The sequence below is a fragment of the Streptomyces rhizosphaerihabitans genome, from assembly GCF_025399795.1.
Taxonomy (GTDB): domain Bacteria; phylum Actinomycetota; class Actinomycetes; order Streptomycetales; family Streptomycetaceae; genus Streptomyces; species Streptomyces rhizosphaerihabitans.
The window spans coordinates 1-57,671 of sequence record NZ_JAODTZ010000053.1 but is presented as its reverse complement, the minus strand read 5'-3'; the positions used below and the strand labels follow the sequence as shown (position 1 = coordinate 57,671).

Annotated in this window: 50 protein-coding genes and 4 pseudogenes (1 of these 54 running past the window's edge); 37 read left to right on the top strand and 17 right to left on the bottom strand. The window is 69.5% G+C overall.

Annotation, left to right across the window (positions count from 1 at the left end; translation table 11 throughout):
- Nucleotides 1–295, top strand: partial view of a hypothetical protein gene (locus tag N4G66_RS36665; RefSeq protein WP_261708633.1) — the 3' portion only. Its footprint begins 722 nt before the window's first position; only the last 295 of its 1,017 coding nucleotides appear in the window; the start codon falls outside the window, past its left edge; the stop codon is at nt 293–295.
- Between the two features lie 226 nt (nt 296–521).
- On the opposite strand, the gene N4G66_RS36660 is transcribed toward N4G66_RS36665, so the two are convergent.
- The 4 genes from N4G66_RS36660 to N4G66_RS36645 form a co-directional block, all read right to left on the bottom strand.
- A complete protein-coding gene (locus N4G66_RS36660) occupies nt 522–1,940 on the bottom strand; it encodes a hypothetical protein (RefSeq protein WP_261708632.1) in 1,419 nt (472 codons plus the stop codon).
- Nucleotides 1,937–3,397, bottom strand: coding sequence for a hypothetical protein (locus tag N4G66_RS36655; protein WP_261708631.1), 1,461 nt, complete (start codon nt 3,395–3,397; stop codon nt 1,937–1,939). Before N4G66_RS36655 ends, N4G66_RS36660 begins: the two co-directional genes overlap by 4 nt.
- A gap of 770 nt (nt 3,398–4,167) precedes the next feature.
- Nucleotides 4,168–5,427, bottom strand: a complete 1,260-nt coding sequence (locus N4G66_RS36650) for an FAD-dependent monooxygenase (protein ID WP_261708630.1) — start codon at nt 5,425–5,427, stop codon at nt 4,168–4,170.
- An 18-nt stretch (nt 5,428–5,445) separates the two neighbouring features.
- The gene (locus N4G66_RS36645) at nt 5,446–6,303 is read right to left on the bottom strand and encodes an alpha/beta fold hydrolase (protein ID WP_261708629.1); all 858 of its coding nucleotides are present in this window, start codon (nt 6,301–6,303) and stop codon (nt 5,446–5,448) included.
- Between the two features lie 104 nt (nt 6,304–6,407).
- Between N4G66_RS36645 and N4G66_RS36640 the strand changes: the two genes are divergently transcribed.
- Together N4G66_RS36640 and N4G66_RS36635 are read left to right on the top strand one after the other, a co-directional pair.
- Nucleotides 6,408–7,277, top strand: coding sequence for a helix-turn-helix domain-containing protein (locus N4G66_RS36640; RefSeq protein ID WP_391858946.1), 870 nt, complete (start codon nt 6,408–6,410; stop codon nt 7,275–7,277).
- Nucleotides 7,278–7,329: 52 nt separating this feature from the next.
- A complete protein-coding gene (locus N4G66_RS36635; protein WP_261708627.1) occupies nt 7,330–8,313 on the top strand; it encodes a TIGR01777 family oxidoreductase in 984 nt (327 codons plus the stop codon).
- 792 nt (nt 8,314–9,105) lie between these two features.
- Here N4G66_RS36635 and N4G66_RS36630 read toward each other — a convergent pair.
- Together N4G66_RS36630 and N4G66_RS36625 are read right to left on the bottom strand one after the other, a co-directional pair.
- Complete coding sequence (locus tag N4G66_RS36630; RefSeq protein ID WP_261708626.1) at nt 9,106–9,927, bottom strand: lipase family protein; 822 nt, start codon at nt 9,925–9,927, stop codon at nt 9,106–9,108.
- Between the two features lie 150 nt (nt 9,928–10,077).
- A complete protein-coding gene (locus N4G66_RS36625) occupies nt 10,078–10,809 on the bottom strand; it encodes an HNH endonuclease family protein (protein ID WP_261708625.1) in 732 nt (243 codons plus the stop codon).
- Nucleotides 10,810–11,481: 672 nt separating this feature from the next.
- Between N4G66_RS36625 and N4G66_RS36620 the strand changes: the two genes are divergently transcribed.
- From N4G66_RS36620 to N4G66_RS36510, 23 genes and pseudogenes are all read left to right on the top strand, one after another.
- Complete coding sequence (locus N4G66_RS36620; RefSeq protein WP_261708624.1) at nt 11,482–12,411, top strand: conjugal transfer protein; 930 nt, start codon at nt 11,482–11,484, stop codon at nt 12,409–12,411.
- The gene (locus tag N4G66_RS36615) at nt 12,408–12,770 is read left to right on the top strand and encodes a hypothetical protein (protein WP_261708623.1); all 363 of its coding nucleotides are present in this window, start codon (nt 12,408–12,410) and stop codon (nt 12,768–12,770) included. The genes N4G66_RS36620 and N4G66_RS36615 overlap by 4 nt, the downstream gene beginning before the upstream one ends.
- Nucleotides 12,767–13,342, top strand: coding sequence for a hypothetical protein (locus N4G66_RS36610; protein WP_261708622.1), 576 nt, complete (start codon nt 12,767–12,769; stop codon nt 13,340–13,342). The genes N4G66_RS36615 and N4G66_RS36610 overlap by 4 nt, the downstream gene beginning before the upstream one ends.
- Nucleotides 13,339–16,023, top strand: a complete 2,685-nt coding sequence (locus tag N4G66_RS36605) for an ATP-binding protein (RefSeq protein ID WP_261708621.1) — start codon at nt 13,339–13,341, stop codon at nt 16,021–16,023. The genes N4G66_RS36610 and N4G66_RS36605 overlap by 4 nt, the downstream gene beginning before the upstream one ends.
- The gene (locus N4G66_RS36600) at nt 16,023–16,373 is read left to right on the top strand and encodes a hypothetical protein (RefSeq protein ID WP_261708620.1); all 351 of its coding nucleotides are present in this window, start codon (nt 16,023–16,025) and stop codon (nt 16,371–16,373) included. Before N4G66_RS36605 ends, N4G66_RS36600 begins: the two co-directional genes overlap by 1 nt.
- 1 nt (nt 16,374) lies before the next feature.
- Complete coding sequence (locus N4G66_RS36595) at nt 16,375–19,152, top strand: hypothetical protein (RefSeq protein WP_261708619.1); 2,778 nt, start codon at nt 16,375–16,377, stop codon at nt 19,150–19,152.
- Nucleotides 19,149–20,300 (top strand): C40 family peptidase, encoded by a 1,152-nt coding sequence (locus tag N4G66_RS36590; protein ID WP_261708618.1) that lies wholly within the window; start codon nt 19,149–19,151, stop codon nt 20,298–20,300. The genes N4G66_RS36595 and N4G66_RS36590 overlap by 4 nt, the downstream gene beginning before the upstream one ends.
- Nucleotides 20,297–20,935, top strand: a complete 639-nt coding sequence (locus N4G66_RS36585; RefSeq protein ID WP_261708617.1) for a hypothetical protein — start codon at nt 20,297–20,299, stop codon at nt 20,933–20,935. Before N4G66_RS36590 ends, N4G66_RS36585 begins: the two co-directional genes overlap by 4 nt.
- Nucleotides 20,911–23,556, top strand: coding sequence for an ATP/GTP-binding protein (locus N4G66_RS36580; protein ID WP_261708616.1), 2,646 nt, complete (start codon nt 20,911–20,913; stop codon nt 23,554–23,556). Before N4G66_RS36585 ends, N4G66_RS36580 begins: the two co-directional genes overlap by 25 nt.
- Nucleotides 23,553–24,488: a replication-relaxation family protein gene (locus tag N4G66_RS36575; RefSeq protein WP_261708615.1), complete on the top strand. Its 936-nt coding sequence runs from the start codon at nt 23,553–23,555 to the stop codon at nt 24,486–24,488. The genes N4G66_RS36580 and N4G66_RS36575 overlap by 4 nt, the downstream gene beginning before the upstream one ends.
- A gap of 367 nt (nt 24,489–24,855) precedes the next feature.
- A complete protein-coding gene (locus N4G66_RS36570; protein ID WP_261708614.1) occupies nt 24,856–25,302 on the top strand; it encodes a hypothetical protein in 447 nt (148 codons plus the stop codon).
- Nucleotides 25,296–26,126, top strand: coding sequence for an ATP/GTP-binding protein (locus N4G66_RS36565; protein WP_261708613.1), 831 nt, complete (start codon nt 25,296–25,298; stop codon nt 26,124–26,126). The genes N4G66_RS36570 and N4G66_RS36565 overlap by 7 nt, the downstream gene beginning before the upstream one ends.
- A gap of 22 nt (nt 26,127–26,148) precedes the next feature.
- Nucleotides 26,149–26,853, top strand: a complete 705-nt coding sequence (locus tag N4G66_RS36560) for an SAF domain-containing protein (RefSeq protein ID WP_261708612.1) — start codon at nt 26,149–26,151, stop codon at nt 26,851–26,853.
- Nucleotides 26,853–27,674, top strand: a complete 822-nt coding sequence (locus N4G66_RS36555) for a hypothetical protein (RefSeq protein WP_261708611.1) — start codon at nt 26,853–26,855, stop codon at nt 27,672–27,674. Before N4G66_RS36560 ends, N4G66_RS36555 begins: the two co-directional genes overlap by 1 nt.
- The gene (locus N4G66_RS36550; RefSeq protein ID WP_261708610.1) at nt 27,664–29,142 is read left to right on the top strand and encodes a CpaF family protein; all 1,479 of its coding nucleotides are present in this window, start codon (nt 27,664–27,666) and stop codon (nt 29,140–29,142) included. The genes N4G66_RS36555 and N4G66_RS36550 overlap by 11 nt, the downstream gene beginning before the upstream one ends.
- Nucleotides 29,139–30,095: a type II secretion system F family protein gene (locus N4G66_RS36545; protein ID WP_261708609.1), complete on the top strand. Its 957-nt coding sequence runs from the start codon at nt 29,139–29,141 to the stop codon at nt 30,093–30,095. Before N4G66_RS36550 ends, N4G66_RS36545 begins: the two co-directional genes overlap by 4 nt.
- Nucleotides 30,092–30,976 (top strand): type II secretion system F family protein, encoded by an 885-nt coding sequence (locus N4G66_RS36540; protein WP_261708608.1) that lies wholly within the window; start codon nt 30,092–30,094, stop codon nt 30,974–30,976. The genes N4G66_RS36545 and N4G66_RS36540 overlap by 4 nt, the downstream gene beginning before the upstream one ends.
- Nucleotides 30,977–31,015: 39 nt before the next feature.
- Nucleotides 31,016–31,231 carry a hypothetical protein gene (locus N4G66_RS36535; RefSeq protein WP_261708607.1) on the top strand — a complete coding sequence of 72 codons (216 nt, stop codon included), beginning with the start codon at nt 31,016–31,018 and terminating at the stop codon, nt 31,229–31,231.
- Nucleotides 31,231–31,656, top strand: coding sequence for a TadE family protein (locus tag N4G66_RS36530; RefSeq protein WP_261708606.1), 426 nt, complete (start codon nt 31,231–31,233; stop codon nt 31,654–31,656). The genes N4G66_RS36535 and N4G66_RS36530 overlap by 1 nt, the downstream gene beginning before the upstream one ends.
- A 5-nt stretch (nt 31,657–31,661) precedes the next feature.
- Nucleotides 31,662–32,111, top strand: coding sequence for a TadE family protein (locus N4G66_RS36525; protein ID WP_261708605.1), 450 nt, complete (start codon nt 31,662–31,664; stop codon nt 32,109–32,111).
- Nucleotides 32,111–32,563: a pilus assembly protein TadG-related protein gene (locus N4G66_RS36520; RefSeq protein ID WP_261708604.1), complete on the top strand. Its 453-nt coding sequence runs from the start codon at nt 32,111–32,113 to the stop codon at nt 32,561–32,563. Before N4G66_RS36525 ends, N4G66_RS36520 begins: the two co-directional genes overlap by 1 nt.
- Nucleotides 32,563–35,898: a LysM peptidoglycan-binding domain-containing protein gene (locus tag N4G66_RS36515; RefSeq protein WP_261708603.1), complete on the top strand. Its 3,336-nt coding sequence runs from the start codon at nt 32,563–32,565 to the stop codon at nt 35,896–35,898. Before N4G66_RS36520 ends, N4G66_RS36515 begins: the two co-directional genes overlap by 1 nt.
- Before the next feature lie 118 nt (nt 35,899–36,016).
- Nucleotides 36,017–36,775: pseudogene (locus tag N4G66_RS36510) on the top strand (DUF2637 domain-containing protein); the annotation flags it as partial.
- A 1,459-nt stretch (nt 36,776–38,234) separates the two neighbouring features.
- Here N4G66_RS36510 and N4G66_RS36505 read toward each other — a convergent pair.
- The 5 genes and pseudogenes from N4G66_RS36505 to N4G66_RS36485 all read right to left on the bottom strand — a co-directional run.
- Entirely contained in the window at nt 38,235–38,357 is a 123-nt protein-coding gene (locus tag N4G66_RS36505; protein WP_261708602.1) for a hypothetical protein, read from the bottom strand.
- 881 nt (nt 38,358–39,238) lie between these two features.
- Nucleotides 39,239–39,934 carry a hypothetical protein gene (locus tag N4G66_RS36500; protein ID WP_261708601.1) on the bottom strand — a complete coding sequence of 232 codons (696 nt, stop codon included), beginning with the start codon at nt 39,932–39,934 and terminating at the stop codon, nt 39,239–39,241.
- A gap of 663 nt (nt 39,935–40,597) precedes the next feature.
- Nucleotides 40,598–41,122 (bottom strand): hypothetical protein, encoded by a 525-nt coding sequence (locus N4G66_RS36495; protein WP_261708600.1) that lies wholly within the window; start codon nt 41,120–41,122, stop codon nt 40,598–40,600.
- Nucleotides 41,123–41,275: 153 nt separating this feature from the next.
- Nucleotides 41,276–41,416: pseudogene (locus N4G66_RS36490) on the bottom strand (IS3-like element ISMyma3 family transposase); the annotation flags it as partial.
- Nucleotides 41,417–41,464: 48 nt separating this feature from the next.
- Nucleotides 41,465–41,557, bottom strand: a pseudogene (locus tag N4G66_RS36485) (ISAzo13-like element transposase-related protein); the annotation flags it as partial.
- A gap of 212 nt (nt 41,558–41,769) precedes the next feature.
- On the opposite strand from N4G66_RS36485, the gene N4G66_RS36480 reads away from it, so the two are divergent.
- Entirely contained in the window at nt 41,770–43,329 is a 1,560-nt protein-coding gene (locus N4G66_RS36480) for a PAS domain-containing protein (RefSeq protein WP_261708599.1), read from the top strand.
- Here N4G66_RS36480 and N4G66_RS36475 read toward each other — a convergent pair.
- Entirely contained in the window at nt 43,319–43,630 is a 312-nt protein-coding gene (locus N4G66_RS36475) for an NIPSNAP family protein (RefSeq protein WP_261708654.1), read from the bottom strand. The genes N4G66_RS36480 and N4G66_RS36475 overlap by 11 nt on opposite strands.
- A gap of 264 nt (nt 43,631–43,894) precedes the next feature.
- Here N4G66_RS36475 and N4G66_RS36470 point away from each other — a divergent pair, with 264 nt between their 5' ends.
- The 6 genes and pseudogenes from N4G66_RS36470 to N4G66_RS36435 all read left to right on the top strand — a co-directional run.
- Nucleotides 43,895–44,059: a hypothetical protein gene (locus N4G66_RS36470; RefSeq protein WP_261708598.1), complete on the top strand. Its 165-nt coding sequence runs from the start codon at nt 43,895–43,897 to the stop codon at nt 44,057–44,059.
- Nucleotides 44,060–44,336: 277 nt separating this feature from the next.
- Entirely contained in the window at nt 44,337–44,960 is a 624-nt protein-coding gene (locus tag N4G66_RS36460) for a hypothetical protein (RefSeq protein WP_261708597.1), read from the top strand.
- Complete coding sequence (locus N4G66_RS36455; protein WP_261708596.1) at nt 44,957–45,955, top strand: nucleotidyl transferase AbiEii/AbiGii toxin family protein; 999 nt, start codon at nt 44,957–44,959, stop codon at nt 45,953–45,955. The genes N4G66_RS36460 and N4G66_RS36455 overlap by 4 nt, the downstream gene beginning before the upstream one ends.
- 868 nt (nt 45,956–46,823) lie before the next feature.
- Nucleotides 46,824–47,057 carry a hypothetical protein gene (locus N4G66_RS36445; RefSeq protein ID WP_261708595.1) on the top strand — a complete coding sequence of 78 codons (234 nt, stop codon included), beginning with the start codon at nt 46,824–46,826 and terminating at the stop codon, nt 47,055–47,057.
- Between the two features lie 22 nt (nt 47,058–47,079).
- Nucleotides 47,080–47,826, top strand: a complete 747-nt coding sequence (locus tag N4G66_RS45740) for a DUF6193 family natural product biosynthesis protein (protein WP_315903734.1) — start codon at nt 47,080–47,082, stop codon at nt 47,824–47,826.
- Nucleotides 47,823–47,969, top strand: a pseudogene (locus N4G66_RS36435) (IS5-like element IS4811 family transposase); the annotation flags it as partial. The gene N4G66_RS45740 and the pseudogene N4G66_RS36435, both read left to right, overlap by 4 nt.
- A 145-nt stretch (nt 47,970–48,114) precedes the next feature.
- On the opposite strand, the gene N4G66_RS36430 reads toward N4G66_RS36435, so the two are convergent.
- The gene (locus tag N4G66_RS36430; protein ID WP_261708652.1) at nt 48,115–48,999 is read right to left on the bottom strand and encodes an SMI1/KNR4 family protein; all 885 of its coding nucleotides are present in this window, start codon (nt 48,997–48,999) and stop codon (nt 48,115–48,117) included.
- A 113-nt stretch (nt 49,000–49,112) separates the two neighbouring features.
- Entirely contained in the window at nt 49,113–50,774 is a 1,662-nt protein-coding gene (locus N4G66_RS36425) for an IS1182 family transposase (RefSeq protein ID WP_261708594.1), read from the bottom strand.
- A gap of 365 nt (nt 50,775–51,139) precedes the next feature.
- On the opposite strand from N4G66_RS36425, the gene N4G66_RS36420 reads away from it, so the two are divergent.
- Nucleotides 51,140–52,192 carry an IS110 family transposase gene (locus tag N4G66_RS36420; RefSeq protein ID WP_261708593.1) on the top strand — a complete coding sequence of 351 codons (1,053 nt, stop codon included), beginning with the start codon at nt 51,140–51,142 and terminating at the stop codon, nt 52,190–52,192.
- 67 nt (nt 52,193–52,259) lie between these two features.
- A complete protein-coding gene (locus N4G66_RS36415) occupies nt 52,260–52,673 on the top strand; it encodes a contact-dependent growth inhibition system immunity protein (protein WP_261708592.1) in 414 nt (137 codons plus the stop codon).
- A 45-nt stretch (nt 52,674–52,718) separates the two neighbouring features.
- Here N4G66_RS36415 and N4G66_RS36410 read toward each other — a convergent pair whose 3' ends face one another.
- Complete coding sequence (locus N4G66_RS36410; protein WP_261708591.1) at nt 52,719–53,246, bottom strand: transposase; 528 nt, start codon at nt 53,244–53,246, stop codon at nt 52,719–52,721.
- Nucleotides 53,197–54,102, bottom strand: a complete 906-nt coding sequence (locus N4G66_RS36405) for a LysR family transcriptional regulator (RefSeq protein WP_261708590.1) — start codon at nt 54,100–54,102, stop codon at nt 53,197–53,199. Before N4G66_RS36405 ends, N4G66_RS36410 begins: the two co-directional genes overlap by 50 nt.
- 130 nt (nt 54,103–54,232) lie before the next feature.
- Here N4G66_RS36405 and N4G66_RS36400 point away from each other — a divergent pair, with 130 nt between their 5' ends.
- The gene (locus tag N4G66_RS36400; RefSeq protein WP_261708589.1) at nt 54,233–55,066 is read left to right on the top strand and encodes an inositol monophosphatase family protein; all 834 of its coding nucleotides are present in this window, start codon (nt 54,233–54,235) and stop codon (nt 55,064–55,066) included.
- Nucleotides 55,067–55,107: 41 nt separating this feature from the next.
- Nucleotides 55,108–55,704, top strand: a complete 597-nt coding sequence (locus N4G66_RS36395) for an NADPH-dependent F420 reductase (protein ID WP_261708588.1) — start codon at nt 55,108–55,110, stop codon at nt 55,702–55,704.
- Between the two features lie 892 nt (nt 55,705–56,596).
- On the opposite strand, the gene N4G66_RS36390 is transcribed toward N4G66_RS36395, so the two are convergent.
- Nucleotides 56,597–56,911 (bottom strand): hypothetical protein, encoded by a 315-nt coding sequence (locus tag N4G66_RS36390; RefSeq protein ID WP_261708587.1) that lies wholly within the window; start codon nt 56,909–56,911, stop codon nt 56,597–56,599.
- Nucleotides 56,912–57,671 lie beyond the last annotated feature (760 nt).

Genomic DNA, 57,671 nt, shown 5'->3' with positions numbered 1-57,671 from the left:
GATTCTGGGCCAGGACGCAACCATCACCGCAACCATGATGCAGAACGTGGGGCCGGTCCTGACTTCTCTTCAACCGACCAAGGACGCCGTCGTGCGCATCGGCGCCATACTGATCGTCAAAGTCGACTGGGAGGTCAGGGTCCTTCAGCTCACCGCCGCCCAGCAGGCAATCCTGGACCATCAGCCGCAACTCGCCACGTCACCACGTGACGTGATCGGCGCCATCGGTCTGCTCACTGCATCGGACGGCCGAGCCGCGCCGGAACCAGCACCGCAGGCAGCCGGGGATCGCTAGCGCGAGTCGGAGTCGGCCGGCGATTCCCGACAGCCCGGTCACCGGCGTGCGGCGCCTGCGCGTGGGTTGACGCATGCCGCCAACATCCCGGTCTACTGCTGCGGGCCGGCCAGCCAGTCCAGCGGCGCCGAAGGCGATGCCGCATTGTTGGTCAGTCCCGTCGTCCACGACCAGCCCGCGGAACGCGTCCCATTCCTCCGATGAAAACACGCGTCACAGCCGAACATCATTTGTCATCGCCGGGATGGGTGGGCAGGAGCAGACCGGCACCCGGCCACAGGGCGCGCGCCGCCTCTGCCACGGCCAATTGCCTGCCCACCTCGACCAGGACCTGGATCCGGTCGGCGGGCCCCCACGTCTGGTACCGCCCGGCCGCCGGGTCGTACGCCCGGACTCGGCTGTGGGGACCGGAGCACACCAGGGCACGGGCGACGTGGGGCAGATCCAGACTGAGGACGTCGCATGCCCGGTCCTGGATGAGCTGGAGCAGGTCTGCGGTGACCGCCTCCCAGTCGCCGACCTCCGGCCAGCGCGCACCGCCGTCCAGTTCGTGGGTGAGAGTGGACAGCGGCACGATCTCGCCCTGCCGTCGGCCGCGGACCAGACGGTCGTAGATGCGGGCGCCGTCGGGCTGCCGTACGCGCGGGTGGAGCAGGGAGGCTGCAGCCACCAGCGAGGTGTTGATCTCCCGGGCGGCAGCCGGGTAGTAGGCCTCGTGGGCGAAGAGCAGATACACCTGGCGGGCCGGCTCTTCGGGACCGTCCTGGGGCATGTACGTTTCCTCCTTCATCGACGCGATGGGCGTCGAATGACCGGATGAGTGGCGGGGCCTGGGCGGATAGGGGCCCAGCGGCTGAGGTACGTCGGCCCGGTCGTGCCGGACGGACGGTGCGCCGCCCTGCGCGGGCGTGACGATGTGGCGGATCTGGACGGCGAGTTGCAGCATCAGCTGCTCCCGGGCGATGAGCTCGCCGGAGGCTGAGCGGGTGTCGTGGCGCTGGAGCAGGTCCGCGGTGTCGAACAGCTGGTGGTGGCCGATCTCGACGGCGCGCCGCACTTCGTGACGGTCGCTGCCGGCGGCTGCCCGGACGAGGCCGGCGTGCAAAGCGGCGAGGCGCTGCAGGTAGCGGCAGGCGGCTTCGGCCTCGACGATCCAGACGTTTTCGCCGGCACGGGCCTTCAGCGGGTTACTCGAGTGCTCCACGAGGAGCGGGGCCAGGGCAGCTGCGAGCAGCACGATGGCGAAGGGGACGCCGTGCAGGATCGCGAGGACGGCCGCCGGCAGCGCGAGGGCAGCGACGGCGGCTGTAGTGGTCCGTACGGCAACCGGGTCGAGGCGGATCCGGTGTGCGGAGCTTCTGGCCAGCCAGCGCAGGCAAAGGCGCTGCATGCGGGTCGCGATTGGAGTGAACACGGCGATCCGGTGGGGCTGTTCGGGCAGGCTGCCGTCGACCGGGACGTTCCAGTCGATCCACCCCCATCCGGTCTGCTCCCGGATCAGGACAGGCTCGCAGCCGGCTGCGCAGCCGGTGCAGGCGTGGCTGCCGCGCACCGCGCGGACCCGCTTCTTCTCCCATCGCCTGGGCTGCTGCCCGAACGGGCTCAGCGGCTGAGTGATCCTGGACAGCGGGGCAGAGGTGGTCATGGTGTGCTCCGTTCCGGCAGGCTGGTGGATGCGGTGGCGCAGGCGGTGCAGCGGCCGTCGCTTTCGGGGTGGGCGCGTCGGGGTGTAGGCCCTGGGCAGGTGTGGCACAGCGGCCAGCCCAGGCAGGCCGGGCAGAGGTCTTCGCCCAGGGCGGTGCCGGGCACGCCGCAGCCCGCGCACTCGACGAGCGCCCGGTAGGTCAGGGCCTCGGTCACTGTGCGGGCCGCGGACGCCGTGGACGACCGCCCGGTCACCGGCCTCGAGGGCGACTCGTCCTGCAGGATGTCGCCGCGGTGCCGGCTGTCCAGGGCGGCGGGTGGCGGGTAGGCCTGAGCGGCCTGCAGGCGGGCGGCGATGATTGCACCGACCGAGGTGCGCACCGGGTTCGGCAGCGGCCGGTCGGCGATGACATGGCGCAGCTGCTCGATGCTCCAGCCGGACTCCGTCATCACCATGAGCGCGCGGCCCTGGTCGGTCAGCACCTTTCCGGTCAGCAGGAGTTCGGGACGGCGCGCTCCGATTTCCAGCAGCAGTCGGATCCCTGGATGTATCTCGTCCGCCGGGAGGCCGGCCGGCAGGGATGCTGGCGCCTCCGGCTGACTTGTTCCCGTGGGCGTCGCGACGTCGGCGCGATCGCACGGACGGAGGGGGCTGGTCTTCTGCTTCGTGGTGTTCTTTCTGCTGGTGTTCTTACAGGGGTGATGAACCGACGTCGGGTTATCCACCGGTGGGAAACCCGACATCGGCTCGGGCCTGGTGCTTTGCAGGCTGGGCAGGTCGGTGATGACGTACGCGGCCGCGCCGAGGGTGCCGTCGGGGTTGCGGGCGCGTTCCCGGAGCAGGAAGCCGTGCTTCTCCAGTTCCTTGAGCCCGCTTTTGACGGCTGCCTGGCCGTCCCGGCTGCGGCGTGCCAGGTCCGCGACGCTCATCCGCCAGCCGTCCCTGTGCGTGCTGATGAGCCCGAACAGGCCGCGGGCCTTGAACGACAACCGTTGGTCGCGGAACAGGCTGTTGGCGATCTGGGCGAACTGATCCGCCGCCATCACCCCGCGGCGGATCCCCGCCCCGGAGTCGGCTGCCGATCCGCTCGGCGGAGCCGAGACGAGTGCCGTGCCCGCTGTCTGCGTGAGTGCGGTGTCGAGGGACGTCGGGCGGTCTGTGATCGAGTAGACGATCTCGCCGAGCGTCCCGTCGTCGTGCCTCAGCTGGTCGCGGACGAGGTAGCCGTGCCGCTGCAATTCGCTCAGGCCGGCGCGCACGGCGTCCCGACCGTCGGGTCCAGCGCGCACGAGGTCGGCGACCGTGACGTGCCAGCCGGTGGCATGGGTGCTGATGAAGCCGAAGACGCCCTTCGCCTTGAAGGAGAGCCGGGCGTCGCGGAAGAAGCCGTTGGCGATCTGGGTGAACCGGTCCGCCGCCATCACCCCGCGGCGGACCCCCGCCCCGAAGCGGCTCATCGTGCCGCCTCGCCCGCCATGAACCCGCGGCCGCAGACACCCTGGGTGCGCGCTACGGGCCCGAGGCAGCCGGGGCCGCCGAGTAAGGAGACGTACGCGAGATCCATGCGGTCAGCTCACCGGGCGCCCCCGACCAGACTGGCGGCCACAGCCCCCGACCACCGGTCACGATCCTGCACCATGCACACCGGGTTGCCGTATGGCCGGCCCGACCACGGGCTGATGAGGATCTGTGAAATGGGATCTACCGCAGTTCCGTGAAGGCTCGGGACTGCCAGGTCTGATGGAGTTCTCGCGAATCAGCTCGATCCAGACAGACTGAGGATCCTCAGCCGTGACTGCATGGTCGAGGCGTCGTGCGGCGTCCCCTACAAGCTCCACGCATGTGTAGAGACGGTCGTAGTGGCGGACATAGTCCGCTTCTGAAGCCGTGTATGCAGGTTCCTCGATCTTCCGGAGGATCTGGATCGCCGCGCTCCAGCGCCAGGCAGTGTCGACGTACTGGGCAACCGAGGAGCGGGTCTGCTGCAGGTTTGGGTGGCAGGTTCGATCACGCGGCTTGGACGGCCGGTGTGGTCATGACGGTCTCGAATTCGACGGGGTCAGCCGGCTGAGCTATCGAATCGGCCATCCCGTGGCCGCCGAACGCCCGGACGAATTTCCGTGACCGGAACTGCGACCCTCGATCGACGCCCGCGCAGCCTGGCGACTGTCCGCGGCCTCATATGCATCCACGTCTCTCGTCTGCTCACTCAACAACGACCACCGCTCTACTCTGGTCCACCTCCGGGGTCACCTGCGAGGCCGCCCCGGTCTCCTGATGCGGCGGCCGCCGGCGGGTAGTCGTCGACGGTCATGGAGTTGTAGAGGCGTCCGCTCTTGGTGGTGAGGCGGACGAAGGCCCGGCTGGGCCCTGCGGGCAGGGCGGAGATCAGGCGGGCGCCCTGGGCCAGCCCCCACACACCGAGGTGGGACGTGGGGATCAGGGTTTTCGCCGCGCTCAGCGCGGCCGCGCGGCTGCCGCGCACGTGCTCCGCCATCACGCGCTCGTAGGCGGGGAAGGCGTGCTCGTGGTCGCCGCCCGCCTGTGCCAGTTCTCCGGCGAGGACGTAGGCGCCGACGACGGCCAGGCTGGTGCTGCCGCCGACGGCCGGGCCGGGGCAGTAGCCCGCGTCGCCGACGAGCGTCACCCTCCCTTGCGACCAGGTGTCCATGCGGAGCTGGGTGATCGAGTCGAAGTAGAACGCCGGGGTGCTGTCGAGCTCGTCCAGCCAGCGGTCCACGTGAGCGTGCATGCCGACGAACGCAGCGCGTAGCAGCTCCTTTTGCCGGGGTACGTCGCGCTGGTGGTAGTCGAGCTCGCGCTCGGTCCGGAACAGGAACAACGCCCGCGCGTCTCCGAGGTGTCGCGCGCCGTACATGCCGGCGGTGCGGCCGACGCCGACGTGGATGAGGAGTTCGCTGTCGAGGTCGGAGACGTTCGGCAGGGTCAGCACCCCGAGGTAGGCCCCGATGAAGGCGGTGAAGCGGGACTCCTCGTCGAAGACGAGGCGGCGCACGTTGGAGTGCAGCCCGTCCGCGCCGATGACGAGGTCGAAGCGGCGCGGCGCGGCGTTTTCGAACCGCACCTCGCCGTCGGGCGAGATCGCGGTGATCGAGTCGCCGAAGACGTACTCGACGTCGTCGCGTGCGGCGTCGTAGTAGATCTCGCTCAGGTCGTCGCGCATGATCTCGACGTGCCGGTCGGAGGTGGCGCTGAAGATCTTGGAGAGGTCCGCCCGGACGGGGCGCCGTGCGCCCTCCTTGTAGAGGGTCATCCGGTTCGTGCCGGTGGCCCGCTCCTCTATACGCGGGAGCACGCCCATCTTCTCCGAGATGTTCATCGCGGGCCGGAACAGGTCGACCGCGTGGCCGCCAGTCTTGCGCAGAGCCGGCGCGCGCTCGACGACGGTGACACAGAAGCCGTGCCTGGTGAGCCAGTAGGCCAGAACCGGACCGGCGATGCTGGCGCCGGAGACGAGAATCCGCATGGCACCCCTCCTTTTCATTCAGTCCACCCGGATGGCGTGGATCGCGGTGAAGGCCAGCAGGGGGGCGGCAGTCCGCGGCGGATCCTCGAGCAGGGGCGAGTGCCCGAGACCGGGCAGCAACTCGACCTTCGCGCCCGGAACGGCGCGGTAATCGAAGGCGGATGAGGATCGCCATCTGCGGTCGTCCTCGCCGAAGATCACCAGTAGCGGCTTGCCCAGGACCGCCAGCCGATCTGGCAGCGCCCGCTGCTCCAGGTAGGAGCGGGTGGCCCGCATCGTCGTGGTGAATGTGTGGTGGGTCATACAGCGCACCTCGTCCAGGAGCTCTGGCGGGATCTGGTAGCCCTCGCGGCTGAAAGCGGTGCTCGCGAACCGGCGGATCTGCTCGTCGGTCGGAGGCCACTGCGTGGGCCCGGTTGCGGCGGACTCCGGTGCAATGAAGGCGTCCAGCCCGGGTCCGGTGTTGACGAGCGCGAGCGCGGTCACCAAATCGGGCCGCTGTTCGGCGAGGGCGACAGCGACCACACCGCCGCTGGAATGACCGACGACCACGGCGTGCTCGACACCGAGCCGGTCCAGTGCCACGCCGGCCCGACGTGCCTGGTCCGGGATCGCGTAGCTGCGGTCAGCCGGCTTGGCCGACCGGCCGTGCCCGAGCAGGTCGATCCGGATGACGCGGTGAGATCCGGTCAGCAGCGGAACCAGCGCGTCCCACGAGCGGGTCGAGGACGCGGACCCGTGGATGAGCAGAAGTGCGGGGGCGTCGCGGGGACCGCCCTGGCACACGTAGATGTCGCCGTCGTCCAGCGACAGGATTGAACTCTCGGTAGCCTCGGCGCCGCCGTTCACATACGACCCGCCGTCAGAAACAGTCATGAGCCCACTGTCACCGCCGGTACCCACCGGTGGATTGGACGAATGTTCCCCCCAACTGGCTCACGTAGCATCGGACGGTGCGGACTTTCATGCACGGTGCGGCTATGTGGGACGTCGCATGCCCGCAGCGGCCCAGCCGGGTGGCCGGTGTCACCATGGCCGGGTTCCGTGTCCGTGATCTGGAAGCGCTCCGGATAGTCCCGCACCCGGCCGTGACGCTGCTCCTGGAGTTCGGCGCCGGTTCGCCCGTCCTTGACTGTGCCGACGGGCGGCAGGAGCGGGGAAGCATCGTCGCCGGGCCCGGGCTCGGGTCCGCAGGCGCGGTCCGGGCCCGGGGAGAGAACGTCGAGTGCTTGCAGGTGCGCCTGTCTCCGGTGATCGCACGCGCGGTTCTGGGCGTCTCCCCCGCCGACCTCGACGGCGCCGTCGTGTCACTGGGCGACCTGTGGGGCCGGGAGGCGTCCCGGATCCGCGAACAACTCGGCGATGTCTCGTCGTGGCAGGATCGCTTCGTGTTGGCGGACGCGCTGCTCGCCCGTCGGCATGAGGCGGGGCCTCCGGTGGACCCGGAGGTGGCCTGGGCCTGGCACAGGATCGCCGTCAGCCGTGGCCTGGCCCGGGTCGACGAACTCGCGGCCGAGGTCGGGTGGAGCCGTAAGCGGCTGTGGTCCCGGTTCCGGTCACAGCTTGGCCTACCGCCCAAGCGCGCAGTGAAGCTGGTCCGCTTCGACCATGCCGCCCACCGCCTGGTCGCGGGTGAAGGCGCGGCCCAAGTCGCGGCCGACACCGGCTACGCCGACCAGTCCCACCTGCATCGGGACGTCATGGCGTTCACCGGGGCAACCCCCGCGACCGTGGCCGGCGAACCGTTTCTCGCCGTTGACGACATCGCATGGCCCACCCGCGGAACAACCGCCAATCCGCCCGCCTGCGTCGGCCGCCTCGCCCTGACGCGCACCGGACCCCCAAGTTGAACACGTTCAAAATGAGGGGCTACGCTGATGCCGAGCGAGCCGAGGGGGTTCGATGAAGGTAGTGCTGCCCGGGGGAACCGGACAGGTGGGCACGATTCTCGACCGTGCGCTGACGGCGGCCGGCCACGAGGTCACGGTGGTGACCCGGCGTCCCGTGCGGGCGCACGACATCGGATGGGACGGGGCCACGCTCGGCCGCTGGGCCGCGGCGATCGACGGCTGCGATGTCGTGATCAACCTGGCCGGACGCAGCGTCTCCTGCCGCTACACCGCCGGGAACCTGCAAGCCATGATGGACTCCCGGGTGGATTCGGCACGGGTGGTCGGCGAGGCGATCGCCGCCGCTGCGCGGCCACCGCGCGTCTGGCTGCAGATGAGTACGGCGACGGTCTACGCCCACAGCTTCGACGCGGCACACGACGAGGCGACCGGGGTGATCGGCGGCTCGGAGGCCGGGGTGCCGGACTACTGGGCGTACAGCGTCGAGATCGCAAAGAACTGGGAGCGGGCGCAGGCCGAAGCGCCGACTCCCGCGACCCGCAAGGTGGCGCTGCGCTCGGCGATGGTCATGAGCCCGGACCGGGGCGGTGTGTTCGACGTGCTGTCGCGGCTGGCGCGACTCGGGCTGGGCGGTCCGGTGGCCGGCGGCGCGCAGTACGTCTCCTGGATCCATGACGAGGACTTCGTGCGAGCGGTGGAGTTCCTGATCGCCCGGGACGACCTCGAGGGGCCGGTGAACCTCGCCTCGCCCGGACCCCTTCCGCACCGCGACTTCATGCGGGCGCTGCGCACGGCCCGGGGCGTCCCGGTGGGGCTGCCGGCGACGCGCTGGATGGCCGAGTTGGGGGCGTTCGTGCTGCGCTCGGACACGGAGCTGCTGCTCAAGAGCCGTCGGGTGGTGCCGGGCCGGCTGCGCGCAGCCGGGTTCGCTTTCGCGTATCCCGAGTGGGAGAGGGCCGCTACGTCCCTCGTAGAGCGGGCCGGGCCGGTTCGTGCGGCATCGGGTCGGGCCGGTGAATCGAGCCACGCTGTGTAGACGACCACAAGAAGCAAGAAGTGGACCGGTGCCGGTTCTCGTGAACAAAGGCGGACCGTCGTAGCTGCGCTCCTTTAACGCCGGACTGCGTTACGAGGGCCGCGAACCGTGCGGTTGCGGCAAGGAACCCACGTTCCGAGCACACGGGGGGCACGCCGAATCACAGTAGCTCGAACCGGCGCGACCCCCGTGCGCTCGAACCAGATGCGCTATAGCGATTGCGCAGCGAGGGTGGCACTCATTGCGCAGGTGGCTGCGCAATGAATCCGAAGTCCCGCGCAGTAGGCGGCTGCGCAGGTTGGGAAGGCGGCGTCAGCGTATTGGCTGCACACTCGCCCATGCTGTGCACAACCGCGTTGCTGCGATCCCTCCCGGGGGCGATGCACGCCCCGATCCGTCGCAGGACTTGCCGGCCGGACCCAGAGGCTCGGGATTGTTCCCCCGTCCCGCCGCTCTCAGGACAGTGACCGCCTCAGAGGCCGTGGTCGGGCTCATGGGGTGGATTCGAGGGATCGTTGCAACACGTGGTGTGTTGATCAAGCGCGAGCAGTGCAGGCAGGGGCTCGGCGGGGAGTTCCAGTGGAGCCGCCGTTGCAGCCTCGGTGCCGTGGTGGTGGTGCGTCTTGGTAGCGACCGGTTGAGCAATCATCAGAAGTCGGGGCCTCCCCCTCATCCGCATTGCCCCAGCTCCGTTGCTCGGCACCGGCCGTGCCGGCTGCGAAGCACGTCCGTTCCTGTGCAACCACATCCCGGATTCGGGAACCGCGGTCGAGCCCCGAGCGCCGTTCCCCGTCAGCTCAGGTTCTTCTCCAGCGCGGTCAGGTAGCTGGCCATGAAGTGGTCGCGGATTCCGTCCGAGGCGGGGGCGAAGGCGTCTGCGGTGAGTCCTGCGGCCTTGTCCTTCAGGCCCGCCAGCATGGACGTGGCGGTGTGGAGTTTGCCGGTGTGGTCGAGGTAGCGCAGGGCCGCCACGTGAGTGAAGGCGGGCTCGGGCGGCAGTGTCGGGACGATGTCGTTGTTGTTGACGAACCGGAACACCCGGTCTTTGAGACCCTTGTTGTATGCGGCGGCGAGCAGGCGGTCGCAGGTGCGGGGCTGGCCGTAGGTGTAGACGCCGTCGGCGGCGAGCTGGGGGTCTTCCAGGGACATGTGGGCGGCGGCCAGCATGGCAAGGGCGCCGCCGAGGCTGTGTCCGGTGAAGTACACCCGCTGGCCGTCGGTCCGCAGTTCCTCAATCGCTGTGTGGACGGTCGGCAGGATCGAGGCCAGGGCCTCGGCGAAGCCGTAGTGGACGTAGCCGATACCGGCCGGGCCAGGTGCGGACGGGGTGCTGGCGTCGGTGAGCCAGTCCTTGATCTGTGCCGGTTCGGTCCCGCGGAAGGCGGTAACGACCATACGGGGTCCGGCCATGGTGTAGGCCTGGGTGTCCTGGAGCGGGAACGGCGGGGTGAACGCCGTCTCGTGGTGCCGCACCCGGGAGAAGCCCCATGTGGTTGCCTGTGCCTCGATGACGGGGCGTTCCTTGTAGGCCAGGTCGCAGGCGCGGGCGAGCCAGTAGGCGCGCTCGGTGCTGTCGCCGGATGCCTGCTGGTCGAACAGCGTGGGTACAGCCATCGCAATCCCTCAGTTCTCTGGTCTGGTGCCTTCGTCGGCAACGCCCTCTGCAGATCCCGCTCTCACTGGCCGGATGCGCGGCATGGGACCGTGCCGCCAGCCGGCGAACCAGGAGGCCGAGGCGGCGGGGAGGCGGCGGGCGGGGTGTTGTTACGGGACCTGCTGGTAGGTGAGCGTGGCGGCAGGGCACTGCTCGGCGAACCGCTCCAGGGCCTGCCGCTCGGCGGCATCCGCGCTCAGGCGCCAGCGGAGCTTGTCCGCGACCCAGTCGATCGTGTATTTGCAGCGGTCCACCGGCACCGGCATCCAGTCCGCCGGGTCCTTGTCGCTCTTGGAACGGTTGGAGCTCCCGGAGACCGCGATCAGACTGTTCGGCGCGCCCTGGTCGTTGGCGTACGCCTCCCGTCGTGCCGCCGTCCAGGCGGCCGCTCCCGAGTCCCACGCTTCGGCCAACGGGACCATGTGGTCGACGTCCAGGTCCTTCGCCGCCGTGATCCACTTCTGGTCGTACTCCGAGTACCACCGTCCGCCCGTGAGTGCGCACTTCGGCCCCACCTGCGGCGCCTCCAGCGCCTCGGACAGGATCACTTCCTTGCGGGTGTCGCATCCGTCGTTCGGGTTCAGGCCCTTGTTCCAGTGCTTGAACTGCTCACGGCTGTAGCCGTCCCGGGAACCCTCCTCGGCCTCCTGGATCCACGACAGCGCCTCGAACAACGGAACCCCCGCCGCCGACGGTGGCGCCACCACCCCCGGGAGCACGGCGGACACCGCGGCTGCCGGGGGTGGTGCGGCCGGACGGGCCGAGGCGGCGGCCGCAGGGGCGGCCAGCGGGACAATGGACAGGGCGAGCGCGGGCAGGGCACGCAGCATGTTCTTGATCACGTATGCGGGTGTACCGGCAGCAGATACCGGTATACCCGCTGCCCCACGCGACTCTCCCCCAGGTGGGCGACCGAATTCACCGCAGAAACGATCAGCACCAGTCGGACCACCTACGCGGCGAAGAGGCTCGCGGGCTGCGAGCGGGGTGCACGACCGCGCCTCGGAGACGTTCGCGACCTGGTGGATTCGAGAAGCGGCCATCGCGGGTGACCCACGCGGGCTCGAACTGGATGCGCAATAGCGGTTGCGCAGCGAGGCCGGCACTCATTGTGCAGGTGGCTGCGCAATAGATCCGAAGTCCTGCGCAGTGGGGCGGGTACGGGCGGCTGCGCAGGCGGGAAGGCAGCGTCAGCGTATCGGCTGTGCACTCGCCCATGCCGTGCGCAACCGCGTTGCTGCGATCTCTCCCGGGGGCGATGCGCGCCCCGATCCGTCGCAGGACTTGCCGTCTGGGCCCGGAGGCTCGGGGTTGTTCCCCCTTCCCGCCGCTCTCAGGACGGTGACCGCCTCAGGGGCCGTGGTCGGGCTCCTGGTCGGCCTGACCATGAGCCCGACCACGGGCTTTGTGTCCCCATCGTGACCGTGGTCGGGGTCCGGTGGTCGGTGGTCGGGTCGGGGGCGCCGGGTTTTCTCAAGGTCAGCAAGTACACGTTCTGACCTGGGAGTTCGACCATGTCTGTTGGCAAGCAGGCCTCGGGCAGCGAGGCCGCTGCTCCGATGGTTGCGGGGGCCCGGCTGGAGGCGATGCGACGCCGCGTCCGGCTTTCGCGTCTGGCTCTTTGGACCGTCATCGCGGCCGGCCCCGTCGCCCTGGGTGTCGCCATCACCTCCACTCCGGCCACGGTTGAGGCGGCCACGGCCACCAGGCCCGCCGCCGTGCGCACCACGGCCGCCGCTGACCCGGCCGGCTATGCGCAGCTGTTCCTCGGCGCGTGGTTGCGCAGCAGTGCGGATGACGCCACGAGTGCGCAGGCGCGGTTTGTGCAGTCGATGGGGCCGGATGTCGATCTGCCCGACCCGGCCCCCGGTGCGCCCTCGAAGCTGGCCTCCGTGAGCGTGGTGCGCAGTGTGCAGCGCGCGGGCGGTGCGTGGTCGGTGACGGTGGCTGCGCAGTACGCCGACGGAGCGGTGCGCTACTACGCGGTCCCTGTCGCTGGGGACCGTGCGGGCACGGCGTTCGCGGTGACGGCTGCGCCTGGCGTGGTGGCTGGCCCTGCCCTGATCGACGTGCCGGCGTCGTTGTACGGCGTGCGTGTCCCTGAAGGGGCTCTGGCCTCTGCTGTTGGGGAGTTCCTCGGCGCGTATCTCACGGGGGCCGGGGAGGTGGACCGCTACCTCGCGCCCGGGGTGAAGCTGTCGGCCGTCTCTCCTTCCCCGTACTCGGTGGTCGTGGTGCAGCAGGTGCTCGCTGCTGAGAAGGCGGCGGCCGCCGAGCAGATGCCGGGCGACGGCACTCGGGTGCGTGTCCTTGCCCAGGTGGAGGCCCGGGATGCGGGAGGACGGTGGCCGCTGGCCTACGAGGTCGTGTTGAAGGCCCGCTCCGGCCGGTGGGAAGTCGCCGGACTGGAATCCGGCAATGTCCAGGCCGGGGGTGTCCGGTGACCACGGTGCACAGTCTGATGCTCGCCGGGGAGCTGAACGACCTCGGCGACAGCTGGATCAACATGTTCAAGGAGTGGGCGACCAAGGGCCTGCAGGCCGGTCTGGTCGTGCTCGTCGTCGTCATCATGATCCAGAAGTTCAGCCTCAAGGCGGGGATCGGCGCCCTGATGCTGATGATCATCGCGCTGGGGCTGTACAACTCCCGCCAGGACCTTGCCGACATGTTCGAGGACGAGGTCAAAAACCCGGCCAAGGGCGCGCCCGCGATCCCCGGCATCGTCCGTGACCCCGGTTCCGTCGTCCGTGACCCCGGTTCCGTCGTGCGGGAGCCCTCCGCAGGTGCGGGAGGCCGGCTGTGAGCGCGGCCGCCGGGCGGGTGGGGCGCTTCTACACCTCGGCCCGCCGCCACCCGTGGGTGCTGGGGAAAGTGGCGGACTGGAAGATCCCGCTCGGCCCGTATACCCCAGCACAGATCGCGGTCGCTGTGGGCGGCTGCTTCCTGCTCATCAAGACCATCAGCTGGTGGTCTTGGATGGGACCCGTCCCGATCGCGGCCTGGCTGCTGGCGATCTGGGCGATGCGCCGGCCAAAGATCCGGGGCCGTGCACCGATGCAGGCGGCACTGGGCTGGATGCTGCTGGGCTGGCAGCCTCGCGGAGGCCGGATCGGCGGCCACGCCGCACGCGACCGTGCTCCCCGCCCGCTGCTGGGCGGCTTCACCATCGAGGACGCTCTCCCCTCCACCCCGGCGGGCGACTTTGCCGGTGCCGTTCGGTGGCCTGCCAGCCGGACTCCGCGCCGCAGTGCCGCCTCAGTGCACCGGCAGGCAAGCAGGCACTCGCCGCCGGCAGGCTCCGCGGCGCCGGCGCCGCCGGTGTCGGGCGTGCAGCAGTTGCTCGCCCTCGCCGAGCAGGCGGGAGGTGCGCGGTGAGGATCCCGATCCGGCACATCGCCGGACACCTGGTCTGGTCGACGCACGGCAGCGTGTGGGCCCTCTACCGGCTGCACCCCGGACCGGACGCCCACGGTCGGACGGAGGAAACCGTTCAGGGCACCTACGTCCCCGCCGCCGTGCGAGACGAACAGCTCGCCCAGATCACCCACATGGTGCGCTCCATGACCGGGGCACCGCGCCTGTACGGGATGTGCGCGCAGGTCAATCCGGGCGCGATCGCGCTCCGCATGATCGAGGGCATCAAACCGGCCGGCACCTCGCCGGAGGTCGGCCCGCATCCGTGGGTGGAGAACGTCGAGGCCACCCTGGACCTGCTGGACGACCAGGAGATGCACCGCCGCACCCTGTGGCTCGCCGTACCGCTGCAGACCGAGACAGCCGGCCTGCAGGTGTCGGCGTCGCTCGGGGCCATGTGGGCCGAACTCGGTGCGGCGCTGGGCATCCGGCCCGCGCCGGTGGCACGGCGTGAGGTGAGCGCCTACCGCGAGCAGGCCTCCCGCGTGGAAGCAGCGCTCGCCGGCGGGATCGCCTTCCGTCCCGCCCGCCCGGCGGAGATCGTGTGGATGGTCCAGCACACCCTCCATCGCGGTCTGCCGGAGCCACTGCTGTCCGAGGCCGAAGCGAGCGAACGGTACGGCGGTCGGGTCCGCGAGGGCGTGCTGCACTCCCCCAGCTACGCCGACCTCGGCCAGGTGCGCCTGCAGGAAGGCGGCATCGACCCCGCCGTCGACGACGTCGACGATCTCAAGAGCGCGGGCCAGATCACGCGGTCGGGCCGCAACTCCTGGTGGCGGCTGAACACCTCCTCCCCGCTCAGGCGGCGCTGGCTGCAGGTCGAATCCGAAGCCGGCGTGGGCTATCAGGCGCAGTTGGCGCTGGCCGAGTGTCCGCCTGTGGTCAGTCAGGACGCCGCCGACCTGTTCGCCCAGCTGGAGAGCCTGGACTTTCCCGTCGACTACACGATCGACCTCACCCTGGTGCCCGCGGAGAAGGCCCGCGACCAAGTGCGGCGCAAGAAGACCGAGTTGATCGACCAGGCCGACCAGTACGACGCCCGGCCCACCGGGATGCCCGCCTCACTGACCGAGGCGGCCCGCGATCTGGGCGAGCTGGACGCCCGCCTGTCACGCTCTTCGGTCGAGGTCGAGGTGCAGTCGGTGACCGTGCTGACGGTGTGGGGGCCGACCGCGGCCGTCTGCGACGCGCGGGCCCGGGCGCTGGCCGCGCTGCTCGGCGGCGCCGACTACCGGGCGGTGCGCCCGGCCGGCCTGCAGGAGGCCCTGTTCACCCTCGGCCTGCCCGCAACGGTGCGGCCCGGCGTGGTGCGGGAGTTCACCCAGCACCAGGTCTCCGAGGACTGGGCGTTGGGCGGCGCCTTCACCATCGGCGAGGTCGGCGACCCGAACGGCATGTTCCTCGGTATCGACCTGGACTGCGGCACCACCCGCCCCGTGATGATCAACGTTGCGGATGCCCCCAAGCAGGATGCGTCCGCGTCCATGGGGATCGTCGGGGACCTGGGGGCAGGCAAGAGCGTCCTGGAGAAACTGATCGCGGAGGCGGTGTGGGCGCGCGGAGGCTGCGCGATCTGTATCGACCGCACCCCTGTGCGCGAATGGGCGACCTTCGCCCGCACCGCCGCGAAGGGCCGCGTCCAGATCGTCGATGCCGCTCGGGCCGAGGTGTCGATCGATCCGCTGCGGATGTTCGACGGTCCCGAGGGCCGCCACTACGCCCTGTCCTACCTGACCCTTCAGCTCGGCATCGGTGCGATGAGCACCAGCGGCGAGGTCCTGCACCACGCCGTCGAGCAGGCCGCCGCCGGCGATGCCCCTTCCATGCACCGCGTGCTTGTAGTCCTTGAGGAGATGGCTGTGCGGGAGGCGGGCAAGCGGCAGGACGCGGCCGCCACCCTGGCCGGCCTCGTCCGGGTCGTAGCCGGCAACTCCCTGGCCCGGATGGTGTTCGACCCGGCCCTGCCGCCGGTGCGGCTGGACGCCTCCAGCACCTCCGACATGATCGTCATCACCACCACAGGGTTGAGGCTGCCCCCGAAAGCCGCGTTCGACAAACCCGAAGTCCTCCACCAGCAGCCGCTGGAAGCCCTGATCGGCCGCGCGGTGCTCTACCTGATCGCCGCGATCGCCCGGCAGACCGCGTTCGAGGACCCCGAGCGGTTCACCGCCGTGGTCCTGGACGAGCTGTACTGGCTCACCTCGTCCGCCGAGGGCACCGCCCTGGTCCACGAGATCCTCCACGACGGCCGCAAGCACGGCGCCGGCCTGCTCGCCGCATCCCATGACGCCGAGGAACTCGGCCCGGACCGGGGCCTGATGGCCTACCGGGCGCTCGCGCGCACCGCGGATCGTGAACGTGCCCGCCGCGGCCTGGAGTTCGTCGGGCTCGACCCGGCCGACGGCGAGCTGCTGCGGCTGGTGACCACCGGCCTGTCCCCCGTCGGCCGCAAGGGCCGGGAGGGCGAGTTCCTGCTGACCTGCCCGCGGCAGAACACGGGCCGCATCAAGGTCTCCATTCCCCGCATCGCGCGCATCACCACCTCCATCACCACCACACCAGGACGCCGCACGAGCGCTGCCCCGCCCTTCGTGCCCGCTGCCGGTGCGGCCGCGGATGCACATCCGAAGGAGCACGTCTGATGACCACGTCTTCCTGGGACCGCCCCCGACGCATCGCCACGGCCGCAAGCGTCCTCACCGTGATCGCCGTCCTCGCCGGCGCGGTCATCCTCGCCCTCGGTGCGGGCCTGCCGGACGCGTCGCGACCGCACACCGGACACGCTTTCGCCGCCGACACATCCACCACGCACCACAATCCCTGCGCCTTGATCGTGGGCCCGGCGAAGGCGTACTGCGAGCGCGGAGCCACCACCGCCGCTGGCCACCGGGACGGGGCCGGTGCCTCGTGGCGGCTGGTGCCCGCCGGTGCTTTTGTGGCTGCCCTGCTGGTGTGGCGGCTGCGGCACGACGCTGGGCAACGGCGGCGCTGACATGTGGCGTCCAGAGCGGGCAACCCTGCGTTCGGCCGGCTTCGTCGCCCTGCTCACCGGCGTGTTCCTCCTGGTGAACACCCAGGTCGTATACGCGGCCAGCAGCAGTAACGAGACAGGAGACCTGCTCGCCCCGCTGAACATCTACTCGTCCGAGGGTGTCCCGATCGACGGGTACGACCTGAACGCCGAGGGCGGATCCATTGTCGCCTTCAAGACGCAGGCCCTCGCTTTCGCCCTGTCAGGGCTGTTCACCCTGATCCGGCTGCTCGTCGGACTGGCGGGGTGGGCCATCGAAGTGGCGTTCCGCTTCCCCCTGTTGAAGATCCTGGCCCGCCCGGCGCAGAAGGTCGCCGACACCTACGACAACGTCGTGGTCGACACTCTCGGGCTGAAGGGGCTGCTGCTGGCGTGGGCGTTCGTCTTCGGCGGATTCATGATCGTGCGCGGGCGGGTCGGGCGGGGCCTGGGTGAAATGTTCCTCACCCTGCTCATTGCGGCGTTCGCCGCCTCGGCTCTGATCCGCCCCGACACCCTGCTCTCCCAGGACGGACCGCTGGGACAGTCCCAGCAGGTGGCCGCCGAGGTCGCCCAGCAGAGCGTCAACTCCTACGACTGGGGCGGCAAACTCGCCAGCTACGACCCATGCGCCGGCATGGCCGGCAACGCAGAGATCAAGTGCGATGAACGTGAAGGCGAAGGGCCGGTCTCCTCGACACAGGTGGCCCGCCCCATCCAGGACTCGATCACCAACGCCCTGATCGTCAAGCCGTACATGCTCCTTCAGTACGGACGCATCCTCGACCCGGCCAGGACGGGCGACCGCAAGGCCTACGCCGTCCACCTGAAGTGGATCACCGGCGGGTACCTGGCCGACTGGACTCCCTCGGACCATGCGAAGGACGCCTGCAGCCGGATTCGCGGGCCGGCCAAGAAGTACTGCGAGAGCAGCGTCGACGGCAAGGCGAGCAGGAGCAAGCCGAGCAGCAGCGACGATCTCCCGGCGTTCACGCCCGGAGGCGAACTCCTCGGCGCCTCCAACGCGATCATCACCGACGAGGACCAGGCCTTCTCCGCGTTCCTCGCCGACATGAAGAAGGCCGGACCGGTCGGAAAGTCGTGCGCCGCCTACGCGGAAAAGCCCACCTGGTGGCGGGTCGGCGGAGCCGCCCTGCTGCTGGTCGCCGCGCTGTTCATCTGCGGCATGCTGCTGTCCAGCGCGATCGTTCTGCTCGGCACCCAGGGCATCTGCGCCGCGGCTGCGGCCATCGGCGGCGTCACGTTCGTCGCGGGCATGCTGCCCGGGCCCGCGCGCCAGTCGGTGTGGAAGTGGCTGTCCCTGTGGGGGATCGCGGTCCTGGCCGTGGTCGCGATCTGCGCGTTCATCCCGTTCTTCGGCATCGCCGTCGATGCCACCGTCACCAACGGGCCCGACCTGATGGTGGAGCGGATCCTGCTCATCGACGTCCTCGCGATTGCCGGCGCGGCCGGGCACCGCAGGCTCCTGACCGGCATCACCTCCTTCGGCCGGCGCATGGCTATGCGCATGCGCTATGCCAAGGTCGGCGGTACCCACCTGCCGGGCGACACCTCCGAGCTCGGCGCGGCGCTCGCTATGAACTCCCCCGCCGCCATGGGCGGATACGGAGCAGGGCTGCGCGCCTTCACCGGTGGCGGGGGCGGCCGGTACGGGATGCTCGGCACCCGCCGGCGGCTGATGGGCGCGCTCGCCTCCCTCGTCGACGGCGCTGGCATGCCCCTGGACACCGGTGGGGTGCTCGCCGACGCTGCCGCCGAGGCCGGGCGCGGGCTCGCCCCGCTCACCGCGGCAGCTGCTCTGGGCGGGGCGGGGGCTCGGCTCGGTGTGAAGGGCGGCCACTGGCTGCTGATCGGCCGGCGGCCCGATCCTGAGCAGTTGGCCAAGTGGCGTAAGCCCACGGCTGACGGCGACCCGGACGCACACGGCCCGACCGGCGGCCCGGGCGGTGGTTCGGGCGGTGGGGGGCCGCACCGTCCCGGCGGTCCGCCCGACCGCTACCGCGACGAGAACGGCCAGGTCATCGACCGGCGCTCGGGGCAGGTGCTGCACGACCAGAACACCGACCGCACGCTGCTCTCCACGCGCGCCCACAACCGTCTGGTGCGCTTTCGCGGCTACCGCATCCTCCACCGGGGCAGCCGCCTCGTGTACGGGGCAACAGCCGCTCTCCCGGCCAGTGCCGGCCGGGCCCGCTCGGGCGGGTCGCAGTACGCGCAGGACGCCCGGCAGCAGGTGCGGGTGTGGGGCAACACCGTCCGCGAGGACGGCTGGGCCTGGGGTGACACGGGCCGTCACGTCTCCCGGGTCCTGCGGGAACACACCGATGACAGCGGCGGGCCCGGACCATTCGTCGTCGGCCGTCGCCTGCCGACCGCGACGTCGCCGACCGCGACCACCCGCCCGCCTGCCTCGACACGAACTGCTGGGTCCGGCGGAACCACGCGCGGCACCGTCCCGCCTCCCTCACCGACCCGTGTTTCAGCCTCTGGAGCTGGTAGCACCGCGGCGACGCCGCCGGCCCCGGCACCGCCGCGGCGGGGAGGCAGTACACCGCCGCCGGTGAGCAGCCAGCCGCAGGGGTCGGCTCTTCCCGGCGTCGGGAGCGCACGCAACCCGCGGGACGAGGCACGGGCCCGGATGCAGGAGCAGCTGCGGCGGACCGAGCCCGAAGCCGACCGGCTCAACCGCCTGCGCCAGGTGCGGGACCGGTGGCGGGACGAGGACGGTGAGGACGAGTGACCCAGCCTGGACGCCGCGTCCGGCGATGGGGCTGCATGGTGGCGCTGCTGATGTTCGCCGCCGTGTGCTGTGCCGCGCCGGTAGGGAACGCGATCAGCGCGTACGTCGCCCTGAAGACGGGGGCACAGGACGACGGCGGAATCGCCGAGGGCGGCAGCGCCGCAAACATCCCGCCCCGGATGCTGACCGCCTACAAGAAGGCCGTCCAGCATGTCGGGAAGTACGTGCCCAAGTGCCAGGGCATGCGCTGGCCGATCCTGGCCGGGATCGCCAAGGTCGAGTCCAACCACGCCATCGGCCACAACATCACCGACAACGGTGGCATCACCCCGAAGATCTACGGAGTGCTCCTCAACGGCTCCGGCGCCAACAGGAACACCACCGCCTTCCCGGACACCGATGGCGGCAAGTGGGACGGCACCGCCACCGGGGAACGCGCCGTCGGCCCGTTCCAGTTCCTGCCCTCCACCTGGGCATCGGTCGCCAAGGACGCGAACACAGATGGGAGAGCCGACCCGCACAACGCCGACGACGCCGCCCTCGGCGCCGCCATCTACCTGTGCGCAGGCGGCCGCGACCTGGCCCAACGCTCTCAACTCAAGACCGCGATCCTCCAGTACAACCACTCCGGCGCCTACGTCGCCAACGTGCTGGGCTGGATCGACCAGTACACGGCGGCCGCCAAGGACCCGGACCTGAAGAACGTCACGGGAAAGGTCCGCACCGTAATCGAGGCGGCGCTCTCCCAACGGGGCGTGCCCTACGCGTGGGGCGGCGGCAACGCCCAGGGCCCGTCCTACGGCATCTGCTGCTCACCCAGCGGAAGGAGTGGCGCGGACATCAAGGGCTTCGACTGCTCGGGACTGACCGCGTACGCCTACGCCCGGGCCGGCATCCAACTGCCGCGCACCGCCGCCGCCCAGGCCGGGGTCGGCCGGCGGATACCCGCCCATCTGGGCACCGGCGCGCTCGCGCCCGGCGACCTCGTCTTTTATGCCGACGCCCCCGGCCGCGACGCGACGATCTACCACGTCGGCATCTACGTCGGGGGTGCCCGGATGGTCGACGCCGCCCGCCCGGGCACCGTGGTCCGCCTGGACGCGGTCGACGCGATGCCGGGATACGCGGGAGGGGCCCGGCCGTGGTGACCACGCCCCCGGCGCGCTCGCCGCGCCTGCTGCTGATCGCCACCCTGGTCCTGGCCGTGGCCGGGACGCTCCTGCTGACGGTGCCGAATGCGCCGAGCACACCCCCAACCGCGACACCGCGGGCGGCTGTCCCCACGTCGGCTCCCCCGGCAACCGCTCCCGGCCGCCGCTCCGCGCAGAGCGGGGCGCCCGCGGCAGCCACCTTCCCGGCGCAGACGGCCGACGCGTCCGCACTGCTGCCGCCGCGCGGCGAGGGCACAGTCGGCGATCGCGTCATCCAGAAGTCGCTGGAGGACGCCTGGCCCGCCGACCTTGCCGCCGCCGACGAGCACCAGCTCCTCAAGGCCGGCCGCGGCCTGCTGCGCGCAGACGCCACCGGCATCGGCCGCACCCAGTGGCCGGCGCTCTTCGGCAACCCGAACCAGGCGATCGCACCGGCATTCGCCGCCGCCCGTTTCCGCATCCAGGCCGCCATCGCCCGCAGCCAGGGCAGCCCGAACAAGGCGGTGGTGCACCTGGTGTGGGCGGGCACGGACCGCGGCGGCACCTACACCGACCGGCGCATCACCGACTGGTACTTCACCCGCACCTCGACGAAGGGAGCCTCCCCGTGGACACCCCAACCCCCTACCTGAGCGACCAGGCCCATCACACCGCGGCCGCGCCCCTCCTCGGCCTGCTGGCCGGCCTGGTCGACGCCGCCGACTGGCTCTACCACCACTGGTATCTGCTCCTGCCGACCGCCGCCGCGCTCTGGGCCACAGGCGAAGTCATCGTGCGGCGCCTTGCGTTGAAGGCCTCCGCCGAGCGCATGGCGCTCGAACTCGAACCCGCCCGGCACTTCGACCCAGGCCTGGAGGAGATCTTCCGCCGCGGAGTCCAGCTCGCCCGCGCCTCCACCAGCATGCCCTGGTGGGCACCACGCCGCACCAAGACCGTGCAGATCCGGCTGCGCGCCGACGGCTCTTGCCCTCTGCGCTACCGCATCGAGGGACCGGTCGGCGGTGAACGGCTGCTGTCCATCACTCCGTTCGGCCCCGCCGTCACCGTCACCCGGGCCCGGCCGATCGCCGACAAACCGCGCAAGCACACCGTGCGGGCCGAGTTCATCCTGCGCGGCAAGCCGATCGCCCCGCTGCGCGAAGTACCCCTGGAGCCCGACCCACTGCAGCCGCTCGTCGACGCGGTCTGCGACCTGCGCGCGGACCTCGGCGACCTCGCCGAAATCCGCCTCGACATCCAGCGAGCCCCGAAATGGGCGCTGCGGGCACGACGTCTGCACCTGATGCAGGCCGCCCACCGCTCCGAGCGCCGTGAAGCCCAGCGTGCCGTCCGCTGGATGCGCCGGGACACCGCAGGCATCGAGGACTCGCTGCCCCGTCAGCTCTGGCAGATTCTCAGCGCTCAGCACGGGTCGGCGGGAGCAGGACGCCGCCTGGTGATGCCGCCGGTGCCGCGCCGCGTGGATCGGGCCGAGGCGCTGGGCAAACTCGCCCATGACGACCAGCTGGTGCGGGTGCAGCTGCTCGTCACCTGTGCCTCCGACATCGAAGGACGGCCCCAGGCCCGGCTCGGACAACTCCAGGCCGCACTCGATGTGTTCGGTGGCCACTCCCGCTGGGCAATGCGCGGCCTGCGGATCGGGCCCTGGCGGCTGGGCGCCGACCGGTGGCCCAGCCGCCATGCCTTCGAACGCCGCTGGCAGCACGGGCACTGCCAGCCACCCCGCCCGAACTGGGTACGGCTGGAGGAACTCACCGGACTCCTCAAACCCCCGACCCTGCACTGCCGCCTGCCGCTGCTGGACCCCGAGCTGCCGACCTTCAAGTTCGGCAATCCCGCACTGCTGCTGCAGGGTATCCACCGCGCACCCGACGGCCGCCGCCGCCTGGTCGCCACCTACGCCGCAGAGACCCTGTTCGAGTGCGCGGTCGGCAAGGCGGGCGGCGGGAAGACCGAACGCGCCCTCGCGCAGGCGATCGGCTGGGCGCACGCCGGCGGCGGGCTGCTGTTCCTCGACCCGCACCGCGACTCCTGGCCGCGCGCCGCACCGTTCCTCGCCCACACCCCCCTCATGGACCGCATCGCGCTGATCGACCTCAACACGATCGGCCCCGTACCCCAGATCAGTTCCTGGAACCCGCTCGCCATGCACCAGGGCCAGGGCCAGCGTCCGGCCGCGCACGAGGTCGTCGAGGCGGTCACCGACGCCTTCGCCGCCGCACTGGGCTGGGAGGACGCCACCGCTCCCCGCGCCCTCACCCTCCTGACCGCAGCACTGTCCGTCCTCACCGCCGTCAACCAGGCCGCCTGCGAGGCCGGCCGCCCCGAGGACCAGGCCACGCTCTTCCAGGTGCGGTCCCTGCTCACCGACCCCGCCTTTCGCACCGCGGCCCTCGCCGCCACCGCCGACCGGCTCGATGAGGAAACCCGTTCCTGGTGGCAGAGCGTCTTCCCCACCATCCCCGCCGACGCCTTCGGCGTCGTCCTCAACCCGCTGGCCCGCCTCGCCGCCAACCCCGTCACCCGCGCCTTTCTCGGCCAGCCCCTCGGCGTCTACAACATCCGCGCAGCCATGGACCAGCGCATGATCGTGTGGGTGTGCCCGGCCGGCAACGGACCCACCGACCGGCTCCTGACCGCCCTGCTCGCCCGCGACCTGCTGCGCGCCGTCCGCTCCCGCCGCGACACCCCCGAAGACCAACGGGTGCCGTTCCGGCCCTACTTCGACGAACTGATCACCCTCACCGGCGCCGCCCCCGAGACCATCGCCGCCATGTTCGAGGACTTCCGCAAATACAAGGCGCACGTCCACGGGATGACCCAGCTGCTGGCCCGGCTGCCCGGCCCCGTGCGGATGTCGCTGACCCAGAACGCCTCCACCCTCGCGACCACCGCCGGATCACGGACCGCCATCGCCGCGATCACCGCCGAGTGGGGCGACAGCCCCAGCCCCGACCAGGTCGCCGCCCTCAACCGCTACGAGCACTACGCCACGCTGACCGTCCACGGACGCCGCCTGGGCCCCCTGCGCCTGCAGGGCCCCCACCTCGATGACGTCTTCGCCGACCTCGCCCGCCCCGGCGACGTCGCCGCCCTCGAACACGCCGCCCGCTCCACCGCCGGCACCCGTCCGCTGCACCAGCTCACCACCTGTGCGGCCGGCCAACTCGACCGCGTCGCCGCCTTCCTCGCCCAGCACACCCCCGCACAAGCACCGTCCAAGCGCCCGAGCACAAGCAAGGGATACCAATGACCACCGCCTCTCCCCCGACCCGGCCCGAGCCGCCGCCCTCCTTCACACCCAGTCCCCTCGAACCGCTGCCCCACCAGCTCCTGGCTGCACTCGCCCAGCACCGCATGGCCACCACCAGCCAACTGCGCATCCTGCTGCGGCCCCACGCGACCCGGCAGGCCATCTCCGGACCGCTCAACAAACTGCGCACACACGGCCTGGTCGACTACACCGTGCTGCCCCGGTCGAACCGCAGCCGCGCCTGGTATCTCACCCCCGACGGCGCACGCCTGACCCGCAACTGGCCGGCCCTGCGCGGCCGGCCGCCCTACCCCATCACCTCGACCACCGCCGCATCACTGAAAACCCCGCACACCCTCACCGCGGTCCGCGCCCACCTCGCCTTCGTCCGCGACGCCCGCCGACGCGGCGACGAGCACGGCCACCTCGACTGGACCCCCGAAGTGACCCACCCGCTCAGCGAGCGCGAACGCGTCATCGCCGACGCCGTCATGCACTACACCCTCAACGAAGGCCAACAACGCCGAAAACTCCGTGCGTTCATCGAAATCGACCGCGCCACCATGAGCAGCGAACGCCTCGCAGCCAAGCTCATCGACTACGCCCGGCTCTGGTCCCAGCCGTCACAACCCGCCAACCACCGACGCCCACGCCAGCACACCGAGACCGGCGCCGCGTGGCTGCGCTGGTACCCGGTCTACCCCCGGATCCTGTTCATCCTCACCGGAGCCTCACCCCACGTGCTCGCCCACCGGATCAGCGACCTGAGGGACATGACCGCCCAACACCCCCTCGTCGCCGCCCTCGCACGCAACGTTCCCCTCGGCGCCGCCACACTCGACGACCTCGAGACCGCCGGACCGAGCCAGAACGTCTGGGTCTGCCTCGCCGGCGCCCCAGACCGCCAGCCGTGGCACACCCTCCATCCGTGATTCACTTACGCAAAGACAAAATGAGGCCGAGTTCAAGCCAAGTAGCGCCTATGGATGACCAGTTCAGCCAAAATCGGACCGGCATATGCGTAGTCTTTCCTCAACGCAAACGAAGCAACACAGGCCACCAACAGCATCACCTCGCCCTCAGCGGGCGGCGGCACGACAGCGTCCCGACTCGCACCATGCCGTACGGGGAGACACCGTGACACCAGCCCGGTATCAAAAGAGGACCTCTGCCACCCGAAACAGCACGGCACTCATCTCGCTCATCGGCTGTTGCGCCGTTGCCCTGACTGCGTGCAGCGGCAACGACACTGCGGACAGCAACCCCAAGGGGACGCCATCCCCGTCGCATTCTGCGCCGTTGACGCCGACCGAGACCACGGTGTCACCGAGCACAGATCCCGGCGCCCCAATCGAGAGTGCCTACCGGAGGTACTGGGACGAGAAGGTCGCGGCGTACGCGAAGGCCAGTGTCGAAGGCACGGACTTGAAGAAGTATGCCGTCGCCGAGGCCTATTCCGCTGCAGTGACTGAGGTCAACGCGCTGAAGGCCAAGGGGCTCATTGCCACCGGCGAGCCGATGTTGGCCCCCAAGGTCACCTCTGTCGACACGAAACGTCAGGTGCCTCAGGGCTCGCTCACCGATTGCACGGATGTCTCGCGGTGGAGACTCGTCAAGCAGGCTAGCGGGAAGGAAGTCACCCTCCCCAAAGGCCGGTTGACGAAATACGTCACCAGGGTGGTTGCCGAGAAGTGGTACGGCCACTGGGTGATCGTCAGAGTCACTCCGGAGGAGAAGACGTGCTGAGCCGTCATACCAGCGCGTTAGCTTTGGCTTCCGCGTTAGTCGTCGCAGGCGCCGTCTCCGCCCACGCGGGTAACGACCCGGACATCAGCAAAGGCAACTGCGACCTGATGTCATTCTGCGTGGGCGTCGGAACCCACGGGAGCAAGGGCAGCAACAGCCGTGGTTCCGGACAGGGACAGCAAGCCTCCACCGGGGGCAAAGAGTCCAAGTGCACGGTGCGCAAGACGGACCCGCAGCCGCCCCCCGGCAGCCTCTTCTATGGGGGCCAAGGAAAGATCGTCTATGAACGGACCTGCGGCAACGGGTTAACCACCTTCTTCGCCGCAGCTCCTGGCGCGAGCGTCCCGGCAATAGATCCAGCGGTGCTTGCCCAACACGCCGTCGACAAGATGCAACTGCTGGGTCCCGACGTCGCCAGTCCGAGGGCGGCCGGGAAGTACACCGTGGGTGTCCCGATGTGGATGTGGGTGAACCAGGGCGCCACGACGTTCGGACCCAATATGGCCTCGGCTTCGGCAGGCGGGATCACCGTCACCGCGGCCGCAAAGGTTTCCAAGATCGTGTGGCAGATGGGCGACGGCTCCAGCGTCACGTGCAGTGGCCCCGGTACACCCTACGCGGCGTCTGAGGGCATGTCTCAGTCGCCGACCTGCGGACACGTCTACTCAAAGACTTCGGCCGGTGCCCGGAGCGGCAAGTACGCGCTCACCGCGACCTCGACGTGGACGATCGACTGGCAGGGCGGCGGAGCCGCTGGCCAGCTCACTGAAGTCCGGCAGACCAACGTGCAGGTGGCGATCGGCGAAGTGCAGGTCGTCAGTTGACGCCGCGGGAAGGGTTGCAACGTTGAGCAAGACCAAGCAATCAACAGCGGTGGCCGAGCGCGAGCTGCCGCAGCCGACCGGAGTGGCTGGCCCGGTCAGTCCGCCTCGAGTGTCGGCCCGCCGCCGACGTCCGGGCGTGGTTGCCCTGTCGCTGGGGCTGATCGCGGCTGGCGGTGCTGGTGTCGCGGTCCTCCTGCTCCAGGTCGGTGATCGCACCCAGGTCGTCACGGTGGTGCGCGACGTGCAGGTCGGCCAGGTCCTCACCGAGCAGGACCTGGGCAAGGCGTCCATTGCCCTGGACCCGGCGGTCAAGGCGGTCCACGCGGACGACCTGGACCAGGTGGTGGGCAAGCGGGCGGCCGTGGAGCTCCGGCCCGGCTCGCTCCTTGCTCCGTCGCAGGTGACCAAGGATTCGCTGGTGAAGCCCGGTGAGCAGCTGGTGCCGATTGGGCTCAAGCCGGAGCAGATTCCCGCGACGGTGCTGGTGCCGGGCCAGAGGGTCCAGCTGGTCCATGTGCCCGCGCAGGGTCAGGCTGAGACGGACAAGACGTCGGGCAGCCCGCCGCGGACGCTTCCTGGGCGGGTCGTTAAGGCTTCCGCGGCCGCCCCGGGTACGGGGGTCGTGGTCGTCGACGTCGCTACGTCGGCCAATGACGGGCCGACCGTCGCGGCGTGGGTGTCGGCCGGCACGCTGCGCCTGGTCCTCGCCGCTCCGGGCGGCCGCTGATGGCGGTGATCGCACTCGCCGGGTGCAGCGGCTCGCCGGGGGTGACCACGAGCGCGCTTGCTCTGCTGCTGGCCTGGCCGTTGGAGCCGGGTCGGCGGATGATTCTCGCCGAGTGTGACCCGGACGGCGGGGCCGTGCTGCACGGGCTGCTGCAGGGCACGCTCGGTGACCGGTACGGGTTGCCCAATCTGTCGGTGGCGGCCCGCAAGGGTGAGTTCGGTGAGGCGTTCTGGCGCCAGTTGATCGACTTGAACGGCGAGGATGGTCCACGCGACTCGCCGCCGGATCGGCTGTTGCTGCCGGGCATCACCGATCCCGCGCAGGCGGCGAGCCTCGGTTCGGTGTGGAAGGCCCTGGCGCAGATGTTCCGCGGCATCGAAGCGGAGCACGGGCACGATGTCCTGCTGGATCTGGGCCGCCGCGGCGCGTTCGGCCCGTCCGGCGTCCTGGCCGAGCAGGCCGACGCTGTGCTGGTGGTGGTCCGCAACACCTTGCGCTGCCTGCAGTCGGCGCAGGGGCGGGTGCGTCAGTTGGAAGAGCTGGTCGGAGATGTTGGGCTGCTGGTCATCGACGAGGGGCCCTATCCGGCGGGTGAGGTCCAGCGGGTGCTGCAGGCGCCGGTGGTGGCAACGCTGCCCTGTGCGCCGGGGGACGCCCGTGTGCTGTCCGACGGTGATGAGCAGCCGCGTCATTTCACCAGGTCGAAGCTGATGAAGGCGGCACGCACGTCCGGCGCCCTGCTGGTGCAGCGGGCCGCTGTCCGGCGTGCCCGCCTTGATCCGCGCGCCGCGTTCGCTTCGGGGGTGCGCGGTGCGCGGTAGGCCCTTGCACGCCGACCCTTCGGTGGCCCCGCCGCCGCCCGGTCCTCGCCCGGCCAGGGCGGCGCCTGCCGGTAGTGCCGCCAGCACGCATGCGCTCGGTGGCTCGGCGCCGCAGGTCACGGTGGACCACCGGGTTGCCCGGCACATTGCCGCCCAGGTGGCCAAGCAGCGCGAGGAACTGCTGAAGAGCACGCCGGACATGGACCGGGCCAGTGAGGAGCAGCGCTGTCTGGACTGGATCAATGAGGCGGTCGCGCTGTGGTCGGACGCCCAGGCGATGACGCCGCAGCAGGACGAGGCGCTGCGCCGCGCGGTCTACGACCTGCTCTTTAGGGCGGGCCGGCTGCAGCCGTACCTGGATGACGAGCGGGTTGAGGACATCATCATCCAGGGCCCGGGCGAGGTGTGGCTGGACTACGGCGACGGTGAGCGTCGTATGGTCGGGCCGGTCGCCGACTCGGAGGAAGAACTCCTGGAACTGCTGCGGGAGTTGGCCCGGGGTTCGGGGCACAACGAGCGGACCATCTCCACTGCGAAGCCGACGCTGGCACTGTCCTTGCAGGACGGCTCCCGCCTGCAGGCGATCACGGGGCTGGGACCGATGACGTATGCGGTCATCCGTCGGCACCGGGTCTCCCACGCCGACCTGGACCACCTGGTCCGCCTCGGCACCATCGATCCGGTGCTGCGGGAGTTCCTTGGCGCCTGCGTCCGCGCGGAGAAGAACATCATGATCGCGGGCAAGCAGAAGGCGGGCAAGACCACGTTGCTGCGGGCGATGCTCCGCGAGTTCGACCCGGAGTGCCGGTTCGCGACGATCCAGACCGAGGACGAACTGTTCGCCCACGCCAACGGCTATCACCGTCAGGTTGTCTCCCTGGTCGGGCGTGAGTCCAACGGCGAGAAGGACGTTGCGGGTCGCAGCGCCGGTGAGGTCACGCTGCTGGACCTGATGCACCCGGCTTTGCGGATGTCGCTGGAGCGGATCGTGGTGGGCGAGGTCCGGGGCCCCGAGGTCGTCGCGATGATGCAGGCGCTGACGAACGGCTCCGGCGGCAACCTGTGCACCATCCACGCCAGAAGACCCGACATCGTTTTCGACCGGATCGCCGAGCTGTACGCGCTCGCCCAGGGCAACCTCTCCGAGCAGCTTGCCTACCGGCAGACCGCCAACGGCCTGGACTTCGTGGTCTACATCGACATGACGGACGAGACGCAGATCGGCGGCCGCCGCCACCGTTATCTCTCCCACGTCCTGGAGCTGACCGGGATCGGCGAGAACGGCCACCCGGCCACCAACGAGATCTTCTCCCCTGGCACCGAGTTCGGGGAGTTGCGGGCGGTGCCCCGGATGGATCCGGGCTGTATCGACGACCTGCGCCGCGTTGGCTTCGACTCCGCCCTGCTGCAACAGTCCTACGGGGCGTGGACGGCGCCGCTGCCGCTGAAGGTGGTGGCGGGCCGATGACACTGGTGTGGGCGCTGCTGAGCGGCATGACCCTGGTCGCCGGGCTGATCGGCGTCGTGGCCGGCGTGGTGGGCACGACCGCCCCGCGCCAAGCTCCGCTGCGCCGGCGTTGGCAGGCCCGGCGCAACGGGGCCGCGCGGAGCGAGGACGCCCGGCTGCGCCGGCGGACCCTCATCGCCGCGGCGGTCGTGGTGTTCGTCGTGGTGTGGCTGGTCTCGGGGAACTTCGTGGGCGGTGCGCTGCTCGGTGTTGCCGTGATCGGCGTGCCCTGGCTGATCGCTCCGGCGCAGATCGCGCAGGACCGCATCGGTGCGCTGGAGGCCTTGTCCGGGTGGACCCAGCGGCTGGCCGGTCTGCTCCGCCTGGGCATGGGTCTGGAGCAGGCAATGATCACCAGCCGTCAGGGTGCTCCGGAGGAACTCGCCGGGCAGATCACCAACCTGTCCGACCGGTTGCGGCTGGGGTGGCGGCCGCAGGAAGCACTGCGCGCCTTTGCTGAGGAACTCGACGACGTCACCGCGGACAAGGTGGTCGCGGCGCTCATCCTGTCGGCGGGCGACCGGGGCCCGGGCCTGGCGCAGGCGCTGGAGGACCTGGCGGGCACGGTGCGCGAGGAGGTGGCCAAGAAGCGGTCGATCGAGGCGGACCGGGCGAAGCCCCGGACGACGGTGCGGTGGATGACCATCATCACCGTCGCCGTCGTGGCGGCGGGGTTCTTCGTCCCGTCCTACACGCGGCCCTACTCCTCGCTTCTCGGTCAGCTCGTGCTCGCCTTCCTGACGGCCGGGTTCGTCGGTGTCCTGGCCCTGATGCGGCAGCTGGGCAGCTTCCGCCGCATCCCGCGCTTCCTGGTCACCGACCCGGCCAGCACCGTCCGGCTGCCCGCCCCCGCCGCAGAGCCGGACCGCGCGCCAGCAGAGCCCGGCCGGCTGTCCGAAGGAGCCACATCGTGAACCTGCTTCCTGTCGTGGCGTGCGGTGGCACGGTCGGCGCGGGCCTGGCTCTGCTGGCGCGCGAACTGCTGCGCCCTCAGCCCGCTTTGGGGCCCGCGCTCGCCCGCAGCGCCCCAGCGACCTTGACCATGCCCGAGCCGGAGCTGGATCGTGACGAGGTGTGGGGCCGGTGGCTGCTGGCCCGCATGGAGCGCCTGCCAGGTGTGCGGGTCCCCACCATTGACCTGGCGCTGATCGGGCAGGGCCCGGGCCAGTTCATGCTCAAGAAGGTGGCGCTCGCCGCGCTCGGTCTCCTGTGCCCGGTGATCGCGACGATTCCGTGGATCATCGCCGGGGTGGGCCTGCCGTTCTACGTGCCCGCCGCCGTCGGACTGCTCGTTGCGGGGCTGCTGTTCATCACCCCTGACCTTGCGGTGCGGGACCAGGCGAAGCGGGCGCGGGAGGAATTCGCGCACGCCCTGTCCGCCTACCTGGACCTGGTCGCACTCAAGCGCGCCGCCGACGCTGGCCCCGCCGAAGCGCTGGAGAAGGCCGCCGAAGTCGGCCGCGGCTGGCCCTTCCTGTTCCTGCAAGGCGCGCTGCACCGGGCCAGGTTGGAGAAGATCCCGCCGTATCAGGCACTGGCGGAGCTCGCCGCCGAGTACGACCTGCCCGTCCTGGGCGACGTCGCCGACATCATGCGCGGCTCGGCCACCGACGGCGCCGCCGTCTACAAAGCGCTGCGTGCCCGCACCGCTGCCCTCAACGCCGAGCTCCTGGCCGATCAGGCCGCGGAAGCGAATGCCGCCAGCGAAAAGATGACCGCTCCGGGCGCCCTCCTCGCCGTGCTCGTGATGCTGCTGATGGCCTTCCCCGCCGTGATCCGCATGCTCACCGTCTGACACCACGCCCCGTCCCACCACTTACGAGAGGGAGAGTCCATGAGGAACACCGCAGCCCGCACCTACTGGGCCGCGTACTGGCTGACGACCCGTCTGCAGGACAGCCTGGCCGAGGCCAGGCGCCGCCCGGACCGCGGCGACATCAGCACCACCACCGTCATCATCTGGGTGGCCGCCGTCACCGGCGCCGTACTGATCGCCGGAAGCATCGCCGTCGTGATCGCCAAGTACAACGGCAAACTCTCCGGCCTGTGATGCCGTCTCTCGAGCGGGTCAGGGGCTGGTGGCAGGGGCGACGCTGGAGCGAGGACCGCGGTGACACCTCCATCCAGATGACGATCGTCTTCCCCTTCGTGCTGCTCGCCACCATCGCCGTCATCCAGGCGTCCATGTGGTACTTCGCGCGGCAGATCGCCCTGACCGCTGCCCGCGAGGGAGCCAGCGCCGCCCGCGCCTATCAGGCCGGCCCCGGCGACGGAGCGGCCCGGGCGCGGGACGTCCTGGAACGGACAGCGGGTGACAGCCTGCTCGGTTACAGCGTCGCCGCCAGCAGTGACGGGCAGCGGGTGCGGGTGCAGGTCTCCGGCACCGCGATGTCGATGATCCCGGGAGTTGCGGGCCTGCAGGTCAGGCAGTCGGCGTCCGGGGCGGTCGAACGCTGGACGGTCCCAGGACAGTGAACAGGATGCGAGAGGCCCGGTGGCCCGGCGGGCGCCGCAGCGATGACGGCGGTGTCGCGGTCGAGGCGGCGATCGTCCTCCCGTCGCTGATCATGTTTTTGTGTCTGGCGATCGCCGGCGGACGCATCGTCACCTCCGAGGCGAAAATCGACGCGGCAGCCGAGGACGCGGCACGGGAGGCGTCCATCCACCGCACCGCGGCCGCCGCCCAGGACGCTGCACACGCCGCGGCCGCCGAATCGATGGCCGACCAGGGCATCGCCTGCGCCTTCACCACCGTCCACGTCGACACCGGCGGCGTCAGCGTGCCGGTCGGCCAAGTCGGCACCGTCACCGTGACCGTGACCTGCACGGTCAACCTGTCGGACCTGCTTCTGCCGGGCGTGCCCGGAGCACGGACGCTCACGTCGACGGCCACCTCGGTGGTGGATCAGTACCGGCAGCGAGGCGACTGATGAACGACTGGCAGATGCGGGTGAGCCGCGCACGGCGGGATGATGGTGGCGTCACCGTGTTCGTCGCTGTGTGCGTCCTCGCGCTGATCGGCATCATCGGCGTGGCCGTCGACGGCGGAGCCAAGATGGCCGCCACCGAACGCGCCGACTACATCGCCAGTGAGGCAGCCCGGGCCGGCGGGCAGGCCATCGACCCCGCCCAGGCCGTCACCGGCACGGCGATCACCGTCGACCCGCAAGACGCTACTGCTGCCGCGCAGGCCTACCTGCGCGCCGCCGGAGCCACCGGCACCGTCAGCGTGTCCGGTGACGGCAAGAGAGTCACCGTCACCATTCATGGCTCCAGCGACACGGCCTTCCTGTCGGCCGTCGGGATCGGCTCGCTGCCGGTGACCGGCCACGCCACCGCCACCCTCCTGCACGGCGTCACAGCACCCGACGAAGGAAACTGATGCGCACCGCCACCCTGGGCCGGCTCTGCAAGGCCGGCGTGAGTCTGCTCATCCTGGCCGCCGCGGTCGGCGCTCTGCCGCTGCTGCTGGCCTGGGCCACCCCGGTCATCTGGGCATCCAGCCAGGACGACCTCACGCACCTGCTGGACCGGCAGGACACCGGGTCCGTGTTCCTGCTCGTACTGGTCGCGGTCGGCTGGATGGGGTGGGCGCAGTTCACGTTCTGCACCCTGCGGGAACTCATCGCGCAGCTGCGCGGCCGCCGCTGGCACGCCCCGCGCGGGCTGGGCGCCTCGCAGCGCGCCGCGGCGCTTCTGGTCGGCAGCATCCTGGTCCTGCTGCCCACCAGTTCTGCCCTAGCCTCCGACGCTCAGGCAGCCCCGGCCACCACCGCAGCGCGCGTCCCCGGCCAGGAGCCCGCAACCGCTCAAGCCGGCGCAGTCAGGCAGGTTTCTCCGTCCTCCGCTGTGAACAGCTCGACGTCGCGCCCGTCCTACACGGTGCGCGAATCCCGGCCCGCGGAAAGTCTGTGGAGCATCGCCGAGCGGGAGTTGGGCGACGGCGAGCGGTGGCGGGAGATCGCCAGCCTCAACGAGGGACGCACCATGGACGGCGGCCACATCTTTAGGTCCAACAGCTTCCTGCAACCAGGCTGGGAACTAGCCATGCCCGAGCAGCCCAAGACCCAAGGCCCGCAGACACAGTCCGACGGAAGCAAGGCCGTAGCTGCCGAGAAGGGCGGGCACGTCGTCACGGTCCACTCCGGGGACTACCTGTCGAAGATCGCCGAGAACGAAGTCGGTGACGGCGGCACGTGGCCGAAGCTGTTCGCCGCCAGCCGCGGCAAACCGCAGCCGGAGGGACTGCCCGCCATCACCGACCCCGACGTGATCTATCCGGGACAGCAGGTCACCGTGCCCGGCACCCGGCCCGACGACCCGAGCGCCCCGCCCCCGTCCCCGGACGGGCCGGACAGCGGCGGCACCAGCAGCAAACCGCGCCCGCCCTCAGCCTCTCCCGCACCGCAGGAACACAAGCCCTCCGACGGCACGGGCCAGGACGCAGACCAGACGCCGCCCGCTACGCCAGAGCGGAGCACCGCGCCCGCACCCGGGCCGTCTGCCTCGAGCACACCGCCGGCCGGCAGTGCCGACCCCGCGCAATCGGCGACACCCGCCCCCTCGTCCGAGAACCCCGAGCCGGACCCGGCCGGTGGCGTGCTGAATCTGCGCACCGTTCTCGGTGCCGGCGCGCTGCTGGCCGCCGCCGTCACCGCGGCGCTCGCGCTGCGCAGGACGCTGCAGCGCCGACGCCGCAAGCCGGGCGAGACGATCGCCATCGCGCCGCAGACCGCGCCCGCCGAAGCCCAGCTCGCGGCGGCCGCCGAACCCTCCGCCACAGCACGCCTGGACGTGGCACTGCGCACGATGGCCCACGCCGCCGAACAGAACGGGCGGGAAGTACTCCAATTGCGGGGGGCGCGGCTCGATGCCCACACCCTCCACGTCCTGCCCGATGACCTCGCCTCCGAGCCGCAGGAACCGTTCGTGGCAGGAGCGGCCCGATGGTGGCAGCTGCCCGACGGCGCCGAGCTCCTGGACGAGGACACGGCCCGCACCCTTGCCGCACCCTGTCCCGCCCTGGTCACGGTGGGCAGCACCGAATCCGGTGACCTTGTCCTCGCCGACCTCGCGCAGCTGCCTGTCCTGCTACTGGACGGCAACCCCGTACACATCAGCGAGGTGTGCACGTCGCTGGCCCTGGAGCTGGGCATGAGCCCGTGGTCGCAGGATGTCGAGGTGGTCGCCGTCGGGTTCGGCCAGGACCTCCCACACCTGCTGCCGAGTTCCCGGATCGCGCACATGCGCCAGCCCGCGCACGCGCTGCGCGATCTGACCGAGCGGCTGATGGAAGTGCATCAGATGCCCGAGACCGCCCACCACCCCTACGTGGTGCTGTGCGCGAGTGCCCTGGACACCGACACGGCCTGGCAGTTCGCCGATGTCCTCGGCACAAGCCCGCAGATCCCGGTCACGCTGATCGCCCCGGCTGGCACCGCCGCAGCGCACTTCCCCGAGGCGGACATCCTGGCCGTCTCCGCCAAGACGCCGCAGCGCTTCGACCATCTCGGCACAGACATCATCGTGCAGCGCCTGGAACATGCCGCCTACCAGCAGATCGTCACGGCGCTCGCCGTCTCCGGACAGCCCGCCAACCAGGCGCAGGGGGCATGGCAGCACGTTCCCGGCGAACCCGGCGTCACAGGGCAGGCCGCGCCGAGCCCGCAGCGGGAATCGCCCGGCGACGACAGCGCAGCTCCCGCACCGGCCCGCAACGGCTCGGGGGCAGCCGGCTCGGACAGGGACGATGCCGTGTTCCCGGCTTTGCTGAAAGCGTCCGCCGATCCCGCCGCCCTGCCCCTACTTCCCCCGCTGCCCACACCATCCGCCCCTCCTGCCGGCACCGAGGCGCCGCTGGCGGCCGCCGAGGTGAGCGCCGGTGCGGCAGACACGACCGCCGCGGCAACACCCCAGTCCCCGGGCCGTGCTGAGGCCGACGGCGTTGCAACGCGCACGAGCGACCTGGGCGGGCCGCAGATCCGGGTGCTGGGGCCGGTGGACGTGGACGGTCTCGGCCGCACCGGCCACGGCCCGCGCACCGCGCAGCTCGCCGCCCTGCTCTACTTCCGCCCCGGCCGCACGGCCGACGCCCTGTGCGCCGACATGGACCCGATCAGCCCCTGGTCACACGCCACCCTCAACGCCCGTCTCCAGGGCCTGCGCCGGGCCCTGGGCAACGACCCGGACGGCAACCCGTACGTACCGCGCCGCCGCAACGGCGACACCCCCTACACGCTGGCCGCCGGTGTGCACTGCGACTGGCCGCGCTTCGTCCGCCTCGCCGAACACGCACTCCCCCACGGGTCGGCCGGACTGCCCGCCTTGGAGGAGGCACTGTCCCTCGTCCGCGGCCGCCCCTTCGGAAGCCGGGCGCCGGCGTGGGCCGAGCCGTACCAGCAGGAAATGATCACCCGGATCGTCGATGTCGCCCACTCCGTGGCGGCCCACCGCACCCCCAAGGGCCCCCACCACGACCTCGGTGCCGCAAGGAAGGCCATCGCGACGGGACTTGACGTGGATGACGCGGCCGAACTGCTCTACCGGGACTGGCTGATGGTCGAAAAGGCGGCCGGGAACCGGCCCGGCCTGCATACGGTGATCACCCGCATCCAGGCCGTCAACCGTGCACTCGACTGCCCCATGGAGATCGAAACGGAGCAGCTCATCCACGAACTCCTCAACCCCGTCCCGAACCACCAGGCAGCTCGCTCATGACCGACTCCCCCACCATGCCCAACCCGCACAACCAGCAGCCCTGCAGTCAGACGGTGGGACGTACCCGCTGGCCGGCCCCAGCCGCAGCCACAACAACCATGCAAAGACGGGGGCGTTGATGGAGGAAGAGCAGCAGTTCGTAAGCCACCAGGGTCCGAACAACGTGGTGCGCTTCGGCCGAACCCACCGGCTGCTCGTCGGGGTGATCGTGGCCGGTGCGCTCGTCATCGCCGGGATCGGCTTCGCCGGTTCGTACGCGGCGGTCCGAGAGCTGGCGATCAAGAAGGGCTTCGGGAACTTCTCGTACGTCTTCCCGATCGGCATCGACGCGGGTATCTGCGTCCTGCTCGCTCTGGACCTGCTGCTGAGCTGGATCCGCATCCCGTTCCCCCTGCTGCGCCAGACCGCATGGGTGCTGACAGTGGCGACGATCGCGTTCAACGGCGCGGCGGCCTGGCCGGACCCGCTGGGTGTCGGCATGCACGCCGTCATCCCGGTCCTGTTCGTGGTCTCCGTCGAGGCGGCCCGGCACGCGACCGGCCGAATAGCCGACATCACCGCCGACAAGCACATGGAGGGCGTCCGCCTCACCCGCTGGCTGCTCTCCCCGGTCCCCACGTTCCTGCTGTGGCGCCGGATGAAACTGTGGGAACTGCGCTCCTACGAGCAGGTCATCAAGCTGGAGCAGGAACGTCTCGTCTACCAGGCCCGCCTGAACTCCCGCTTCGGCCGCGCCTGGCGCCGCAAGGCCCCCGTGGAGTCCCTGATGCCGCTGCGCCTGGCGCGCTACGGCATCCCCCTCTCGGAGACGGCCCCGGCAGGCCTGGCGGCAGCGGGCATCGAGCCCGCGCTGCTGCCGCCGGCACCCGCGCCCGTGCAGGCGTCCGTCCCGGTCGCCGCCGGCCCGGGGCCCGAGCATCGGGAGCTGGAGTCGAACCAACTGGCGGCCGGATACGTCCAGCAGACTCCGGAGCAAGCCGAGGCTCAGGCCCGAGCACGGGCGCAGATGCCGCAGGCGCAGATGTCGGCTCCGGCATTCCAGGAGGCTCGTAGGAGTGGTCTGTTCGCGGACGCCTACCAGTCGTGGGTTGCTCAGTTCCTCGTGGCGCCCACGCCGGGCCAGTTCGCCCTGTTCCTACGAGACCAGTTCGCCATCACAACAGCAGCAGGCGACCCACTGTCCGACGAGCAGCTGTCCCCCATTCTGGTCAGTCTGCAGCAGCGTTACGAGCCGACCACCACCGCTGCTGAGGACGGGCGTGCCGGTGACGACATGGACTGGGAGGAATTCTTCTACCGGGCCTGGATCAACTTCGCGCACGAGTACGGCAGATACCCGGAGGCGGCCGCCCTGGCCCGCTACGTCTTCGAGCGCGACGGCATCACCACCGCGGCCGGTGAACCTCTCGTCGCGCAAGACCTCCACACGTTCGTCCACGCCTTCCAGCAGCGCGACTTCGATGAAGGCGCACCGCCCACCGGCGAAACGGTGACCGAACTGGGCGAAACGAAGAACGCTCCAAATCCCGCCCCCACCATGGCGCCTCCTGCCAGCACGGGAACGCACGCAGCCGAGGAGATACCCGGCCCGAAGGTGAACGCATCCATCAACAAGCAGCAACCACCAGCGAGCCAAGACAACGCCCTCACCGTGGTCGACCAGTACTACCTCGCGTGGAAGAACTACAAGAACGTGCACGGCCAGGAGCCCACAGACAAGCAGCTCTCCACACACCTCGCCAGCGATGGCGTGACCAGCCGCGGCGGCAACCCCGTCAGCCCATCCACGCTGCGCCGCTACTTCCTCCCCTTCCGCATGTACCACGTCTGGGCCGACCACCGGACGGACGCGGACAGTCCCTCTGCCGAGAGCGTGGCCCAGGACTGCGCACTTCGGGGGATCACCGCCCAATACAACAGACTCATCACCGCCGAGGACATCACCAAGCAGACCGACGACTTCGAGCGCCGCTGGCAGGCCATGACGAACCCCACACGTGACGCCGATCTCGAAATTTAGGTCTGGTCGCTCGTGAGGGTCACGAGCGCAGTCCACGAACCAAGCGACTCGCGGCACTGAACGCCTTTCGCGTGCCCGGTGTCACTGGAGTTGCTCTGGTCAGGTTCAGTGACAGTGGGATCGCCGAGAGCCAGGGTGCTTCCTTCGTCTCGCAGCGGGACAGAGTTGCAGGCAGCGGCATAGACAGAACCCTCAACACCGCTGTCCGAGAAGCGCAGGGCCCCTCAGCACGACCCCCACCGTGGCAGGTACTTCAAGCCCCATGGCATGCGCGACGACAAGGCCTACGAGTGACCAGTGAAGTCAAATGTCAAGCTCAGCAGAACCATCCGTTCTGCACCCAGCCGTTGCGGTTGACGTCACCATAGGCGAAGCCGTACACCCAGCCACCGCTGACGCTCTTCACATCGAAGGTCTGGGGGTAGGACAACGTGCCCATCCAGGCCCCGCCGGGATCAGTCCGCACGTACAGGCTGTCCGCACAGACCGCCATTCGGACACCGGGTATGCCGTTCGCCGCCTGGGCCGGGGCCGCGGTCAGCCCGACCCCGAGCGTAGTCAGGCATACGAGGGTCAGAGCGCCCGACCCCACCCGGGACCTCACGCTTCGGCGCGCTTCATTTGCATCACGGCGCAGGCTCACCATGATCCGTAACCTCCTATGCACTCCTCACGTACATAGCCCCAATCGTTGGGGCCAAAGTCGAAGGTCGCCGCCCAGCCGTTGTACACGGGGTGGGCTCCGGGAGTGTGGCCGACCTTGTCCCCGTAGGGGAGGACGCGCAGGAGGCCGGTGGGGCCGGACGCGCTGTCATAGTTCGCGTAGAAGCTTGCGCTCTGACAGGCGATGATTGCGTGAGTGGGAACCACTGCAGCATCGGCCGCTGGTGCCGTCAGGGCGAGAGGAGCGGCCACGGCGACAGCCGCCGCAATCCGCGCGAGTACTGACATTTTTCTCCAAGAGGTGGGGTACGTCGCACAATTGGCATGTCCACATCTACCCGCGTAGCGCCGCCGCAACCCCTCAACCCTGCGGGACTATTGACGCAATTATGACAATCCCAGCGTGCCTTCTACGCGAACTGCCCAGCCCGGCGGGGCGAGCATGGGTCTGATCGACCTGGGCGCGCTACTCGCTCAACGCGGGTTACCGCGTCGTCCTCAAGGACATCCTCTATTCCGCCGACCACTACGGTGCCATGCTCGCCCAGCTGCGCGCCGACACCGGGGCTCCAGCTTCTACGACTTGTACCGGACGGGCCCTTCGAAGAGACCCTCGCCTGGCACGCGATCAAGCCCCAGGCAGTCGAGTGCGGCGAATCAGTCGTTGTCGTTGTAGAAGGTGATGCTGCGCCAGTCTGTGACGCACGAGCGGTTCAGGAAGATCCAGCCGATCGCGCTGTCGCGAACGACGATCGCCGGGTTGGACCCGTTCGTCGTGAAGCGATACATCACGGTGGTGCCCGGATTGCCTGCCACATCGCGCAGTGAACCGTCGTTGTATGTGCTGGTCGTGTAGTAGTTGTAGTACGCCGTGCAGGCCGGGTTGACCGTGATTGCGGTGCCGTCCGTGGCCGCGTGCGCGGCTGCGTTGAAGTTGTATCCGATCGTCCGGCGGTGCGAGATGTTGTCCTTGGTCGCGTCGCTGCACGACTCCGCGACGGACGCGGTCGGGCTGGAACCGAGGGCGCCGGGCGGGATCCAGCCACAGATGTTGTTGCCGCCCAAGCTGCGCCCGTAGTGGTAGTTGCTCGGGTTGGTCTGGTGGACGTCGAAGGACGAGCCAGCCATGGCTGTGCCGACCCAGTAGCCGCACGGCGCGTTCTGCAGCCAGGTGCCGGCCGGGATGGTGCCGGAGTTGTTGCACACGGTCGGCTTGGGGGAGCTCGGCTGGACGGTGTACCTGTTGACGTTCGCCTGGGAGGAGGTGGGGAGCAGGCCGACGAGTGCGGCCGCCGCGGCGAGCGTGATGGCGGCGCGTGCGCGGCGCCGGAGGGTCGTGCCGATCGTGGTCATCACAGCAACTCCTTCGTTGCGGAGGGATGGTGCGGCGGGAAGTCGCAGCCGCAGGTGGTGACAGTGGGCCCCCTGGGCGCGGTTGACCGAGACGGACGGTGCGGCTGCCGCCCGGCGCTCGCGGCCAAGCCCTCGGAGAACGAGATTGACCATGGATGTGTCCCTTCTTCCGGATTCGGATGACTGCCGGCTGCTGTACGGAGGCATCGACATAGCTGACCGCGGGGGCCTGACTGCGCAGGGCTGACCTGCCCCGCACACGGGGTCGGCCGGTGCACTTCGCGGTGCCGGTCAGGTGACCACCGCCTGTCAGGTGTGGGATCCGGCCGCACCATATGCGTTGTGACTGCGGAGGTAGACGGGAGGTGGTTCGCTGGCGCAAGTGACGTAGAAGCTGGCGGACCGTCAGGCGGTCAACACTGTTGCGGCGGGATGTGGATCTTGGCTGGGGAATGCTCCCGGGCGACCGTGGCGGTGACGATCGCCCCTACGTCAAGGGCCCGTTCTGAGGCGTTGAAGGGCCATCAACTCCTCGACGACGGGAAGAAGGTTTGCCGCCCGCAGGAGGTGTCCGCGCAGGTGAACTGGCGGACCCGCAGGCGTGGGTTTCTGAGCCCCGGCGGTGTCCCCGTCCGCCGGGCGGGGACACCTGCGCGTGCGGGCTCAGCAGCCGCCGCAGTTGTAGTAGAGGACGTCCCAGTGGTTACCCTCGTCCGCGTAGATGTTTCCGGATCCGGCCTGGTACTGGGGAGCGCCGTCACCACGGAGACCTATGTAGCTGAAGGCGCTGTGGATGTAGTTGGTGAGACAGGTGGACTTGCCGTAGTCGAGCTTGTAGCCGTTCCAGTGCGAGTACGTGCCGCTGGCATGCCCGGTCTCGGTGCCGCCGGTGATGTTGAGCGCGCAACCGGTGGCGCTCTTCAGGGTCTGGGCGCCCTGGGCGGTGGCGAGGTTGAGCTGATCGAAGGACGTGCAGGTGGCGTTGTTCCGGTCGGAGCAGCCGCCGGAGGACGACCAGGTGATACCGGACGAGCTGAACCGGGACGTGGCCTGTGCATGCGTGAGCTTGGTGACGGCGTGGGCCTCGGTGGCGCCGCTGCCGAAGGCGCCGACGCCGGGGAGGAACAGGGCGCCGAGGACGAGGGCGAGCGCGGTCAGGGCCGAGCGCAGTTTCGGGCGATGCAACATAGGGGGGATTCCTCCTGCTCATGACAACTTTGGGGCGGAACTGTCGCATGCTGGAGCAGGGAGATAGTGCCCGAGTTCTACGCGCGTCACAAGAGCGCGTCCGGACGAGTTGGCCATTGAGGTTGAACTTGTTTTGATCCGCCGTCAGAGGGTCACGGTTCGAGCGACGCCGACAACTCTGCTGGGCACCGCCGATATCGCCGCCCACTCGGTGTCGTAGTCGGGCCGCACCTCGGCGACCATCCGTACCGCACGACGGCGCAGCTCAAGCGGGTACTGGGAAGGACGTGCCATGACTCGATCCTCTTAAACGATCGAGTCTCTATCGAACCCGGAACGGTTCACTTCGTGGCTGGTCAGGGGCCTTCCACGCCAGTTCATGGTGATGTGGGAGAACAGCCGGTGCTCGATCCGGTTCCACTTCGATGTTCCGGGACAAGGCCGTTGCTTGAGCATGGCAAGCAGTTCGCGGTGACGTTACACGGCGTCCGACACCGCACGTCGCAGACGGGCGTGCCACCAAGGCTGCGCGCCGCCTTGGCCGAGCCGACGTGCGGCGTCCTTGCACGGGAGGCACCCTGGAAGGGACCTGACCGGACGTAGACGCCCGGCCTGCAGAGCTGATCTGCCCGCGCCGGAGGCGCCGCATGGAAGATCTGGCCATGGCACCGGACGACGCGCTGCTCGTCATCGACGCAGCGGGTCTCATCGTCGGGTGGAGCCAGGAGGCCAGGTTCCTGTTCGAGCGCGGCACGTGCCTCACCGTCGGCCGTCCCGTCGTGGAGCTGCTGACCGCGGTATGGACCCCGGCCGGCGCCGGACCGGACCGCCGTTCGGACAGGACAGCGGCGATTCCCGGGCTCGCGGTAAAACCCGTGACGTTGCGCGATGGCCGCTCCGGCTGGGGCGTCTACCTGCTACGCCCAGAGGAGCAGGGCGCTGACGCACGGGGGCAGGCACTGCTGACGGCGCTGTTCACCCAGTCGCCCATCGGGATGCAGGTACTGGATCCCGATCTGCGCGTCCTGCGGGTGAACACAGCGGCAGCGGGGATGAGTGCATTCGAGTCCACAGACGTGCTCGGCCACCGCCTCAGCGACGTGATCCATCTGTCCGACCCTGAAGAGACCGTGGCGATGTTGCACGACGTGCTCGCCACCGGCGAACCCGCGCTGGACAGGCTCGTACGCGGCCGCCCACCCAACGACCCCGCTCACGAGCACGTGTACTCCGTCTCCCTGTTCCGGCTTCAAGACGCCGACGGCCGGGTGCTGGGCGTATCCACGGCCGTGGTGGACGTCACCGGCCGCGAGCGGGTCCTCGCCCACGCTCGAGTCCTCAACGACGTGCGAGAACGTCTGGGGCACACGCTCGAGCTGGACACAACCTGCGGCGAACTCGTCGACGTCCTCGTGCCCGCCTTCGCCGACGCCGCAGAAGTCGACCTGCTGGACCCCGTCGTGCGGGGCGAGGACCCCCCGCCCGGGCCCGTGGGACCCGCCATACCCCTGCGGCGGATGTCCTTCGCCTCGGCGGACCCTCAACGGCACTCACTGGGCACCGGTACGGGCCCGTTCAGATTTCCTGGAGCGTGGCTTCAGTCCCTGACGGACCTACGCCCCCAGCTGATCACGTACCAGCCGGACGAAATCCCCGACCACCATCCACAGGCGTCCCGCGCGCAGGGCTCGCCGGGCCCACACTCTGCCATCGTCACCCCGATGACCCTGAGGAACGACGTACTGGGAGACGGCCAAAAAAATCGGCTGGAGATCAAGATCGGCGGGGACGACGGCGACGTTCTCGTACGCGGCGTGGATGAGGTCGCGGTAGCTGCGGCGGACGTTGTACTCGGGGTCGGAAAGCCACTTGATGAGGGTGTCGGGTCGGACGTCGAGGCCGGCGCTCTCCAGGGCCTGGTACCCGCGGTGGGTTCCGGTGAGCTGGCTGAGCCGGGCGTGCCAGTGTCTGGCGCTGCAGGAGGACAGTCGGTGGCGTGCTCGCAAACCCCGCGCGAGCACCGACGGGCCGACCGGCCCCGCGCCTCCACGCCTCCACGCCTCCAGCGCAGTTGCGACTTCGACGCAGCCCGCCCCGTTCGGAGGTACCGGATGGCCAGGGTGTCGCCGCCCGCGGTATCGACCGCACATCGCCCAACGCACGCCTGCCAGGCAGCCGTTGAGGCCCGGCTCCGGCCTAGGAAGTGACGTCGAGCGGCCGCAGGAAGCGCCGCTCGTAGCGCTTGATGCAGCGGGTGTTGCGGGCCAACTCGATGGCGTCCTGGCACTCCGGGTCGGTCATGCTGTCCGAGCGGTACTGCTCGTACGCGGCGAAACTGGGAAAGGAGAAGAGCGCGTAGGCGATGTCACTGTCGCCCTCACTCGGCAAAAAGTAGCCGTGGTGCGTCCCGCCGAAACGGTTGACGAGCCCGACCCAGCGGCGGCCGTATTCCTCGAAGTCCTCGAGCTTGTCGGCGTCGATCTCGTACTTCAGATGAATGGTGATCACGTCCACATGATGCTGCATGCCGGTTCAGGCTCGAAGTCCGGAACGGACCCGTTCCTGCGCACCTCGGTCGGCCGTGCCGACCACCACGCCCCTCCCCCACCGTCTGTCCTGTCCACACAGCCCAGGCCCGCACGGACCCAACTGCCCACGGTGAAGGCCGGGTTGCAAACGGAGCATCTTCGGTGAACGAGCCGCGCCGCGGTGACCGGGTCCGTAGGCTTTGCGGCGAAATCACTGGAAACCTCCTGCAGGGGCTGAAACGCCGTGAACACTGCGACTCTGCCGCTGCTCGGCGCCGCGGGCGGAGCGGTACGCGGAATCATGCACGCCTACGACTGCATGACCGATGTGCTGATGGCCTGCGACCCCGCTGCGACCCGGCTGCGAGAGTGCGGTTCCACGGTGTCGCCCCGGGGAGGGCCTGGCTGAATGTCGTGGGAATTCCGCATGGCCGTGATGCAGGCGTTCCAGCACGGCCTGTCGGCTCTCACGCAGTGGGTGGAGCGGGAAGGGCGCCCACCGGCTTGTATCGCGCGGCCACAATGAGCAGATCACCGTCGACGGCGAGACGGAGCCGACCGTCGTGAAGCTGGGTGTGCCGGTCTCGAAGACGAGGCGCGACAAGCTCACCCAGGAACAGCAAGTCGCACTGCGCAAGCTTGGGGCAAAGTGGGCGTGAGCGGCCGTGGTCTGGCAGGATCCGCGGGTGTCCGCTTCCCTGTACGAATCGCATGTGACGGTCCGCTGTGCCGACCCCGACGAGTGGGTGCGGCTGCAGCGGTGGGCGGCTTCGGGTGGTCTGAAGCTGACGCATATCGTGCTGGCGCGCGGCCGGATGCGCGATCAGCCCATGCTCACACTGTCCGGTTCCTCGTCGTACGTTGAGCAGGCCGAGCGAGTGCGGGACGTCGTGGCGGGGCTTCGTGCGGACGGCTTCGAGCCGGTGCGGGTGAAGACCGAGTGCACACCGTGGGCCGCGGAGGTGCCGGCTCGGCTCGGCGGGGACGACGAACGGTACTTCGAGCATCACGTGAAGCTGCTGCTCGACGCGGACACGGACCTGGCCGCGCTCGCGGCCCGGGTGGTGCCGCACAGCGCCCATCTGTCGTGGAACGCCTTGCGGGTGAGGGCCGGTGCGCGGCATGAGCGGTTCGTGACGCAGCGGTGCCGCGGGGCGGGCGCCGATGGGGCGGGGCGGGCGCTGGAGCGGTTGCTGGCAGAGCTGGGCGGGTTCGTGGTGCTGGGTGTGGAGCGGGAGTTCGTGCTCCATGACAGTGACCTGTCCGTGGACGACGGTTGGATCGCGGAGCCTGTGGGGGTACGGACATGAGTGGAACGGCGTGGGACGGGTTCGGCTGGCGGAGCACTGAGCTGCCCCGGGAGCCGCTGGACGAGGTCACCCGCGAGGCGGAGGACCTGCCGAAGACGCTGCAGTGGGTGCCGGGGGACGACGTGGTGCAGCGTCCCGTCTTCGACCCGTCGCTGAAGCACCACCAGAACGCCTACCGCGCGACAGACCCGCGGTTCGCAGATCCGGCGCGGGGCGAGACGTGGCGGGCGGCCCGGCGCGGGGCCCTGCATCTGGTGCTGGACGCGATCGCCTCGTCGCAGTGGGTGGACGCACTGGTGCTCAGGGGCAGCGTGCTGATGTCGGCGTGGTTCCCGGACGCCGCCCGCGAGCCCGGCGACCTGGACTTCGTCGTCGTCCCCGACACCTGGCGGATCGACGACGACCGTACGGACCACATGCTGCGCGGGATCGCCGCGGCGGCGCAGACGCTGGCCGAGGCGCGCGGACGCGAGGTCGGGATCTCGGCGCAGGGCGCGGTGGTCGAGGACATCTGGACCTACGACCGGGTACCGGGCTGCCGCATGGTGCTGCCGTGGGAATCGCCCGGGCTGCCGGGCGGCCATGTCCAGCTCGACTTCGTCTTCAACGAGCGGCTGCCCGAAGCCCCCGAGCCGGCAGAGCTGCCGGGCGGCACGGTCGTGCAGGCGGCCACGCCTGAACTGTCCCTGGCCTGGAAGTTGATGTGGCTGATCAACGACGCGCACGCGCAGGGCAAGGATCTGTACGACGCCGTGCTGCTGGCCGAGCGGCATCCGCTCCGCTACGAGCTGCTGCACGAGGTGTTCCGGCTGTCGGGCGAGTGGCCGTATCGGCAGCGCGAGAGCATCCTGCTCGAGGATGTGGCGGAGGCGGTCGGGTACGTGGAGTGGAAACACTTCGTCACCGAGTACCCGCAGTTCAGGGATGCCGAGCGGGAGTACGCGGACCGGCTGGTGCGGGCTGTGACGAAGACGTTCAAGGGGGCCGCCGGCTGATCCGGGCCCGGTGAAAGCTCTGAGGCCCCGGGAGCAGCACGGACAGACTCGGTGCGTGGGGTTTCCGAGCGGCTGGTGGACAGTCGCCTGCTCTGCCGGACGCGCTCTTTGACCTGTCAGTCCGGGGCCTGAGAGAACCCGCGGCGGAAATCAACTCCGCCACGGACTCCCGGCAGGAGCCGTAACGGTCCTCAGGGGCCTTGGCCATCGCCTTCGCCATCACACTGTCGACGGCCGACGCGAGCCCCGGACATCTCCCGGAGAGATCCGGCGGCGGGTCGTACCGGTGCGCCCACAGCAGCGCCATGTCATCGTCCCTCTGGAACACGGGCCCGCCCGCAAGGGCCGCCGTCTACGTACGGGAGTTGACGTCGCGGCCGAGCCGTCGGGGTACGAACGTGGTCTCGATCGACTCGGGCTCGGGCCTGGCCAACGCCACGATCCAACAGCGCCTGGTGCCGGTCCGGTTGTTCTACGACTTCCTCATGGAGGACGGGCAGCGCGACTCCAACCCGGTCGGCCGGGGCCGCTTCACGCCCGGCAGGCGACGCGGCGGGCACGAGCGCGGTCTCGTGCCGAGGTTTACGCCAAGATCACACCGAACACGCTGGCCAGGGCCTACAACGACGCCGGGTACTTCGAGCGCAACGTCCGCACCATCGAGGTTCTGGTCGACCGGGACGCGGTCACCTCCAGTGCCGCCGCATCGGGCGAGCCGTGGCAGTACTACGACCTCGGTCACGGGTTCTGCACCTACACGTTCTTTGAGCAGTGCCCGCACCGCATGGCCTGAGCTCGCTGCGATTTCTACACGCCCAAGACCTCCAGCAAGGGCCAGCTCCTGGAGGCCAAGGACAACCTTCAGCGCATGCGGGCGAGCGTCCCGCTCAACGACAAGGAACGCGCTGCCGTCGACGACGGCCAGGCCGTGCTCGATCAACTGCTGGAACGGCTGGTCGATGTTCCCACGCCAGCGGGGGCGACACCCCGCCAGCTCGGAATACCCGCGACGGCCACGTTGCTTCCTCTCGTCGAGGTGCGGAACGCCAAGGATTCGGCGGGGAGTTACGCAGAGCCATTCACAGCCGGCGACACCAACTGAAGGGCGAACTGTGACGTCTCAAATGGCCGCGCACCTGGCTGGTCTCTATCCTGAACTCGGCCGGGACAGAACGCTCCAGACTGTTCTGCAGCAGGCCGTCCACCAAGCTGGATACCGGTTGGACATGCTCCCTGAACGAGCACGAGGGTGGAAGCGAATCGGCGCCCGGGCTGACAGCGACTGCCGGACGACGAGCACTCTCCTGGGCCTCCATCACCGCAGCTTCCTCATGCGCTTCCGGGAACACCGGGTCACGATCGCCACGGGCACGACCAGCAGTCTGAACGAGGCCTCCACGGCTATCGCGGTCTGGCAGTCCGGCGTCACCCCGGAACATCTGCTATCCGCATGCCCGTTCGTCTACATGGGCCCACTCACGGAAGCCCCCGAGCGCGGCACCAAAGTCGAGACCGCGTGGGCAAGCTATCGCCAGACCCCGGCCTTGCACGTCGACCACTTCCTCATTGAGGCGGCCTACGACCAGCCGCAGCTGCGGGCTTTGTTCCCCTTCCACAGTCACAGGTCACTGGGCTTCAGCCGCTGCACCGAATTCCCCCACACCCACGATGTTCCAGTGGTTACTCCCGTGAACGGGAAGTACCGCGTCACGTGGTGGAGAACCCGCGGGCCTCACGACGGGCCGGCGGGCATTGGAGAGGCTGACAACCCGCAGGACGCCGTCGCCTTGGTCGTTGCCCATCTGCCCCCGGAGTGCGGCCCGGCAGTCGTCGGCACTGCCGAAGACCTTGACAGATCAGATTCCACATAACTCGCCGTTGGGTGGTCGAACGGTCCATCGCCTGGGTCATGCACGCCCGCAGACACGCACGCAACTACGAACGGCTCATCCAAAACTCCGAGTCGCTGATCACCTGGGCCGCGATCACCCTCATGACCAGGCGCGTCACCCGACGCCAGTCCCGCCGGTTCAGCCAGCCGGCCTCCCGCGAAGCCCAGCGGGACTGATCGTTCTCACGGTCACCGCAGTGAACCTGGCCCGAAGCCATACGGCCAGACCAGCTATCTGTTCACTCTTCCACGACCACTGGGCAGCCATTCACTTATCGCCGGAGATGTCCTGCGTGTCCGGGGAGAACGCGTCCTCCCACATCGGCACGCCTTCGTTGGTGCGGGCGGACAGCACCCGGCAGCCCATCAGCTCGACAGCAGCCCAAATACGGAGCCGCGCCGCTGCACCATCCTCCGCCGGAAAAGCCGCTCGGATCTGGTGACCGTAGGCCGTCTCGTAGGTCAGGCGCCAATCAAGGCCGCTGACCGCGAAGTGGTCCTGTCGGACGTCGTCCTCGTACGGAGACTGATAGGTACCGCGATCCTCCGTCGGACCCAGCGAATCCCGCAAGATCCTTAGACGCTCCAAATATGCGCCCGTGCCGTCGGACAGCCTGATGTTGACGTGTTGAAGTTCCCGGGCCGTCGTGAACCAGGGACGGAGTCCCAGTTCCATGCCGCCGATAATCCCCGACCTGATCTTGCCGCTGGTCCACCCCTCGATGAACGCAGCGCAGCCCATCTCGTACACCTCGTAGTCGTCGTCGCGACTCCACACCACGACCGGCCACGTGTCCGGCGGCCCCTCTGTGAGCCAGCACAGACGGTCGGCGTCCGGGCTCCCACCCCAGATCAGCAAGGCGCCGGGCGCGGGGTAAAGCGGATAAGGGAGCCGCTTCGAACCGGGAACGGTCCATTCATTCTGGTATCTGACGTCCTGCCAGCTCAGGCCGTTGTGCCTGTTGCCACCGAAGGGCGTCCTGACGTACAGGAAGTCGCAGAACTCGCCCCAGCCGTACCGCTCGACCAGCTCCTTGTAGTCGGTGGGTAGCGTCACCGGCAGCTGGGCTTCGACAGCCAGCCAGTCGCCCACCGCATCAATAGGATCTACCGGCACGGCTACGAGGCGGGCCAACCTCTCGAACAAGCTCATCACGATCGGCAGCGTAGACCGCAACGACGACACTGCGTCGGTGGCCCCTATCCCTGAAGGTTCGGAAACAGGTACTCATCTTGACTCTGTCGGGGATCTTGGTGCCGCCGAGGTCAGCTGCCCAGGGTTCGCCAGGACTTCGGCCGGGGTATCTCGCGCTGGTCGAGGTAGTTCTGGAAGGCAGTCGGTCGGCGGGGTGTGTGGGCTTCTTCGGTCGGTGGCAGTCCGCTGAGGCGCTCGATGTTGACGGCGATGGCCGTCAGGACATGCTGGATGTGGGCCTTTCCTTGTCCTCGGTAGCGGCAGCGTCGCATGCCATATCCGTGGGCGAACTCGTTAACCGTGCCCTCCACTCCGGAGCGGACCGCGTAGCGGGTCTTCCACTCGGGTGTCTGTTGCTCGGTACGGACGCGAAGTTGCAGGTCGCGGAGTTCTCGTGGGGGAAAGCCCACGGTGCGGGTGCTTTCCCGGGAGGTGGTGCATTGGGTGCGCGCCGGGCAGGGCTGGCACTGGCTTTTGGTGAACCTGGCCACGATCAGCGGGGCCGCTGTGGGTGAGGAGGTCGGGTAGGGGCCGTGCCAGCCCTGGCTGACCTGGCCCTGGGGACAGGTGACCTGCTGACGGTCGTAGTCGATGTGGAAGTCGTCCCGGGCGAAGCCCTCGTCGCGGCGGTGCTGACGGGTGGGGTTGCTCCGCAGTGGTCCAGAGACGGTGACCTGGTGTTCACGGGTGGCTTGTTCCAGGTGGGGCAGGGAGGTGTACCCGGCGTCGACCAGGTGCTCGGCGGGCAGAAGTCCGCGGCGGGAGAGGCGGGTGTGGATGCCGGGCAGGACCTTGCTGTCGTGGGTGGTGGCCGCGGTGGTGGCCACGTCCGTGATCACGTTGGGGCCGTCGGGAGCGCAGGTCTCGGTCAGGTGAGCGGAGAACCCTTTCCAGCTGATGATGTGTCCGTGCCGTACGTAGCGGGCCGAGGTGTCGTAGGGAGAGACGACCGCACGGGACGAGGGCGGCAGCCCGGATCCGCCTTCCTTCTCGGCGGTGCGCCAGCGCAGGTGTCCTGCGGCGTCACGGTGGTAGTTCTGCACCATGATCTGGCGCAGGGCCTGGATACGAGGACCGGACGTGCGGTCTGCTCCGCGCCGGTAGAGGTGTTCCAGGAGCCGGACGGCGTCGTTTCCCGTGGCAAGGATCCTGGTCTTGGGCTTGGTGGGGTTCTTTCCCAGGCGGACCGGTCGGCCGTAGCGGTGCCCCCAGTCCTCATCGACCAGCTCGTCCAGCAGCTGAGGGGAGGTGCTGGCGACCTCTTCCAATGCGGCGCGGACCGCCTCGGTGATCAGCTCCAGGCGGGTCAGGTCACGCACCGCGGCCAGGACATGGGTGGAGTCGGTGCGCTGAGTGGTGCGCTCGCGCACCAGGCCGGCCTCCTTGAGGCGAGCCAGCGCGAGGTCGAGGAGACGGTCAGCACGGTCGCCTTCGGCGAGACGATCGCGGAAATCGGCCAGCACGCTGTGATGGAACCCGGGGTCGTCCAGCTCCATGGCCATCGCGTACTTGAAGTCGATGCGACAGCGGACCGCCTCCGCGGCCTGCCGGTCCGACAGGCCGAGCAGGAACTGCAGCACACAGACGGTAGCCAGTTGAGCGGGCGAGAGACCCGGGCGCCCGTCACGCGGGTACCAGTCGGCGAAGTCCTCGTCATGCCACAGCCCGTCCAGCCGGTCTCTTACCCATATCGCCGTCGTGCCGCCCGGGTTACTCGCCCGCGCGACCTGCACAGTCAGAGACGGGATCTGCTCACCAGAACGTGGACGAAGGGACAACGGGCACCTCGACAACTGCATCGGTCATCGGAACTACCCGAGCATGCCCGTTGACCATGCTGCCGCACCGCGAAACTCCAAGATCCCCGACTGTGAGGATGCGGGAGGCACCGCTCGCGGGTCTGACCCGATCCCCGATTGACGCTCCGGCTGTCCTCACTCTGAATCGTCGACCTGCCGAGCGGTGCCACTGCGCGTACCGGCTCGGCGATCGTGACCTCATAGGAGCTTGACCCAGGCGGTCCCATCACAGTCGTGTCCGTCCGCCGAGCCGGTGCGCGCGAGTCCACATCCGCGTACGGAAGGACAACTCGGCCGCCATGCCACAGCCCATCGAAGTGATCGGCGGGATCGACACCCACACCGACGTCCACCAGGCCGCCGTCATCGACACCATCGGCCGGCACCTGGCCACCGAGGCGTTCCCCACCACGCCTGAAGGCTACCGGCGCCTGCTGGCCTGGCTGCGCTCGCACGGCCAGGTGCTGACGGTGGGCATGGAGGGCACGGGATCCTACGGAGCCGAACTGGCCCGGCACTTGCGTGCCAGCCAGATCACCGTGGTCGAAGTGGACCGGCCCGATCGTCGAGCTCGCCGCGCCACGGGCAAATCCGACCCTGTCGACGCCTACGCCGCCGCGACCGCAGTGCTCTCCGGCCGCGCCAGCGGCACGCCGAAGGATCGCGACGGCACGGTCGAGGCAATCCGCACACTCCGCGTGGTACGTGCCAGCGCCATCAAGGCCCGCACCCAGACCGTCAACCAGCTCAAATCACTGATCATCACCGCGCCCGCGGCGACGCGCGAAGCACTGCGCTCGCTGACCACCACCGAGCTGATACGGCGTCTGGCCGCCAGCCGACCCGGCTCCGATCTGACCACCCCGGCCGCCGCCGTCAAACTCGCGCTCAAACGCCTGGCCAAGCGATACCAGCACCTGAGCGAAGAGATCGCGGACGCGGACGCCGAGTTGCGCACCCTGATCACCCACACCGCGCCCGGACTGCTCGCGCTACCGGGCGTCGGGACCGAAACCGCCGGGCAGTTGCTGGTCACCGCCGGGGACAACCCCGACAGGCTCGTCTCGGAGGCATCCTTCGCCCACCTCTGCGCAGCCGCACCCGTGCCGGCCTCCTCAGGCCGCACTGATCGCCATCGGCTCAACCGCGGCGGCGACCGCCAGGCCAACCGCGCGCTGCACACCATCGTCCTGGTCCGCATGCGTCACGACCCACGCACCCGCGACTACGTCGCACGACGCACCCTCGAAGGGCTCAAGACGAAGGACATCTTCAGATGCCTCAAGCGCTTCATCGCGCGAGAGGTCTACCGCCACCTCACCAGCGCACCATCGACATCTCCAGCCACTTGACGATCTATAGGAGCTTCAGAGTCAAGCTGAGACCGCGTTTGAGATCTGGTCGTAGGACAATCGATCGGTGACGCCCCCCTTGCATCGTGACCGCTCCCTTGAAGAGCTTGAACGCGACCGCTGGCCGGCCCCGTCAGCCGACGACACCCGTCTTGTCGCTACTGCACTCGCCTTGCGGCGTCGGCCGATCGGCGAGTTGACCGTCGAAGACATGCGCTTGTTGATCAGGCAGGACATAGGCCTGCCCTACCTCCTGCCACTGGCACTGGAGGTGCTGCGAGACAACCCGATGGCAGAGGGGCACATGTACGAAGGCGATCTGCTGTCCGCGGTCCTCACCAGGAACCCAGCAGTCTGGACCGAGTTTCCCGAACTCGGCCGAGAGCTTCGCGCGATCGTCTCGAAATTGACCGGCGTCTCGAAGTTGACCGGCCTGCCCCCTGACGCGCAACAGAGGGCTGAGCGCCTTCTGGCTCAATAGCGCACCGACGCAGGACGCTCCCCGTGGAAGAGAAGGCCGACGTATCTACGGAACATCTCGCAGGAGCAAGCGCCGGCCCGGACGCGTCGCTGGTCGGCCCCGGGTGAGTCGGCGGACCATAATGCCGATCATTGCCCAGCGGATCATGGTCTCCGAGCGGGCCGGGCTGGTCGCGTAGTCACGCGCGAGGCGGCAGTGGGCGGTGAGCCACGAGAAGGTGCGCTCGATCGCCCATCTCTTGGGCTGGACCTGGAATCCGCGCTGGCCCGGGGCCTTGCGCACGATCTCAAGTTCGCGGCCGAGGATCGTGCGTGACCACTCCACGAGGCGGCCGGCGAAGCCCTGGTCCGCCCAGATCTTCTGCACGCCCGGATGATCCAAGCGGGTCCACAGCAACGAACGCTTCGCGCCGTCGCGATCCTGGATGCTCGCCGCGACCACGTGAACCGCCAGCAGCAGGCCCAGGGGGTCCGTGACGATGAACCGCTTGCGGCCCTTCACCTTCTTGCCCGCGTCGAAGCCCTTAATTCCGGCCTCTCGTCGGACCGGCCAGCGCAGTCCGCGCCAGTTCACGTAGCCACACATGTGCGGGGTCGGTGTCATAGCGCTGATGCCAAGACAGGTACACCCGGGCCGAGGGCAGTTCGAACGGCAGCGGGACCAGGACCAGATCCGCGGCCGCTGAGTGTGTGGTGGATTCGGGGGCTGTGACAAGGAGGTCCGACTCGCGCACGAACTCGAACCCGGCCCCTTCGGTGGGCGCGGTCGCCACCACACGTCGGGTGAGGCCAAGCCGCGCCAGAGCCTCGTCGAGAGCGTTGTCGAACCTTCCGCGCCGCGAGATGGTGATGTGCTCGGCCTCGGCGTACCGCGCGGCGGTGACGGCTTCGGCATGGGCGAGCGGGTGCCCTCGCCGCATGACGATGACGTGGCGGCTTTCGGCCACCTGGTCGGCGCGGATCTCGGGCTGGGTCGGGCGGTTCGCGTTCGCTTCGAGGTCGACTTCGCCGCGACGCAGTTCGGGGGTGTCGATGCTCGATTCCGCGATGAAGCGCAAACGCACGCCCGGCGCCTGCTTACGCACCTCCGCGAGGAGCGTGGGGCCGCTGAGGGCGACGAGAGAATCGTGCCAGCGGAGAGTGAAGGTGCGCTCGAGTGTCGTGAGGTCGAGTTCACGGCTTGGTGCCAGCACGCTTTGGACCTGCTGCAGCAGGTCGTGGACCTGTTCCCGAACGGCGATCGCGTACGGCGTCGGAGTCATAGTGCGTCCGGTGCGCACCAGGATCTGATCCCCCGTTGTTCTCCGGATCCGGCCGAGGCTTCGGCTCATCGCCGGGGCGGTCACGTGCAGGCGCTCGGCCGCGCCAGTCACGCTTCCTTCCTCGAGGAGCGCGTCGAGCGCGGCGAGCAGGTTCAAATCCAATTGCATGCGAGTCACTCTAGACGTGCTTTACATGCACTTGAGGTTAATGCTGCGTGCTCGTACCTTCGAGGTGCGGGCGCAAAGATCGACGGTTTCGCCCTCTGCTTCATCCCCCTGCTGAGATGGGAGTACCGCCATGCCCGAATCGATTCAGAGCACTGGAAATGCCGCGGCCACCGGCTCCGTGTCCGACGCCGAACTGCTCGCGCAGACCGCCATCGCCGTAGGCGCGGCCGGCTCGGCACTGCGGGAGCGGTTCAGCGGCGTGGTCCGCTACCGGACGCGCGAAGAGCTGATGCGCGCACTCGCCGCCAACGACGACGCGGCCCTCGATGTCCTGCGCCCACGCCTCGCGCTCCTGCGCCCGATGGCCGGCTGGATCGAGGAAGAGCTCGAGGGCGGGGCCCTGCCTCCCGGCGAATGGTGGGTCGTGGATCCTGCTGAAGGGAACGTCAACCACCTGCACGGCCTGCCGGAGTGGGCGGTGACCGCCACACTCGTGCGCGAGAACCGGCCGGTACTCACCGCGGTCCACCTGCCGTTGACCGGCGAGACCTACACCGCGCTCGCGGGCGGCGGCGCCTACCTCGACGGCCGGCCGCTGCACGTTTCTGAGACCACGGACCTCGGACTGAGCCTCGTGGCCACGAGCCAGGCCAGGCCGGACGAAGACGAAGCGATCGTGCGGCGCATCGGTTCCTCGATCACCGCAATGCTGCTCGACGCTCTCGTGGTACGGACATCTGTGCCCGCGACCCTGCACCTGCTGAACGTGGCTGCCGGGCGGATCGACGCCTTTTGGCAGTTCGCCGGGGCCCGCGCGGACCTGCTGCCCGGCGCACTGCTCGTAGCCGAGGCCGGCAGACGGATCTCCGACGCCGAGGGCCACCCCTGGACGCCGGAGAGCAAGAGCTTGCTGGCCACTGCGCCCGGTGTGCACGCGGATGCTGTCGCCACGCTCTCGCGCTGACCACCTCTAAGAACCATGAGCGCTGGAAGGACCAGATCAGCATGACCATGATCGCCGTACTCGGAAACGGCCGCGTCGGCGGCAGCCTGTCCGCAGCCCTCACCCGGGCCGGGCATGAGGTGACCGTGGCGGACCGCTCGCCAGGCGCTGCCGCCGACGCTGCCCGGACAGGGCAGATCGTCATCAACGCCACGCCGGGCGCCGGCTCGCTGGAACGGCTCCTCGCTCTGCGCGAGGAGCTGGAGGGCAAGATCCTCGTAGACGTCTCCAACGCCACCGTCGACGGACCGGACGGACTGCCCGCCAACCTGCTCTACCCCGGCTCAAGCCTCGGGGAGCAACTCCAAGTTGCGCTCCCCGGCACGCGCGTCGTCAAGACGCTCAACACAATGCTCTACACGGTGATGACAGCGCCTACCGCACTCGTCCAGTCGCCCACCGCCTTCCTCTCCGGTGAGGACCCGGGGGCCAAGCAGGCCGTCCGCGGGCTTCTCGAAGACCTCGGCTGGCACCGGGAGTGGATCACGGACCTCGGCGGGATCGAGACCGCGCAGGCCGTCGAGGCCGCAATCCTGTTCGTGCCTCACGTGATCCGGTCCAGCGGATTCGCGCCCTTCGCCATCTCGATCGCCCGCTGACCGGACGAAAAGCTGTGAGCCGCGACCAGGCATCTCTGTTCCCCGTGGTTCTGCCCGCAACGGTGCGCTCATTGAGCCACCGCTGCGGGCAGAACCAGCTCCACGCCAGCGGACGCGGCGGATGTCGTCGTTCCGGGCAGGCGGGCCCATGGGGCGCCCTGGCGCGGAATTGACGCACCAGCAGCCGAAGGGCGTAGCCGTCTCTGCGCCCCGCCCCAGTTGCCGTGCCAGCGGGGCGGCCGCTGGCCGTGAGCTGGCCGCGCTTTCTCTGACCTCGCACACCTCGGGCGACGTCGGCAGTACGGACCTCGATGTCTTCGCCCGACTCTGCGGTCGCTCACCCCGGCAGGCCGCGGAACTCCTCGACCTGCTCGTGGCGTCTCACGCCCCGACCGTCTGTAGGCACAACCGGGAAACAGGCGAGGTCTTCTGATCGCTGCCGGGTCAGCCGAGGCCGACTGCAAAAGAAGGGCGAACCAGTGCGCGACAGGACCGTCCTGAAGCAGATGAACCGAAGAAGGCGCTCGCGCACACCGTGCCCACCGGCGCCAAAGGCATAACCTCGCCGTCGCTGACGCTTCACATGCCCCAGCTAGGCTGGAGCAGCTGCTCCAGGTGCACGGGCAGATCGGCGAAGACCCGACCGAGCCGCCGCACTCCAAGCCCTACCCCTACCCCGCGCTCGATCATGAACCGGAGATCGGGAGGTTCACCCGCTCGCTGCGTGGCCAGGGCCTGCACCCGTTCCGAACGCCGAACGCCCTGAATGCGACTCCGGAGATGACGGAATGCGCCGAGCGGGGCAGCGGGCCAGGTGGCCGCCGCGAGTGGTGGCACGCTTGCTGGCCGCTCTGAGCGTCGCAGTTGGCTGGCTCAACGAGCCCCCTGCTGGTCAGCAGTTGATGGGAGGGTTACCGGAAGCGACTCGGCAGTAGTCCGACCCGAGTCCGCCATCGACGGTACCGGCGTTCGGGCCGACGGAGATGAAGTCGCCGTCGGCTCCGCCGAGGATTTTGCCGGTCGCCGTGGTACCGGCGTTGGCCGTGATGGAGTCGCCACCGGCGCCGCCGTCGACGGTACCGGCAACGATGCCGTTGATGACGATGTAGTCGCTGCCGCCCAAGCCGTTGACGCTGTCGCCCAAGGCGAGGGCGCCGCAGCTGATGTAGTCGGAGCCGGCAGTACCGCTGACGGTCGTACCGGACACGGGGCTGCCGTTGACCGTACATGACGTCAGGGCTTGTGCAGGCGTTGCTGTCAGGGCAAGGGGAGCGGCCACGAGGGTGGCGACGCAGAGCGTACGTATCGCTTGTCTGATCATGTAATGAGTGGCTCACGATGATTTCATGATCGCAATGCTGCACCATCGGTGGCGCCACCGTTCGGGGCAGTCTGCTCCCCGGACGGGCCATCGAGGCCGACAGTCAGATGATCGGGGTTTGCGGCGGGTGTCCGAGGCCGGAGTCAGGGGTCCATCCTGCAGGTTCCCAATCTGGGAACCTGCAGGAACCGCCTACACCGACGCCGCTGGCGTAGGGAAGTTCACCTGGGAGCCGTCACCTCCCAGTCGTCATGGCGTTGTTGTACATCGCGCACGTCGCTGCGGTACAGCAGCGAGGTACAGCAACTGGCAACGCCCGCGGCGGCCCAGTAACGCCCATCTGGACCTGCCCCGGCGGGCGGCCGACCACTGGCGGGTGCTGGCGGGTGCTGGCGGGTGCTGGCGGGTGCTGGCGGGTGCTGGCGGGTGCTGAGATTCCCGGAAGGAAACGGCTGACCCCGGGCGCTCGCCGAAGGCCCGGCCGACGCCGGGGCGGCGAAAGGGTTGGTGTGCGGGGCCGGCGGAACCGGGTAACGTCTTTGTCATGTTCTTCCAGACGCCGATTCACGAGTGAGAGCGTGATGGGCCCCCGCTGACGTCCTTCGACGTCGCCGCCCGTCGCCCACCGATGAATCCGTAGATCACT

Coding starts and splice junctions, on each gene's coding strand:
- N4G66_RS36595 (WP_261708619.1), top strand. CDS start 16,375: ATGTGGCGTCCAGAGCGGGCAACCCTGCGTTCGGCCGGCTTCGTCGCC.
- N4G66_RS36445 (WP_261708595.1), top strand. CDS start 46,824: ATGCGGGCGAGCGTCCCGCTCAACGACAAGGAACGCGCTGCCGTCGAC.
- N4G66_RS36655 (WP_261708631.1), bottom strand. CDS start 3,397: ATGAGCCGCTTCGGGGCGGGGGTCCGCCGCGGGGTGATGGCGGCGGAC.
- N4G66_RS36430 (WP_261708652.1), bottom strand. CDS start 48,999: ATGAGCTTGTTCGAGAGGTTGGCCCGCCTCGTAGCCGTGCCGGTAGAT.
- N4G66_RS36495 (WP_261708600.1), bottom strand. CDS start 41,122: ATGTTGCATCGCCCGAAACTGCGCTCGGCCCTGACCGCGCTCGCCCTC.
- N4G66_RS45740 (WP_315903734.1), top strand. CDS start 47,080: ATGGCCGCGCACCTGGCTGGTCTCTATCCTGAACTCGGCCGGGACAGA.
- N4G66_RS36515 (WP_261708603.1), top strand. CDS start 32,563: ATGCGCACCGCCACCCTGGGCCGGCTCTGCAAGGCCGGCGTGAGTCTG.
- N4G66_RS36545 (WP_261708609.1), top strand. CDS start 29,139: ATGACACTGGTGTGGGCGCTGCTGAGCGGCATGACCCTGGTCGCCGGG.
- N4G66_RS36630 (WP_261708626.1), bottom strand. CDS start 9,927: ATGGCTGTACCCACGCTGTTCGACCAGCAGGCATCCGGCGACAGCACC.
- N4G66_RS36455 (WP_261708596.1), top strand. CDS start 44,957: ATGAGTGGAACGGCGTGGGACGGGTTCGGCTGGCGGAGCACTGAGCTG.
- N4G66_RS36395 (WP_261708588.1), top strand. CDS start 55,108: ATGACCATGATCGCCGTACTCGGAAACGGCCGCGTCGGCGGCAGCCTG.
- N4G66_RS36400 (WP_261708589.1), top strand. CDS start 54,233: ATGCCCGAATCGATTCAGAGCACTGGAAATGCCGCGGCCACCGGCTCC.
- N4G66_RS36505 (WP_261708602.1), bottom strand. CDS start 38,357: ATGGGCACGTTGTCCTACCCCCAGACCTTCGATGTGAAGAGCGTCAGC.
- N4G66_RS36660 (WP_261708632.1), bottom strand. CDS start 1,940: ATGACCACCTCTGCCCCGCTGTCCAGGATCACTCAGCCGCTGAGCCCG.
- N4G66_RS36420 (WP_261708593.1), top strand. CDS start 51,140: ATGCCACAGCCCATCGAAGTGATCGGCGGGATCGACACCCACACCGAC.
- N4G66_RS36555 (WP_261708611.1), top strand. CDS start 26,853: ATGGCGGTGATCGCACTCGCCGGGTGCAGCGGCTCGCCGGGGGTGACC.
- N4G66_RS36645 (WP_261708629.1), bottom strand. CDS start 6,303: ATGACTGTTTCTGACGGCGGGTCGTATGTGAACGGCGGCGCCGAGGCT.
- N4G66_RS36530 (WP_261708606.1), top strand. CDS start 31,231: ATGCCGTCTCTCGAGCGGGTCAGGGGCTGGTGGCAGGGGCGACGCTGG.
- N4G66_RS36520 (WP_261708604.1), top strand. CDS start 32,111: ATGAACGACTGGCAGATGCGGGTGAGCCGCGCACGGCGGGATGATGGT.
- N4G66_RS36620 (WP_261708624.1), top strand. CDS start 11,482: ATGTCTGTTGGCAAGCAGGCCTCGGGCAGCGAGGCCGCTGCTCCGATG.
- N4G66_RS36635 (WP_261708627.1), top strand. CDS start 7,330: ATGAAGGTAGTGCTGCCCGGGGGAACCGGACAGGTGGGCACGATTCTC.
- N4G66_RS36500 (WP_261708601.1), bottom strand. CDS start 39,934: ATGACCACGATCGGCACGACCCTCCGGCGCCGCGCACGCGCCGCCATC.
- N4G66_RS36650 (WP_261708630.1), bottom strand. CDS start 5,427: ATGCGGATTCTCGTCTCCGGCGCCAGCATCGCCGGTCCGGTTCTGGCC.
- N4G66_RS36535 (WP_261708607.1), top strand. CDS start 31,016: ATGAGGAACACCGCAGCCCGCACCTACTGGGCCGCGTACTGGCTGACG.
- N4G66_RS36575 (WP_261708615.1), top strand. CDS start 23,553: ATGACCACCGCCTCTCCCCCGACCCGGCCCGAGCCGCCGCCCTCCTTC.
- N4G66_RS36525 (WP_261708605.1), top strand. CDS start 31,662: ATGCGAGAGGCCCGGTGGCCCGGCGGGCGCCGCAGCGATGACGGCGGT.
- N4G66_RS36640 (WP_391858946.1), top strand. CDS start 6,408: ATGTGGGACGTCGCATGCCCGCAGCGGCCCAGCCGGGTGGCCGGTGTC.
- N4G66_RS36480 (WP_261708599.1), top strand. CDS start 41,770: ATGGAAGATCTGGCCATGGCACCGGACGACGCGCTGCTCGTCATCGAC.
- N4G66_RS36405 (WP_261708590.1), bottom strand. CDS start 54,102: ATGCAATTGGATTTGAACCTGCTCGCCGCGCTCGACGCGCTCCTCGAG.
- N4G66_RS36600 (WP_261708620.1), top strand. CDS start 16,023: ATGACCACGTCTTCCTGGGACCGCCCCCGACGCATCGCCACGGCCGCA.